Origin of the sequence: Klebsiella sp. NPDC088457, from assembly GCF_044900465.1 — a bacterium.
Classification (GTDB): domain Bacteria; phylum Pseudomonadota; class Gammaproteobacteria; order Enterobacterales; family Enterobacteriaceae; genus Klebsiella.
Genome location: NZ_JBJDNH010000016.1, coordinates 19,522 through 77,192, shown reverse-complemented (window position 1 = coordinate 77,192; position 57,671 = coordinate 19,522). Strand labels below are relative to the sequence as shown.

47 protein-coding genes and 2 pseudogenes (1 of these 49 running past the window's edge) are annotated in these 57,671 nt (G+C 57.2%); 9 read left to right on the top strand and 40 right to left on the bottom strand.

Annotated features, from left to right (window positions below; genetic code table 11):
- The 3 genes from ndk to ACI2JR_RS12350 all read right to left on the bottom strand — a co-directional run.
- Nucleotides 1-209: the 5' portion of a nucleoside-diphosphate kinase gene (ndk, locus tag ACI2JR_RS12360; protein ID WP_132726063.1), read on the bottom strand. 223 nt of this gene lie to the left of the window's left edge; only the first 209 of its 432 coding nucleotides appear in the window; the start codon lies at nt 207-209; its stop codon lies off the left edge, out of view.
- 162 nt (nt 210-371) lie between these two features.
- The gene (pbpC, locus tag ACI2JR_RS12355; protein WP_462478665.1) at nt 372-2,696 is read right to left on the bottom strand and encodes a peptidoglycan glycosyltransferase PbpC; all 2,325 of its coding nucleotides are present in this window, start codon (nt 2,694-2,696) and stop codon (nt 372-374) included.
- A complete protein-coding gene (locus ACI2JR_RS12350) occupies nt 2,697-7,649 on the bottom strand; it encodes an alpha-2-macroglobulin family protein (RefSeq protein WP_462478664.1) in 4,953 nt (1,650 codons plus the stop codon).
- Between the two features lie 210 nt (nt 7,650-7,859).
- On the opposite strand from ACI2JR_RS12350, the gene sseA reads away from it, so the two are divergent.
- Nucleotides 7,860-8,708, top strand: a complete 849-nt coding sequence (gene sseA, locus ACI2JR_RS12345) for a 3-mercaptopyruvate sulfurtransferase (RefSeq protein ID WP_132726072.1) — start codon at nt 7,860-7,862, stop codon at nt 8,706-8,708.
- A 33-nt stretch (nt 8,709-8,741) separates the two neighbouring features.
- On the opposite strand, the gene sseB is transcribed toward sseA, so the two are convergent.
- The 11 genes from sseB to trmJ form a co-directional block, all read right to left on the bottom strand.
- Nucleotides 8,742-9,518, bottom strand: a complete 777-nt coding sequence (gene sseB / locus ACI2JR_RS12340; RefSeq protein WP_132726075.1) for an enhanced serine sensitivity protein SseB — start codon at nt 9,516-9,518, stop codon at nt 8,742-8,744.
- 85 nt (nt 9,519-9,603) lie between these two features.
- On the bottom strand, nt 9,604-10,890 hold the full coding sequence (gene pepB / locus ACI2JR_RS12335) for an aminopeptidase PepB (protein WP_132726077.1): 1,287 nt from the start codon (nt 10,888-10,890) through the stop codon (nt 9,604-9,606).
- A 94-nt stretch (nt 10,891-10,984) separates the two neighbouring features.
- Nucleotides 10,985-11,185 carry a Fe-S cluster assembly protein IscX gene (iscX, locus tag ACI2JR_RS12330; protein WP_004866369.1) on the bottom strand — a complete coding sequence of 67 codons (201 nt, stop codon included), beginning with the start codon at nt 11,183-11,185 and terminating at the stop codon, nt 10,985-10,987.
- A gap of 1 nt (nt 11,186) precedes the next feature.
- The gene (gene fdx / locus ACI2JR_RS12325; protein WP_004866372.1) at nt 11,187-11,522 is read right to left on the bottom strand and encodes an ISC system 2Fe-2S type ferredoxin; all 336 of its coding nucleotides are present in this window, start codon (nt 11,520-11,522) and stop codon (nt 11,187-11,189) included.
- Nucleotide 11,523: 1 nt separating this feature from the next.
- Entirely contained in the window at nt 11,524-13,374 is a 1,851-nt protein-coding gene (gene hscA / locus ACI2JR_RS12320) for a Fe-S protein assembly chaperone HscA (RefSeq protein ID WP_132726079.1), read from the bottom strand.
- A gap of 15 nt (nt 13,375-13,389) precedes the next feature.
- A complete protein-coding gene (hscB, locus tag ACI2JR_RS12315; protein ID WP_132726081.1) occupies nt 13,390-13,905 on the bottom strand; it encodes a co-chaperone HscB in 516 nt (171 codons plus the stop codon).
- Between the two features lie 193 nt (nt 13,906-14,098).
- Nucleotides 14,099-14,422, bottom strand: a complete 324-nt coding sequence (gene iscA, locus ACI2JR_RS12310) for an iron-sulfur cluster assembly protein IscA (protein WP_004866380.1) — start codon at nt 14,420-14,422, stop codon at nt 14,099-14,101.
- Between the two features lie 15 nt (nt 14,423-14,437).
- Nucleotides 14,438-14,824 carry a Fe-S cluster assembly scaffold IscU gene (gene iscU / locus ACI2JR_RS12305; RefSeq protein ID WP_132726084.1) on the bottom strand — a complete coding sequence of 129 codons (387 nt, stop codon included), beginning with the start codon at nt 14,822-14,824 and terminating at the stop codon, nt 14,438-14,440.
- A 26-nt stretch (nt 14,825-14,850) separates the two neighbouring features.
- Nucleotides 14,851-16,065, bottom strand: coding sequence for a cysteine desulfurase (gene iscS / locus ACI2JR_RS12300; protein ID WP_132726086.1), 1,215 nt, complete (start codon nt 16,063-16,065; stop codon nt 14,851-14,853).
- 172 nt (nt 16,066-16,237) lie between these two features.
- Nucleotides 16,238-16,729, bottom strand: coding sequence for a Fe-S cluster assembly transcriptional regulator IscR (gene iscR / locus ACI2JR_RS12295; protein WP_132726089.1), 492 nt, complete (start codon nt 16,727-16,729; stop codon nt 16,238-16,240).
- Between the two features lie 258 nt (nt 16,730-16,987).
- Complete coding sequence (gene trmJ / locus ACI2JR_RS12290) at nt 16,988-17,725, bottom strand: tRNA (cytosine(32)/uridine(32)-2'-O)-methyltransferase TrmJ (protein WP_132726091.1); 738 nt, start codon at nt 17,723-17,725, stop codon at nt 16,988-16,990.
- Between the two features lie 120 nt (nt 17,726-17,845).
- On the opposite strand from trmJ, the gene suhB reads away from it, so the two are divergent.
- Nucleotides 17,846-18,649: an inositol-1-monophosphatase gene (gene suhB, locus ACI2JR_RS12285; protein ID WP_004866394.1), complete on the top strand. Its 804-nt coding sequence runs from the start codon at nt 17,846-17,848 to the stop codon at nt 18,647-18,649.
- Between the two features lie 39 nt (nt 18,650-18,688).
- Here suhB and ACI2JR_RS12280 read toward each other — a convergent pair whose 3' ends face one another.
- Both ACI2JR_RS12280 and ACI2JR_RS12275 read right to left on the bottom strand, forming a co-directional pair.
- Nucleotides 18,689-19,669, bottom strand: coding sequence for a nickel/cobalt transporter (locus tag ACI2JR_RS12280; RefSeq protein WP_462478663.1), 981 nt, complete (start codon nt 19,667-19,669; stop codon nt 18,689-18,691).
- A complete protein-coding gene (locus tag ACI2JR_RS12275; RefSeq protein WP_132726096.1) occupies nt 19,660-20,298 on the bottom strand; it encodes a DUF1007 family protein in 639 nt (212 codons plus the stop codon). Before ACI2JR_RS12275 ends, ACI2JR_RS12280 begins: the two co-directional genes overlap by 10 nt.
- Before the next feature lie 124 nt (nt 20,299-20,422).
- Here ACI2JR_RS12275 and csiE point away from each other — a divergent pair, with 124 nt between their 5' ends.
- Nucleotides 20,423-21,700, top strand: a complete 1,278-nt coding sequence (gene csiE / locus ACI2JR_RS12270) for a stationary phase inducible protein CsiE (RefSeq protein WP_132726099.1) — start codon at nt 20,423-20,425, stop codon at nt 21,698-21,700.
- Here the strand turns inward: csiE and ACI2JR_RS12265 are convergent.
- The 7 genes and pseudogenes from ACI2JR_RS12265 to ACI2JR_RS12235 form a co-directional block, all read right to left on the bottom strand.
- Nucleotides 21,697-22,830: a 3-phenylpropionate MFS transporter gene (locus ACI2JR_RS12265; protein WP_132726101.1), complete on the bottom strand. Its 1,134-nt coding sequence runs from the start codon at nt 22,828-22,830 to the stop codon at nt 21,697-21,699. The two genes, csiE and ACI2JR_RS12265, sit on opposite strands and share 4 nt — an antisense overlap.
- Nucleotides 22,831-22,921: 91 nt before the next feature.
- On the bottom strand, nt 22,922-23,806 hold the full coding sequence (locus tag ACI2JR_RS12260) for an aldose 1-epimerase (RefSeq protein ID WP_462478662.1): 885 nt from the start codon (nt 23,804-23,806) through the stop codon (nt 22,922-22,924).
- 9 nt (nt 23,807-23,815) lie between these two features.
- A pseudogene (locus tag ACI2JR_RS12255) lies at nt 23,816-24,877 on the bottom strand (zinc-binding dehydrogenase).
- Between the two features lie 27 nt (nt 24,878-24,904).
- Nucleotides 24,905-25,903 carry an ABC transporter permease gene (locus tag ACI2JR_RS12250; protein ID WP_462478661.1) on the bottom strand — a complete coding sequence of 333 codons (999 nt, stop codon included), beginning with the start codon at nt 25,901-25,903 and terminating at the stop codon, nt 24,905-24,907.
- Nucleotides 25,904-25,930: 27 nt separating this feature from the next.
- Nucleotides 25,931-27,427 (bottom strand): sugar ABC transporter ATP-binding protein, encoded by a 1,497-nt coding sequence (locus ACI2JR_RS12245; protein WP_207896584.1) that lies wholly within the window; start codon nt 27,425-27,427, stop codon nt 25,931-25,933.
- 51 nt (nt 27,428-27,478) lie between these two features.
- Nucleotides 27,479-28,461: pseudogene (locus ACI2JR_RS12240) on the bottom strand (substrate-binding domain-containing protein).
- Nucleotides 28,462-28,602: 141 nt separating this feature from the next.
- Nucleotides 28,603-31,884, bottom strand: coding sequence for a DUF5107 domain-containing protein (locus tag ACI2JR_RS12235; protein WP_462478660.1), 3,282 nt, complete (start codon nt 31,882-31,884; stop codon nt 28,603-28,605).
- Between the two features lie 116 nt (nt 31,885-32,000).
- On the opposite strand from ACI2JR_RS12235, the gene ACI2JR_RS12230 reads away from it, so the two are divergent.
- Entirely contained in the window at nt 32,001-33,197 is a 1,197-nt protein-coding gene (locus ACI2JR_RS12230; protein ID WP_462478659.1) for an ROK family protein, read from the top strand.
- A gap of 70 nt (nt 33,198-33,267) precedes the next feature.
- Nucleotides 33,268-33,690 (top strand): DoxX family protein, encoded by a 423-nt coding sequence (locus tag ACI2JR_RS12225; protein ID WP_132726118.1) that lies wholly within the window; start codon nt 33,268-33,270, stop codon nt 33,688-33,690.
- A 67-nt stretch (nt 33,691-33,757) separates the two neighbouring features.
- Here the strand turns inward: ACI2JR_RS12225 and glyA are convergent, their stop codons facing one another.
- Nucleotides 33,758-35,011, bottom strand: coding sequence for a serine hydroxymethyltransferase (glyA, locus tag ACI2JR_RS12220; protein ID WP_462478658.1), 1,254 nt, complete (start codon nt 35,009-35,011; stop codon nt 33,758-33,760).
- A gap of 322 nt (nt 35,012-35,333) precedes the next feature.
- On the opposite strand from glyA, the gene hmpA reads away from it, so the two are divergent.
- Entirely contained in the window at nt 35,334-36,524 is a 1,191-nt protein-coding gene (hmpA, locus tag ACI2JR_RS12215) for an NO-inducible flavohemoprotein (RefSeq protein ID WP_462478657.1), read from the top strand.
- Between the two features lie 93 nt (nt 36,525-36,617).
- Here the strand turns inward: hmpA and glnB are convergent, their stop codons facing one another.
- The 5 genes from glnB to purL all read right to left on the bottom strand — a co-directional run bounded on the left by glnB (nt 36,618) and on the right by purL (nt 45,031).
- Nucleotides 36,618-36,956, bottom strand: coding sequence for a nitrogen regulatory protein P-II (gene glnB, locus ACI2JR_RS12210; protein ID WP_041146740.1), 339 nt, complete (start codon nt 36,954-36,956; stop codon nt 36,618-36,620).
- A gap of 65 nt (nt 36,957-37,021) precedes the next feature.
- On the bottom strand, nt 37,022-38,359 hold the full coding sequence (gene glrR / locus ACI2JR_RS12205; protein WP_462478656.1) for a two-component system response regulator GlrR: 1,338 nt from the start codon (nt 38,357-38,359) through the stop codon (nt 37,022-37,024).
- On the bottom strand, nt 38,346-39,050 hold the full coding sequence (gene qseG / locus ACI2JR_RS12200; protein WP_132726128.1) for a two-component system QseEF-associated lipoprotein QseG: 705 nt from the start codon (nt 39,048-39,050) through the stop codon (nt 38,346-38,348). Before qseG ends, glrR begins: the two co-directional genes overlap by 14 nt.
- A gap of 17 nt (nt 39,051-39,067) precedes the next feature.
- On the bottom strand, nt 39,068-40,504 hold the full coding sequence (locus tag ACI2JR_RS12195) for a sensor histidine kinase (protein WP_462478655.1): 1,437 nt from the start codon (nt 40,502-40,504) through the stop codon (nt 39,068-39,070).
- Nucleotides 40,505-41,143: 639 nt separating this feature from the next.
- Nucleotides 41,144-45,031, bottom strand: a complete 3,888-nt coding sequence (gene purL / locus ACI2JR_RS12190; RefSeq protein ID WP_462478654.1) for a phosphoribosylformylglycinamidine synthase — start codon at nt 45,029-45,031, stop codon at nt 41,144-41,146.
- 174 nt (nt 45,032-45,205) lie between these two features.
- Between purL and mltF the strand changes: the two genes are divergently transcribed.
- Entirely contained in the window at nt 45,206-46,819 is a 1,614-nt protein-coding gene (mltF, locus tag ACI2JR_RS12185; protein WP_462478653.1) for a membrane-bound lytic murein transglycosylase MltF, read from the top strand.
- Here mltF and tadA read toward each other — a convergent pair.
- Both tadA and yfhb read right to left on the bottom strand, forming a co-directional pair.
- Nucleotides 46,816-47,322 carry a tRNA adenosine(34) deaminase TadA gene (gene tadA, locus ACI2JR_RS12180; RefSeq protein WP_207896580.1) on the bottom strand — a complete coding sequence of 169 codons (507 nt, stop codon included), beginning with the start codon at nt 47,320-47,322 and terminating at the stop codon, nt 46,816-46,818. The two genes, mltF and tadA, sit on opposite strands and share 4 nt — an antisense overlap.
- 59 nt (nt 47,323-47,381) lie before the next feature.
- Nucleotides 47,382-48,017, bottom strand: coding sequence for a phosphatidylglycerophosphatase C (gene yfhb, locus ACI2JR_RS12175; protein WP_462478652.1), 636 nt, complete (start codon nt 48,015-48,017; stop codon nt 47,382-47,384).
- A 218-nt stretch (nt 48,018-48,235) separates the two neighbouring features.
- Between yfhb and ACI2JR_RS12170 the strand changes: the two genes are divergently transcribed.
- Nucleotides 48,236-49,084 (top strand): MurR/RpiR family transcriptional regulator, encoded by an 849-nt coding sequence (locus tag ACI2JR_RS12170; RefSeq protein ID WP_132726144.1) that lies wholly within the window; start codon nt 48,236-48,238, stop codon nt 49,082-49,084.
- A gap of 56 nt (nt 49,085-49,140) precedes the next feature.
- A complete protein-coding gene (locus tag ACI2JR_RS12165) occupies nt 49,141-49,401 on the top strand; it encodes a YfhL family 4Fe-4S dicluster ferredoxin (protein ID WP_004866440.1) in 261 nt (86 codons plus the stop codon).
- 18 nt (nt 49,402-49,419) lie between these two features.
- Here the strand turns inward: ACI2JR_RS12165 and acpS are convergent, their stop codons facing one another.
- The 9 genes from acpS to rseB form a co-directional block, all read right to left on the bottom strand.
- Nucleotides 49,420-49,800, bottom strand: coding sequence for a holo-ACP synthase (gene acpS, locus ACI2JR_RS12160; protein WP_132726150.1), 381 nt, complete (start codon nt 49,798-49,800; stop codon nt 49,420-49,422).
- Entirely contained in the window at nt 49,800-50,531 is a 732-nt protein-coding gene (pdxJ, locus tag ACI2JR_RS12155) for a pyridoxine 5'-phosphate synthase (protein WP_132726152.1), read from the bottom strand. Before pdxJ ends, acpS begins: the two co-directional genes overlap by 1 nt.
- A gap of 8 nt (nt 50,532-50,539) precedes the next feature.
- Nucleotides 50,540-51,280 carry a DNA repair protein RecO gene (gene recO, locus ACI2JR_RS12150; RefSeq protein ID WP_132726308.1) on the bottom strand — a complete coding sequence of 247 codons (741 nt, stop codon included), beginning with the start codon at nt 51,278-51,280 and terminating at the stop codon, nt 50,540-50,542.
- 131 nt (nt 51,281-51,411) lie between these two features.
- Nucleotides 51,412-52,317 (bottom strand): GTPase Era, encoded by a 906-nt coding sequence (gene era, locus ACI2JR_RS12145; RefSeq protein ID WP_004866448.1) that lies wholly within the window; start codon nt 52,315-52,317, stop codon nt 51,412-51,414.
- Complete coding sequence (rnc, locus tag ACI2JR_RS12140) at nt 52,314-52,994, bottom strand: ribonuclease III (RefSeq protein ID WP_004866451.1); 681 nt, start codon at nt 52,992-52,994, stop codon at nt 52,314-52,316. The genes era and rnc overlap by 4 nt, the downstream gene beginning before the upstream one ends.
- Before the next feature lie 295 nt (nt 52,995-53,289).
- Entirely contained in the window at nt 53,290-54,264 is a 975-nt protein-coding gene (lepB, locus tag ACI2JR_RS12135) for a signal peptidase I (RefSeq protein WP_132726155.1), read from the bottom strand.
- A 14-nt stretch (nt 54,265-54,278) separates the two neighbouring features.
- Nucleotides 54,279-56,078 carry a translation elongation factor 4 gene (lepA, locus tag ACI2JR_RS12130; protein ID WP_462478651.1) on the bottom strand — a complete coding sequence of 600 codons (1,800 nt, stop codon included), beginning with the start codon at nt 56,076-56,078 and terminating at the stop codon, nt 54,279-54,281.
- Between the two features lie 186 nt (nt 56,079-56,264).
- Nucleotides 56,265-56,744 (bottom strand): SoxR-reducing system protein RseC, encoded by a 480-nt coding sequence (gene rseC, locus ACI2JR_RS12125; RefSeq protein WP_132726161.1) that lies wholly within the window; start codon nt 56,742-56,744, stop codon nt 56,265-56,267.
- Nucleotides 56,741-57,671, bottom strand: a 931-nt coding sequence (rseB, locus tag ACI2JR_RS12120) for a sigma-E factor regulatory protein RseB (protein ID WP_462478650.1), incomplete at its 5' end; no start/stop codon positions are given. The genes rseC and rseB, both read right to left, overlap by 4 nt.

Here is a 57,671-nt window from a genome sequence, read left to right as displayed (position 1 = left end):
CCGGAAGTCATGAACTCAACCAGACCGTCAAAGAATGGGCGACCTTCGTGCTCAGCATAGAAACCGCGAGCCTGCTCAACGGTCAGGTGCAGCATTTTGGTGCCGACGATTTTGAACCCTGCAGCTTCAAAGCGAGAAAAGATGCCGCCAATAACGTTTTTTGCCACCGCGTTTGGTTTAATGATGGAAAAAGTACGTTCAATAGCCATGATTACCTCTAATAAAATGTTCTGTTGTTGCGCATACGATCGTATGGCCTGGCGCGCATTATAATGAGCAACGCCGGCGCTGCCTATGGATGAAGGTAACATTTTGTTAAAATAAGACGAGTTTTGGCAACACAAAAAGCAGGGGGATTGTTCGTCCGGCTTTTATTGCAAAGTAAAATTCGCCGCCGCTACCTGCCCGCCCTCATCCATCACCACCAGTTGATAACCGTCGGGCCGCGCCAGCGCAACCGTGGCGCTGGCGCCGGCGGCGTCCAGGGGTTCGCCATTGAGGAACCACCAGCGCCGCCCCTCCCCGCCGGTAGTCTGCAACGACAGCATCACCCGGGCCTCACCCGGTAGGCTTTTAATCACGGTCCCGTCGCGCACGCCGGAGAGCACCAGCGGTACGGCATCCGTCGCCTGCGGCGGCGGACAGTCTGCCGAAACGCCCCCCAGCCTCGCCGCTCGCCGCTCGCCCGGCGGCAGCCAGGGTTCCAGCGGCAGCGGCCAGACATCCACCTCTTTCTCCATCGCGCCGGGGCAATCCGCCGCGACCCGCAGCCCCTGCGCATTTAACCACACCGGGAAACGAATACCGCGTACGCCTTCCTGACCAGGCAGCAGCAGCGTCGGCGGCTGGCCGTCGTCAAGCAGCCATGTGGCCAGCCGACGCCGACAATTGACGTCACCGGCCGCCAGGCTCTGCCCGCCCGGCCAGCAAATCGTCGCCGCGCTGACCGTTTGCGGACGCGGGTCGGTGGGCAATCCGCCGTGCCCCATCGCCGGGCGGGCCAGCAGCATATTGTTAACCTGGTTAAGCAGCGGGACCGCGCTGGCAAAACCAAACTGCCCTACCACCGGCGTCCCGTCCGGTCGCCCGGTCCAGATACCAATAAGATAGCGGGCGTTAACGCCAATCGCCCAGGCATCGCGATAGCCGTAGCTGGTGCCGGTTTTCCACGCCAGCGGAACCACCTGCACCAGCGAAGCGTCCGGCACCGGCTGGGCTTCGCCAGCCAGGATCCGCCGGACTATCCATGCCGCACCAGGCGACAACAGCGGCCTCTCTACCAGCGGGTCGTCCGCTTTCATCCGCAGCCGGGCGGCTTTGCCATGACGCGCAAAGGCGCTATACCCGGCGACAATATCCTCCAGCTTCGCGCCCGCTCCGCCCAGGATCAGCGATAGATTCGGCTCCGCACCCGCCGGCAGCATCAGCGGCAGCCCGGCGTTGCGCAGCGTTGCGGCAAAGCGTTTCGGCCCGTAGGCTTCCAGCACCTGTACCGCCGGAAGATTCAGAGAGCGAACCAGGGCTTCGCTGGCGCTGACCGGCCCATGAAAGCCGCTATCAAAGTTACCGGGCCGGTAATCGCTGAAACGACGCGGAACGTCCTGCAATAACGAGGCCGGGTGAATCAGCCCTTCATCCAGCGCCATGCCATAGACGAACGGCTTCAGCACCGAGCCAGGCGAACGAATCGCCGACACCATATCGATATGGCCAAAGCGACTGTCGTCGGCGATATCCGCCGACCCAACCCAGCCTCGCACTTTCATATTGGTATGATCGACCACCACCATCGCCAGCGAACTGCGCGACGGTAGCCGTGCTTTCCAGTTGAGCGCCAGGTCCTCCAGCTGTCGCTGGAGTCCGGCATCCAGAGTGGTCACGACTTTCTCTTTGTCGCTACGCGCCAGCACGCGGCGGGAAAACAGCGGGGCCAGCTGCGGCATCTGCCGCGGGAACAGCCATACCGGCTCTTCAATGGCTTCATCTACCGCCTTGCCAGGCCACACCCCTTGCGTACGCATCCGCTGCAGCACCTTATCCCGTGCGGCCTGGGCACGCTGCGGCCAGCGGTCCGGACGTAAACGACTCGGCGCCTGCGGCAACACCGCCAGCAGCGCCGCTTCGCCATAGCTCAGCTGCGCGGGCGCTTTGCCGAGATAGGCCCAGCTGGCGGCGCCAATCCCCTGCAGCGTCCCGCCAAAGGGGGCGCGGTTAAGATACAGGGTCAGAATATCGCTTTTCGATAAATGCCACTCCAGTTGCAGCGCGCGCCAGAGCTGACGCAGCTTGCCGCCGAAGGTACGAGGATGGGGATCGAGCAGCCGGGCGACCTGCATAGTCAGCGTACTGCCGCCGGAGATCACTCGCCCGGAGGCAACATCCTGCCAGGCGGCGCGCACGATAGAAAACGGGTTGACCCCCGGATGATCCCAGAACCAGCGATCCTCATACTGGATCAGGGCCTGCAAATAGCGCGGAGAGACATCCCCGAGGGTAACCGGATAACGCCAGACGCCCTGCTCATCGGCAAAGCGCCATAGCGGCGTACCGTCCTCAGCCACCACCACCCGGGCCGGCGCCACTTCATGCAGCGGTAAGGGCCACAGACGATCGGCCGCCAGCACCGCCAGCCATAGCAGAAGAACGAACGCCGCCAGCCAGCGCCAGCGGCGTTTTACATTGCTCAACGGCCGCATTTACGGAGTAACAATCAGCGGACCGCTGGCCGCACCGGTGGCCCGCCACTGCGGAACATACATCGATTCCACCTGCGGCTGCGGTACCTGGTAGCGCCCGGGCGTGACCGCCCGCGCCAGATAAACCAGGGTCACCGGCTGCCCTTCATTAATCGCGACGGCGGCAACAAAACGATCGTCGCGGAACTCAATATGCTGAATATCCGCCTGCTGCATCTGGTTCAGCAGATTCTGTCCCCCCTCGCCGTTCTCCTGCAGGCTGGCGCTGCTGTTCGCCAGGTTCTGGTTTTCCAGCTCCAGCCCCGCCGGCAGCAGATCCACCACCAACGCATCCGGTACATTGCGGCTGGCGGTGATTTCCAGTTTCACCAGCACCAGCTCGCCGCTACGCAGCGAGGTCAGCGATTTCTGCTGGCCGCGGGTATCAAAGATCTGCCGTTCGATACCCAGCACGTTCCCCGCAGACGGCGGAGCGGTCAGCGGATAGCCGCTGCTATCAAGACGTAGCCAGAGCGGCCGATCGCCGCTGTTGCTGACCTGCAGCGTCGCCAGCCGATCGGCGCTGAGATTGCGGGTCTGCGCTTTGTCCGCAGACAGCGGCTGCGCCTGGAGCGAAGTTTGCGCCTGCCAGTTGCCGGGTAAATCTTGCAGCGTCCGCCCGGCCAGGAACAGCGCATTGGTCTCCTGGGTGGAGAGCCAGCGCTGGCCGTAGGCCTCTTCCGCCAGATTGCTCAGTAAGACGTTCTGTGCGTCCGGCAGCAGCTTGTTCTCCTCCAGCAGCGCCAGCTTCAGGGCATCATCGCGCAACGCGCTGCCATAATCGCCCAGCCAGCGGTTCTGATCCTGACGCGGCGTCGTCATCGCCAGCTGCAGCGCCTCATCGCCGCGCGGCGCATCGCCCATCGCTTTCAGAGCGATGCCCAGCTGCAACAGCGGCAGGCCGGAGCGCGCCTGATCATGGCGGCTCCAGACTTCGCGCAGGGCCCCCAGCGGCGCTTTTTGCTGCCGCGCCAGTACCAGAGCAGCATAGGCCTGAGCGGCAAAACGGCTGGCCTGCGCATCATCGCTATAGCGCACGGTCATCAAACCCGGCTCCTGCAGATAGCGGAGCAGACGCTGGTTGCCGTTGTTCAGCGCCCGGGTTGGTACGCTATAGCCCTGCTCGCCCGCCCGGACGAGGAAATCCATGGTGTAGGCGGTCAGCCAGTACTCTTCCGGCCCTTCTTTGTCCCAGAGGGCAAAACCGCCGTCATCACGCTGCATCTGCAGCAGACGGGAGATGCCGATATCCACCGCCGCCCGTCGTTTTTCATCACTGTCGCCGGCAATCCCCAACGTTTTTAGCTGGGCGGCGTTGGTATAGAGCGACGGGAACAACCCGCTGGCGGTCTGCTCCAGACAGCCGTAAGGGTAGGCCTTGAGATCGCGGATATAGCGGGCCAGGTTCAACGGCGGCTTGCCGCTGAGCACCAGCTGTCCCTGCAGCGTCGCCGGAGAGAAGCCCTGCGTTTGCCCGGCCGGTGCCTGCCAGCTTTCTCCCGGCTGCAGCACCGCCCCGCTATTCACGGTTTGCGCCGGGAAGGCCGGGCGAACGCCGATTTTCCACTGTTTCTGCAGCGGGGTGAACGTTTCCCCCGGCAGAGCCAGACCGCTGATGGTGGCGTTAACCTGACCATCGCCGAATCCCTCACTCGCGCTCACCGGGACAAACAGGGTACGACGAGCGCCGGGGGCCAGCTGAACCGGCGGAATAGCCTCGCCGTCGAGCCGCAGCAAACCGCCGGCGGTCAGCGCCACGTTCAGCGTTTGCGGCCGATCCGTCAGGTTGCTGAGATCCAGCGCCAGCCGGGTCGCATCGCCGCTGGCGAGGAAACGCGGCGTGTTCAGCTCGGCAATCACCGGCGCCGCCACCACCACTTTCTCGTCGCTACTGCCAAAGTCGTCGGCGGTCCACGCCTGAGCCATCACCCGCAGCTCGCCGTTAAAATCGCCGATCGGCAGCGTGACCGACCCTTCGCCCTTATCATCCAGCACCACCGGCTGCGCCTGTTGCGCAATAATCGTGACGTGGTTTACCGGCGGCTTACCGCCGCGTTTGAGTTCATCGCCGTCACCGCCAAAGCGCAGGCTGGCGAGACGCCCCTGTCCCTCAATCACCTGACCGTAGATATCATAGATATCCGCCCCGTAGCGCTTCTGGCCGAAGAAGGCTTGCCACGGATCCGGGGTGGCATAATCGGTAATATTCAATACCCCGCTATCCACGGCGGAGAGCAGGACATTCACCTGTTTCGGCACCTCGCCCTGCGGCACGCTGGCTTTGACTTTTACCGTCAGCGGCTGGTTCGGACGCATTTTGTCAGGCGCATCCAGGGCGAGGCTCAGACGGCGGTTGTCATCGCCCAGCGGCAGATGCAGCAGACCCACCGCCCGTTTCGGCGTCGCGGAACGGGATTTATCGCCGGGGCGAATCACCAGCGTGCTGAGGTAGAGATCGTGGCGGTTCCAGGCTTTATCGACCGGAATCGACAGATCCATCCCGCTCGCCGGGACATCAATTTCCTGCCACCACAGCGGCCCATCGCTGGATTCCACCAGCGCGTAGCCTTTACCCGCCGCGGGGGCGGCAATATGCAGACTGATGGTATCGCCCGGTTTATAGGCCGGCTTATCCAGCTTCATGGTGACCCGATCCGGGCGCGCGGCGCCTGCCCCATCGCTGTTATCCTGCCAGCTGTAGCCTGCCCAGAAGCGCACGCTGCTGACGATATCATCCGGACCTTTCACCTCCAGCCGGTAGGACCCCCATTCCACCGGGAAACTCACCTTCGCCGTTTGCCCCGCCTGCAGATCCAGCGACGCCTCCCCTTCCTGGAGATCTTTTTGATCGAACTGCGACTGCCAGCCTTCGCTATCCGACCAGTTCCAGTAGTAATCGCGACGTTCACGGATCAGGCGGACCTGTAGCCCGGAGACCGCCTGTTTGTCGCCTTTGGCGTCGGCATAGACAATCTCAAACGCGGCGCTGCTGTTTTCATCCACCACCGGCTGCTTCACCGTGCTGTCGGTGCGGTAGTCGTACACCTCTTTGAGAGCAAACTGCGGACGAATGCCCGGCAGCGCGGCGGCAGGCCAGATCGCCTGCTGCACCGTACGGGTCACCGGCCGGCCGCCGGATTCCAGCAGGCTGGCCTGTAAAATCACCTGCAATGGCGAATGGCTATCCTGCCACTGGCTGGCGGTGGTCACTTCCCCCTGCCCTTTTTCATCCAGCGTCATCTGGACTTCATCCAGACTGCGGGAGAGGTTTTCTTCGGCAATATCGCCGAACTGGAAGCCCGGCAGCGCCGCGACCGCGTCGCGCAGCGGGCGCAGGAACAGTTTTCCCTGCAGCTGATTGCCGCTGGCCGGCGCGCCGTAGAGGTAGGCGCCGGCGACAGCGAAGCGGACATCGGCGTCAGGGGCAACGGGGGCGTTTTGCGGCGTCAGATTTAAGGCCATCCGTTCAGGCATAAAATCTTCGACGTGGAAATCCCACTCGCGCGGCTGATTGTCGCCGGTACTGGCGCGGATATGCCACATGCCGGTTGCCGCGCCGCTATCCAGCGCAAAGGTAAACTGATACAGACCGTTGACCGGCTTGATGACCTGCGAGCGGATCGTCTGGCCGTCCGGCTGAACCACCTCAAGCTTCACCGGCTGCTCGGCCAGCGGCTTACCGTCGCCATCACGGAGCAGCGCGTTGAGAATCACCGTTTCGCCCGGGCGGTAGAGATCGCGCGGACCAAACATAAAGAACTGTTTGCTGAACCCCGGGGCACCGGCAATCGAAAACTCGGCGAGGTCCAGCGCGGGCAGTTTGAGATCCAGCAGGGTAGTTTGCCCCGCTTTGCGCGCCAGCAGCAGCGCCGCGTCTTTATCGGTCTGCAGGGTGGCATGCCCCTGGCCATCGCTTTGCGCCTGCGCCAGAGTCTGCCCCTTCGCATTCAGCAGCTGTATCTCAATATCAGATTGCGCCGCGCCGTTCTCAAGGCTCTGGGTAAAGACATCCAGCCGGTGATGATAGCGGTGCGCCGACACGCCGATATCGCTCAGCGTAAACAGGGTTGCGGCGTTGCTGTAGCTATAGCGCCCGGCCTGATTCATCACCGCGATATACACGCCCGGCTGCTGTAGCGGTTTAATATCCGCCAGTGGCAGCAGCAGTTTTTCCCGCGTATTGCGCGCCGGATTGAGGTCGAAACGCCCGGTGTAAACCAGATCGGCCATTTTCAGCAGCTCATCGGACTCCCAGTTACTCAATGAATTGCGGTATTCCCACTGGCTGACGAAGGCCGGGAGCGATTCCGGTTTAATACGGAAAAAGTTCACATCGATATTATCGACGTTCAACGCCATCACCGGCAGGCCGGCGACCACGTTGCCCGGCAACAGCGAACCGCGGCTGGCGAAGCCAATACTCGGGGCAATGTCGCGGGTAGCGATGGTTTTTTCAAAATGGGTGTCGAAGGTGGCGGCGTTCAGCGCGCTCAGCGTCGGGTCAACGGAGACAATCAGCTCGCGTTTCGGCTCAAGATGGCGCAAGCGCAGCTCTTTCAGATTCGGCGCCAGTTCCCATGCGCCGTCAACCTTGCCGCTTTTTTTATCGACAAGATGCACGCTGCGGGAGAAATCCTGATCCGGCTGAAGCGGAACCGAGAAGGTGAGGACCAGCGTGGCCGCCCCGTCCAGTTGCACTTCCGAAGCGTCAAGCAGCGTCAGCGCCTTGCCTTTGCTTTTTTCCGCCAGCGCCGCCAGCCGGGCGCTATCGGGCTTTGCCCCGCCTTTGTCCGCAGAAGCAGAGGAAGAGGCGGCCGGTGCGACGGCCTGTGGTTTACCGCTGTCATCACAGGCGGTCAGCGATAGTGCAGTCAGTAGCGCCAGAGACAACGCCGCGAATCGAAATGGTTTCATCCTTTAACCCCTCGGCCGAAAGACCGGATACAAACGGTGAACACAGTATTATGCGCCAACGACGGAATTACCAATAGCCACCATAATAGAATCTGGCTAACCCTATTTTAAGGTACGTCGCGGCGTCGCAACTCCGGTGCTCTGAGCTTGTCAGCCGTCGGGAAAACGTCGACAATTCATTGATTGATGGATAATAAAACGGAGGCCCCCATGTCCACCTCGTTTTTTGTCGCCGCCGACTGGCTGGCGGAACATATTGATGACCCGGAAATCCAGATTATCGACGCACGGATGCTGCCCCCGGGTCAGGAAGCATCGCGCGATATCAGCGCGGAATACCGCGCAGGCCATATTCCCAACGCGGTATTTTTCGATATCGAAGCCCTGTCGGATCACACCAGCCCGCTGCCGCATATGATGCCGCGCGCGGAGGCTTTTGCCGTGGCGATGCGTGAACTGGGGGTCAGCAGCGATAAACATCTGGTGGTTTATGATGAAGGCAACCTGTTTTCAGCGCCGCGCGCCTGGTGGATGCTGCGAACCTTTGGCGTCGAGAAGGTGTCCATTCTCGCCGGCGGTCTGGCCGGCTGGCAGCGCGACGAGCTGCCGCTGGAACAGGGTGTCCCGGAACTGCCGGAAGGTGAGTTTGACGGCCGCTTCGATCCTGAAGTGATCAAACGCCTGACCGATGTGCTGCTGGTGAGCCATGAAGGATCGGCGCAGATCGTCGACGCCCGCCCGGCCGGGCGCTTTAATGGCCTGGTGGACGAACCGCGTCCAGGGCTGCGTCGCGGGCATATTCCCGGCGCGCTCAACGTCCCGTGGAGCGATCTGGTCATCAACGGTGAGCTCAAAACCATTGACGAACTGAATGATATCTTCATCCGCCAGGGCGTGGATTTCGAGCGACCGATTATCGCCAGCTGCGGTTCAGGGGTGACGGCGGCGGTGGTGGTGCTGGCGCTGACGACGCTGGGCGTCAACGGCGTCTGCCTGTATGACGGCTCGTGGAGCGAATGGGGGGCGCGTAGCGATCTTCCGATCGAACCGGCGCAATAGCCGCCGCAGCGGGGGCTGATGCCCCCGCCATCATCAGATAATGCGGTTCTGTTTGAAGTCGCGCAGGAAGCTGCCCCAGCGCTTTTCGTAAAACGGCGTGATGTGGGCCATCATAAAGTGGCTGATCCCCTTTTCGCCCTCGACCACCTGACAGATATCAATCGGCTCATCGCCCGGTAACGTATCGGTCGCCACGCTGCCGGTGGCCTGAATCACCTCTTCGATATCACCTTCCGCTTCAATACCGATCAGCAGGTTTGCCGGCGCATCGGCGCTATCTTTAATTGAGCACAGAAACGCCCGCCTGACGGTTTTCAAGGTTTTGAACAGCGTCGTTAATGAGTCAATCATCTGCGCCGGCGGCTCGGCCACCTCAGACAACAGTAAAGACTCGCCGCCTTCGAGCACGGTTTGCGTACTCAGCGGATTGCCCTCTTCCCCCAGCAGATGGCGGATCTCATTGGGCATAAACTCTTTGCCGGTTGGCAGCTTCGCATTGAGGAACAGCGTTTCGCCGAGCGTCATCGCAAACAGCGTACGCGCCGGCATCACCACGAAAGATTGTTCATCTTCGACCGCCCGCTGCAAGGCTTGCAGCGAAGTGAAGAACGGAATAACCGACGCGCCGTCGTCTTTCTCCCAGTGCTGGAGGTCGACGGCACTCTCTTCAACAATGGGCTCGCCTTCCGCCGCCGCGCCGGGAACCCAGACGCTGGACTCCAGCAGCGTACGGAAAAATGCGGGGCGATGGCCCGGCTCGGTGGCCGCCTTTTCCAGCAGGGTTTCTAATTCATTTTTAGTTTCGGACATAATGCTCACAACGTCAGAATCGAAAGTGCCCCGGTTGCGCAGCGCCCGCCGGGGCGATAATCCGGGGCTGGCGCCCCTCTCTTTTTTACTCTGCGGTTAACAGATTAGCAATCGTGCGTACGCCGAGGCCGGTCGCCCCTGCGGACCACTGCTCAACGGCCGCTTTACGGTAGGTTGCCGAGCAGTCGATATGCAGCCAGCCCTGCTGGTAGTTCTCGACGAAGTGAGACAGGAAACCTGCCGCGGTGCTGGCCCCCGCCGGGTAAGCGGCGCTGCCGGTATTGTTCAGTTCCGCGAAGTTCGACGGCAGCTGGCCGCGGTGGAATTCGGCCAGCGGCAGACGCCAGAAGGCTTCATTTTCCGCCTGCGCGCTTGCCAGCAGGCGGTTCGCCAGCGGGTCGTCAAAGCTGAACAGCGCGTGGTAATCATTGCCGAGCGCGGTTTTCGCCGCGCCGGTCAGCGTGGCGGCATCGATAATCAGCTCCGGTTTCTGCGCCGAGGCGTCAATCAGACCATCCGCCAGCACCAGACGGCCTTCGGCGTCGGTGTTCATGATTTCCACGGTTTTACCGTTGCGATAGCGAATAATATCGCCCAGCTTAAAGGCATTACCGCTGATCAGGTTGTCTGCACAGCACAGATACAGCTTCACGCGTTTGTTCAGGCCGCGGGTAATCGCGAAGGCCAGCGCGCCGGTGACCGTTGCCGCGCCGCCCATATCGGACTTCATCGAATCCATAAACGCGCTTTGCTTGATGCTGTAACCGCCGGAGTCGAAGGTGATCCCTTTCCCGACCAGGCAGGCATACACCGGGGCTTCTTTATCACCGGTTGGGTTGTAATCCAGCGCCAGCAGCACCGGCGGTCGCTCGGAACCGCGCCCCACGGTATGCAGGCCAAGGTAGCCCTGCTCGCGCAGATCTTCACCTTTCGTGATACGGTAAGTCACGTTGTCGCAGGCCACGCTGCACAGCAGATCGACGGCGCGCTGGGCCAGCTGTTCCGGGCCTAACTCTTCCGCCGGCGCGTTAATGGTGTCGCGCACCCAGTCAATAATCGTCAGACGGTTGTCCAGTTCGCTTTTCTGCGCATCATCCAGCGCCGGCCATTCCACCTGGCGGCTGCCTTTCGGCCCTTTGTAACCGGCCCAGAATGCCCACGCGCGGTCGGTATTCCAGCCTTCACCGCTCAGCGCAACGTGCTTGATGCCCAGGCCGTCAACTTTACGCGCCGCGCGCTGAATCAGGCCCAGGTCGTCTTTACCGTTCAGATGCAGGGTGATGCCGTCATTGTTAATGCTGTAAGCCGCTTTCTCTCCCCAGCGCGCGTCGGCGGGTTGGGTTGTCAGCGTAATCTTCATGGCTTCGGTCATGTTATCTTTATCCTTCTTTGGCAAAGGAGCCGCATTTGGCAAAAGGGCCGCCAAAAGGCAGCCCATATTATTTTTCCGCTTAATGATACGGAAATTATTCTGCTTCATCTAACCAGACTAGCAGAATCGCCTCCAGAATTTTTTCATTGGATGCGGTCGGATTGTCGTCAAAGTCTTCCAGTTCGCAAATCCACTGATGCATATCGGTGAAGCGAACGGTTTTCGGGTCGAGATCCGGGAAGGCATCATACAGCGCTTCGCCGATTTCACGACTGTCGGTCCATTTCAGTCCCATATTAATGCTCGCGTGCGTGGTTGATGGTGTAACGCGGGATCTCGACGACCAGATCGTCATGGGTCACGCGCGCCTGGCAGCTCAGACGGCTGTCGGGTTCGAGCCCCCAGGCCTTATCCAGCATATCGTCTTCATCTTCGGTACTTTCCGCCAGCGAGTCAAAACCTTCACGCACGATGCAGTGGCAGGTGGTGCAGGCACAGGATTTTTCACAGGCGTGTTCGATCTCGATACCGCTACGCAGCGCGGCATCCAGAATGGTCTCACCGATCTCAGCTTCCACAACTACGCCATCCGGGCACAGGTCCTGATGGGGCAGAAAAACAATCTTTGGCATATTAAACCTCGTCCACGGATTGGCCTTTCAGCGCAGTACGGACCGACTGGTCCATGCGGCGTGCGGCAAATTCCTGGGTTTGTGTGTCTGTATTTTTAATCGCATCTTTAATTGCGTCGGCGTCATCGCCTGCCGCGACCGCGCGCAGCTGCGCCGTCGCCTCATCGATAGCCTGACGTTCTGCGGCGCTTAACAGCGCGGCATCGGCGGCCAGCGCGCTCTCCAGGCTCTCAAGAACGCGCGCGGCTTCGACTTTTTGCTCAGCCAGCATCCGCGCCTTGATATCCTGTTCGGCGTGACTCATCGAATCTTTAATCATGGTGGCGATTTCACCGTCGGTCAGGCCGTAGGACGGCTTCACCTGAATGGAGGCTTCGACACCGGTCGATTTTTCCATGGCGGTCACGCTCAGCAGACCATCGGCATCGACCTGGAAGATCACGCGAATATGCGCCCCGCCGGCCGGCAGCGCCGGAATCCCGCGCAGCGCAAAACGCGCCAGAGAACGGCAGTCCTGCACCAGTTCGCGCTCGCCCTGCATCACGTGGATAGACATCGCCGTCTGACCATCTTTGAAGGTCGTGAACTCCTGCGCACGGGCCACCGGGATCGTGGTGTTGCGCGGGATCACTTTCTCCACCAGGCCGCCCATCGTCTCCAGCCCCAGGGAGAGCGGAATGACGTCAAGCAGCAGGAGTTCGCTATCCGGTTTGTTACCCACCAGGATATCGGCCTGAATCGCGGCGCCAATGGCCACCACTTTGTCCGGGTCAATCGTGGTCAGCGGCGTACGGCCAAAAAATTCGCCGACGCGCTCACGGACCAGCGGCACGCGCGTCGAACCGCCGACCATCACCACTTCCAGCACCTCTTCCGCCGTCACGCCGGCATCTTTCAACGCGCGGCGGCAGGCCAGCAGGGTACGTTTAACCAGCGGAGCAATCAGCTCATCGAACTGGCTGCGGGCGATCTCGCCTTGCCAGCCGCCGACGTCCACGCTGACGGAGTCGGCGTCGCTGAGGGCGATTTTCGCCGCGATCGCCGCATCCAGCAGTTCACGCTGCAGACGATTATCGCTGCGATCGCTCAGGCCCGCCTGTTCACGCAGGTAATCCGCCAGCAGATGGTCGAAATCATCGCCGCCGAGCGCGGAATCACCGCCGGTCGCCAGCACTTCAAATACTCCGCGGCTTAAGCGCAGTACCGAAATGTCAAAGGTGCCGCCGCCGAGATCGTAAACCGCGATAACCCCTTCCTGACCGGAATCGAGGCCGTAGGCAATCGCCGCGGCGGTCGGTTCGTTCAGCAGACGCAGCACGTGCAGGCCAGCCAGCCGCGCGGCGTCCCTGGTGCCCTGCCGCTGGGCGTCGTCAAAATAGGCTGGAACGGTAATGACCACGCCGTCGAGTTCGCCGGAGAGGGCTTCTGTCGCCCTGGCGGCCAGCGCTTTCAGGATATCGGCGGAGACGCGAACCGGATTGAGCAGACCGCCGGCGGTCTGGATCATCGGCAGACCGTTTTCACTGGCCTGCAGCTGGTAAGGCAGATGGGGGTAGCGGGTCTGAATATCGGCCAGCGAGCGCCCCATCATCCGCTTCACGGAGCTGATGGTGTTCACCGGGTCGTGGGCCGCATTTTGCCGGGCATCGTACCCGACGTCGAGACCGGATGCGTGGTAGTGCACCACGGAAGGCAGCAGGTAGCGCCCCTGATGATCGGGCAGTGTTTCGGCCTGACCGCTACGCACGGTAGCGACCAGAGAATTGGTGGTGCCCAGGTCAATACCCGCCGCCAGACGACGCTGGTGCGGCGCGGCACTCAGGCCAGGCTCACTAATTTGTAATAAGGCCATAATTGCTTCCGAAAATTAAAAATCGAGCAGCTTTTCTTCGAGTTGTTCTGCAACGCTCTGAAGTTTATCGAGAAAACGCAGTTTACGCACGGTATCCGCCGCCGCGTCCCACGTCTCGTTATTGAGTTGTTCGACAACCTGCTGATGACGAACGTCGTACATCCCCTTCACGCGTTTGATAAAGGCCGCCAGACGCGCCTCATCCTGTGATTTTTCAATCTCATCCAGCTCTTCGCGCAGCTCCAGCTGCTCCATCAGGAACGCGGTATCACGCACGGTGTGCTGTTCGCTGGCTAAATCATAGCCATGAAGCGAAAGGATATATTCGGCGCGGGTCAGCGGATGACGCAGCGTTTGCCACGCCTGGTTGATGGTAGCGGATTGCTGCACGGAGGCGAGCTGTTCGGCCGCGCTCGCGCTGGCGAACTTGTCAGGATGGTACTGGCGCTGTAAATCCTGGTACCGGGCAGCCAGCTGTTCTTGCGAAAGGGTATAACTGACCGGTAACCCGAAGAGGGTAAAATAGTCCATAACAACCTCAGGGTTAACGAGATAAAGCAAACCCCACTCACGGTTAACCGCGGTGGGGTCCTCTACCCGCGTATTTCGGGCCGCCCTGGCGCTGGCTATACACGCTCACCTGATGAACTTACTGCGGTAAGCGCATCATGACTCGCGCGTTTAGCGCCTCGCTGCGGCCTGAATGTACCGGGTAGCGTCGGAATTATACGTTAAAGCTTTCGCCGCAACCGCACTCATCTTTAACGTTCGGGTTGGTAAATTTAAACCCTTCGTTCAGACCTTCTTTGACAAAGTCCAGCTGAGTACCGTCAAGGAACTGCAGGCTTTTGCCGTCGATCACTACCTTGACGCCTTTATCTTCAAACACGGTGTCTTCTGCCGCCGGCTCGTCAACAAATTCCAGCACATAGGCCATACCTGAACAGCCGGAAGTGCGGACACCTAAGCGCAGACCGAAGCCTTTGCCGCGGTTGGCCAGGAAGGAATTAACCCGCGACGCTGCGCTGTCGCTAAGAGTAATCGACATACAATAACCTCTTAATTATTTCGCTTCACGTTTGCTTTTGTAATCCGCAATCGCGGCTTTAATCGCGTCTTCCGCCAGGATCGAGCAGTGAATTTTCACCGGCGGCAGTTCCAGTTCGTCGGCGATATCGGTGTTCTTGATCGCCTGCGCTTCGTCCAGAGACTTGCCTTTCACCCATTCGGTGACCAGGGAGCTGGAAGCGATAGCGGAACCGCAGCCATAGGTCTTGAAACGCGCGTCTTCAATGATACCGTCATTGTTGACTTTAATCTGCAACTTCATCACGTCGCCACACGCCGGGGCGCCAACCATGCCGCTGCCGACATTTTCGTCGCTGTTGTCGAAAGAGCCGACGTTGCGCGGGTTCTCGTAATGATCAATAACTTTTTCGCTGTATGCCATGATGAATTCTCCTTATACCCTACCGATTAATGATGAGACCATTCGATGCTGTTCAGATCCACGCCCTGTTTGAACATATCCCACAGCGGAGACAGATCGCGCAGACGGCCGATGGATTTACGAACCAGGTCGATGGTGTAGTCAATCTCTTCTTCGGTAGTGAAGCGACCTAAAGAGAAACGGATAGAACTGTGTGCCAGTTCGTCAGTCATGCCCAGTGCGCGAAGCACGTAGGACGGCTCAAGGCTGGCAGAAGTACAAGCGGAACCGGAGGAAACGGCCAGGTCTTTCAGCGCCATAATCAGCGACTCGCCTTCAACATAGTTGAAGCTGACGTTGAGAATGTTCGGCGCGCCCTGCTCCAGGTCACCGTTGAGGTAAACCTCTTCCATATCTTTAACGCCTTCCCACAGACGGTTACGCAGACTGCGCAGACGCGCCATCTCGGTTTCCATCTCTGCTTTCGCGATACGGTAAGCTTCACCCATACCGACGATCTGGTGGACTGGCAGAGTCCCGGAACGCATGCCGCGCTCGTGACCGCCGCCGTGCATCTGCGCTTCAATGCGGATACGCGGTTTACGGCGAACGTACAGCGCGCCAATCCCTTTCGGGCCATAAATTTTGTGACCGGAGAAAGACATCAGGTCAACTTTCAGCTGGCTCAGATCGATAGGCAGTTTGCCCACGCTCTGGGTCGCGTCAACGTGGTAGATGATGCCACGCGCACGGCACAGTTCGCCGATGGTGGCGATATCCTGTACCACGCCAATTTCGTTGTTCACGTGCATGATGGACACCAGGATGGTGTCGTCACGCATCGCCGCTTCCAGCTCTTTGAGGTCGATAATCCCGTTGCGCTGCGGCGCCAGGTAGGTAACTTCGAAGCCTTCACGCTCCAGCTGACGGCAGGTATCCAGAACCGCTTTGTGCTCGGTTTTGCTGGTAATAATGTGCTTGCCTTTTTTCTGATAAAAGTTGGCAGCGCCTTTAATCGCCAGGTTATCGGATTCCGTTGCGCCGGAGGTAAATACGATTTCGCGCGGATCGGCGCCGACCAGCTCGGCAATCTGATTGCGGGCGATATCAACCGCCTCTTCAGCCTGCCAGCCGAAACGGTGTGAACGAGAGGCCGGGTTACCAAAGGTCCCGTCCAGGGTCAGGAACTGCATCATTTTCTCGGCAACACGCGGGTCCACCGGCGTTGTTGCGGAGTAATCGAGGTAAATCGGTAATTTCATTGCTCTTTAACTCCGTACATCACTCAATGCAAGGAACCAGGCAACCGGCTTGATGTACGTCCGGGACACGGGATGTCGTAACATCCCGGCCTGATTCGAAAATCTTTTATAATTTTTACCCTGAACATTTCACCTTGCAGCGAATAAGCCGCAAACGGAAACAGAACGAGTACTACGCACGCAGTTTGACGTCGATAGCGTCCTGGGTACGGGTATTGCGCTGGGATTCATGGCTATGCTGACGGCCTGAAACATCAAGGACTTCCTGGTTATTGACCAGTTCACCGAGGGTGATGTTATTCAGGAAGCCGGTCAGACGCTCGCTCAGGTCGCGCCATAGCGCGTGGGTCAGACACTTATCGCCGCCCTGGCATCCGCCTTTACCCTGACAGCGGGTGGCGTCAACCGATTCGTCTACCGCGCTGATCACTTCGCCTACGGCGATACTGCCAGCTTCTTTACCTAACAAATAACCGCCGCCTGGGCCACGCACGCTGGATACCAGACCGTTTTTACGCAGACGGGAAAACAGCTGTTCCAGATAGGACAGCGAGATCCCCTGACGTTCAGAAATATCAGCCAACGGAACCGGGCCCGATTCAGAGTTGAGCGCGACGTCCAGCATCGCGGTCACAGCATAACGCCCTTTAGATGTCAGTCTCATGTCTTACTTAACCTCAAACTCGCCCCTGCCCGGGCTTTTTATTAATATGGGGTATTGCATAGCAGGGCCAAGTCTGACATTCCCGAGTAATTTGGTCAACTATTTACTTGACTGTTTTAGTCAGGTATTTAACCATCTGTGCCCTATCGCATTATCGCGCCGCAAGTCCCGCTCTGCGGGGCTTTGCCGCCCTCTGTCCGTTCACCGCTCGCGGCGGCGGAAACCCAAAAGGCGGCGAAACAGCGCCAGGAAGGAACCTTAGTCTTTGTTTTTCTGCGGCTGTTCAATCGACGCCAGCATGCCGCGCAGGATATTGAGCTCCTGGCTTTCCGGGCGCGCGCGGGTAAACAGGCGGCGCAGTTTATTCATCACCTGCCCGGGATGGTTGGCACGGATAAAGCCGGTAGCGAGCAGGGTTTGCTCAAGGTGGCCGTAAAAGCGCTCTAAGTCATCCACCAGCGGATACGGCGTCTCTTCGTGCTCCACCGCCGCTTCGTTCTGCTCCTGCGTCGCCAGCCAGGCCATACGCACTTCGTAGGCGATAACCTGCACCGCCATCGCCAGGTTCAGCGAGCTGTATTCCGGGTTGGCGGCGATAGCGACATGGTAGTGGCATTTCTGCAGTTCATCGTTGGTCAGCCCGACGCGTTCGCGGCCAAACACCAGCGCCACCGGCGCATGCTGCCCTTCCGCCACGCTCTTCAGGCCGCACTCGCGCGGGTCAAGCATCGGCCACGGTAGCGTACGCGAACGCGCACTGGTCCCCACCACCAGACTGCAACCAGCCAGCGCCTCGTCGAGGGTGTCGACGATCTGCGCGTTGCCGATCACATCGCTGGCGCCCGCTGCCAGCGCGATAGCCTGCGAATCAGGTTTGACTAACGGATTCACCAGCCACAGGTTGGTTAACCCCATGGTTTTCATGGCCCGGGCAACGGAACCCATATTTCCAGTATGTGATGTTTCTACCAGTACGATTCGAATATTTTGTAGCATTATGGTTCTTCGGCTAAAGATTATTCGCGCATGCTATCATAAAACGGAGACATAAGCAGATTTCGCTGTTACTATGTGCGCCGTTTTTTCCCGTTCTTTAACATCCAGTGAGAGAGACCGATGCATCCGATGCTGAACATCGCCGTGCGCGCAGCGCGCAAGGCGGGTAATTTAATTGCCAAGCACTACGAAACCCCAGACTCCGTAGAAACGAGCCAGAAAGGCAGCAATGACTTTGTGACCAACGTCGATAAAGCAGCTGAAGCGCTGATTATCGAAACCATTCGCAAATCTTACCCGCAGCACACCATCATCACCGAAGAAAGCGGTGAACACGCAGGTGAAGATCAGGATGTTCAATGGGTTATCGATCCACTGGATGGCACTACCAACTTTGTTAAACGCCTGCCACACTTCTCCGTATCCATCGCCGTACGCATCAAAGGCCGTACCGAAGTGGCTGTGGTTTACGACCCAATGCGTAACGAACTGTTCACCGCGACCCGCGGCCAGGGCGCGCAGCTGAACGGCTATCGTCTGCGCGGCAGCAACGCTCGCGATCTGGATGGCACCATTCTGGCGACCGGCTTCCCGTTCAAAGCAAAACAGCACGCGACGGCATACATGAATATTCTCGGTAAGCTGTTTACCGAGTGCGCTGATTTCCGCCGCACCGGTTCTGCCGCTCTGGATCTGGCTTACGTGGCCGCTGGCCGCGTTGATGGTTATTTTGAAATCGCGCTGAAACCGTGGGATTTCGCAGCAGGTGAACTGATTGCTCGTGAAGCGGGCGCGCTGGTCTGCGACTTCACCGGCGGCCATAACTACATGCACACCGGCAACATCGTTGCAGGTAACCCGCGCGTCGTGAAAGCCATGCTGGCGAATATGCGCGACGAACTGAGCGAAGCGCTGAAGCGTTAATCTCTCCTCTCGCCCCGGTTCACGGGGCGAGATATCTTCTCAAAACGGCCGTAATCCCCTGCCGACCGGCACCGCGCTGCTCCACATCACCGCCGCCGCAGCGACTAAAATCAGCCCCCCCGCCAGCGCCAGAGTCGCCCAGCCAACCTGTTGCCATAACGGCGGCGTCTTATTGCCGCAGAGCTTAACCGCCAGTTGCCGAAAACCGTGCACCAGCAGCGCCAGCCCGCAGATTGTCAACGAGGTGCCCGCCGCCATCGCCAGCGCCGCCGCCATTCCCCAGTTGAAGACGCCGATCACTTTACTGAACAGCAGGACCATGAGCGCCCCGGAGCAGGGCCGCATCCCCATAGAAAGGACGATGACCAGCCGCGCGCGCCAGTCATCGCCGCCCTGTAGCTGCTCCGGCGCGGGCATATGCTGATGCCCGCAGCCGCAATGAGCATGATGGACGTGGTGCGGAGTAAAGGCGATGAACGTCGGACGTCGTAACGCCGTCCGCAGTTTTTTCAGCGCCCGCCAGCACAGAAGCAAGCCCAGCGCCCCCACCAGCAGATAGCTCCCCTTCTCCAGCCAGAAACTGCTGAGATGCAGCTCCCGGGCGGGCAGTTGCAGGAGGGACAGCACCACCACCACCAGCGCAATCGCTACCAGCCCCTGCAGAAGCGAGGCCGCCAGCGTCAGGGCGATGCTTGATTTAAGCTTTGTCGGATGCGTCGCCAGCCAGGTGGTAATCACCACTTTGCCATGCCCCGGCCCCAGCGCGTGCAGCACCCCATAGACAAAACTGAAGGCCAGCAGCGAAAATCCGGCCGCCGTCGGGTTTTCCGCAACCGCTTTCAGCAGATGGCTCAGCTCAAGATTCAGATCCCGCTGCCAGACGGCACTTTGCAGCATCACCCGAGGCCAGGCCTGCCATAGCCACCATCCTGCCGCTATCGCCAGCAGTAAAAAAAGCGCCAGCGGCCACAGCTGACGCAGACGCGAAACGCGTGTGGCGGGAGAGAAAATTACTGACATGTCAGCGTTACCTTCTGCGCAAAATAGGTTCCCAGTTCCATATCCTCCGGCGGCGCGTCGGCTTTATCGAGAGACTGGGCAAAAGCGGCCATTTTTTCATTCGGCTCCGGCGTGACCACCTTGACCTTACATCCCGCCTGCAGCCCGGCGGGCAGCGAGAAATCGCCCGCTTTGTCATAGTGCATATCGACGTAATAGGTCGGGTCAAATGTCGATAACGTCAGCGTTTGTCCGGCCAGCGGCTGAGGCTTTGCCAGCGGCAGGGTAAACGTCAGCACCGCCTGGTGCCCCTCGCGTTCGAGGCCATAGCCAGCGGGCCGGTTGTCAAACTTCACCCGCTGACCGTTATGCCAAAGCTCGCTGAAGTAATGCTGGCCAAGCACGTTGGCCATCACTTCCGCCGCCAGCTTTTTCCACACCTCATCGCCGGGCTGTGCATTCCCCGCATCGTAGAGCAGATCCGCGGAGGTGATCTCATCCATAGTCCAGCGCATTTTAAAACCGGTGAGCAGTCCGTTATCCGCCACCGCTTGCGTTTTCAGGCTGATGAAGCTATGCGGGTGCGCTAGCACGCTAAATGATAAAACCATGAAAAATGCCGCACTGGTGCATTGTTTCACTCTCTTCATCCGTTCCTCACGTGAAAAATTCTGTGAACTTAGCCTGCAATCCTGACGTAAAGGGGGCGAACGGCCCTGATCTCCACGCATCCATTGGCTATTCTTAGCGAAAACCCTAACTGGAACTTACCAGATGATGACCGTCATTGAACCACCATCTGCGCTTTCCAGTCCACAGCGCCGTAGCCAGGTTCTCCTGATGTTTTATCTGCCCGGGCAGCCCGTTACGCCCGAGCGGCTGAGCCACATCAACCTTGTTGATGAAGCAACGGCCCGGCAAGATATCGCGGAGACGGGACGCGAAATCCAGCGTTACCACCGATTGACGCTCTCGTCGCAGGTGGACGGCAGCTATCGGATTGAAGGTGCCGTGATCGATCAACGCCTGTGCCTGCTGCACGGCCTGCGGCGAGCGCTGCGCTTATGCCCGCATTTTATTCATCACCATTTTACGCCCGCATTAAAAACGCAGCTTAAACTGCAGGGCATCGCGCGGACGTTGTATGACGATACAAATCTGCAGGCGCTGGTCAACCGCTGCGCGCGGATGCTCAACCGGCAATTTGACTGTCGGGACATTCATTTCCTGCGCCTGTATCTGCAATACTGCCTGTTGCAGCACCACCTCGGGCTGACGCCGGACTTCACCGCGGAACAACAGCGCTGGGCGCAACAAGCGGCGGAGTTCACTCTTGCTCAGGAGATTGTGCGCCACTGGCAACGCCGGGTCTCATCGCCGCCGCACGCCGGCGAGCAGCTGTTTCTGACGCTGCTGTTTATGCTGCTGAAAACCCCGGATCCTATTCGCGATGGCCACCACCAGGACCGACGGCTGCATCTGGCTATCGCCCGCCTGATTCATCGCTTCCAGGATCTGGCCGGTCGCCCGTTCAGCGACGATCGGGGGCTCAGCGATCAGCTCTATATCCATCTGTCACAGGCGCTCAATCGTAGCGTTTTTGCCATCGGTATCGATAACGCGCTATCGGAAGAGATAAGCCGTCTCTATCCGCGCCTGATGCGCACCACCCAGGCGGCGCTGGGCGAGTTTGAAGCGGCCTATGGGATCCGGTTTAATCAGGAGGAGGTGGGACTGATTGCGGTGATTTTCGGCGCCTGGCTGATGCAGAAAACCGATCTGCATGAAAAACAGGTGGTGTTGCTTACCCACGATAATCCCGACCTTGAACAGGCCCTTGAGCTGCAGCTACGCGAGCTGACCCTCCTGCCGCTGAATATTAAATACCAGAGCGTACATGCCTTTCAGAGGGAAGGGGCCCCGAAAGGGGTGGCGCTGGTGGTCACGCCCTATGCCACCGCATTGCCGCTGTTTTCGCCGCCGCTGTTTCATGCTGAAGAGGCGTTCAGCGATCATCAACGGCAGCATATTTGTAAAATGCTTGAGGATTAGGCGACCGCTTTCGGCCGCAGCACCAGCGCCGGGAGCGCCACCAGCGCCATCACCCAAAATACGCCCTGATGGAGGTGCTGGTAGAGGAAACCGGCAAAGACCGTCATCACCGCAATACTGCCGCCCATCGCCACGGCGGAATAGACCGCCTGCAGACGAATCACCTCGCTCCCCTGACGGGCTGAAATATAGCGCATCGCCGCCAGGTGGCAGACCGTGAAGGTCCCGCAGTGCAGAATCTGCGCGACGATAAGCCACGGCAGCGCCGTGGTCGCGCCCATCAGCGTCCAGCGAATCAGACCACACACCGCAGAAAGCAGCAGCAGATCGCGGGCGCTAAAGCGGCTAAACACTTTTTTACTCAACGCAAAGATAGCCACTTCCGCCACCACGCCCAGCGACCACAGGTAGCCCACCGCAGAGGCGGAGTAGCCGGCTTCCTGCCAGTAAATGGCGCTGAAGCCGTAGTAGGCGGCGTGCGCGCCCTGCAACAAGCAGACGCAGGCGAGAAAGCGCCAGCTTTGGCGCACCAGCCGCAGCCACGCCGCAAGCCCGGCGCCTTCATGATGGCGGGATTCGCCCTGCGGCATCACCGACGGCTTCAGCAACATGCCCAGCAGCATGGAGGCAACCCCCAGACTGAGCATCAGCAGAATCGCCCGATAATCAAATAGGCTGACCAGCTTGCCGGTGAGCGCCGAGCCGATAACAAACGCCACCGATCCCCACAGACGTACGCGCCCGTAGTCCATGGTGATCTGTTTTTGCCAGGTATTCGCCAGCGCATCGGTCAGCGGCACCAGAGGGGAGAAAAAGAGGTTGAAGCCGACGATCACGACGGTCAGCCAGGCGACGTGGTTACCGGCCCAGAAGGCCAGAGCAAACAGCAGCACCAGCAGCGCCAGAATCCGCAAGGCGGAAATCAGCCGGGCGGGATCGCTCACCCGCGGGGCGATCAACAGGCTGCCGAGAAAACGGGCCACCAGCCCGGCGCCCAGCAGCATGCCGATGGTTTCCGGCGTTAAGCCGGTACCTGCCAGCCACACGCTCCAGAAAGGTAGAAAAATTCCGTAGCTAAAAAAGTAGGTGAAGTAACTCAGCGCCAGCCAGCGCGTGGATTGCAAGACCATGATTCCCTCCCGAATGGAATCGCTAGTCTGGCGATAAAGCGCGAAGGCCGCAAGGTGAAGTTATACCTGCCCGTTTCCGGGCAGGTCAGACTCAAGGAACGTAGACCTGCAATGTCATTTGTTGACGCATACTTTCTCCGGTGGAGATCAGGGTTAGCTGGCCAAACTCAGAACGGTGGTGATCGTCCGGCGCATGGCTCATCGGCTCAATACAGAAAAAATCAAATGCATAGCCCCGATCAAATTCGGGATCAGAAACGAAAATAAAGTAGCAGGGAGCTGGTGGCTCAGTGGTCAATGACAACCGATATCCGAGCTCCGGCTGGTCAATCGTCGCTCTTCCGTCCCAGCCGGAGAAGGCGTTATTCACCCAGCGTTGCGGCAGCGGCGAAGGATGATTAAAGTCGAGCTCAGGCGGTATCTGAGACTGAAACTCCCCGGCCAGCCATTGCTCTCTTTCCAGCCAGTAGCCGTTCGCATCGGCCTGCAATTTCGTTTGCGGCGTTAATGGAAAATAGGGATGCCAGCCCAGACCAAACGGCAGTGTGGCCTCGCTTTCATTCGTCACCACCAGTTCCACCATCAGCGCGTTGCCCGTTAAGGTAAAATGCTGCTGCGCGGTATAGTGGTATACCCCCTGTCGATGAACATACTCTAATGTGAGCTGCGTCGGCGACTGTGCCAATCCATGCCAGACATTCAACCAACCGTCGCCATGGAGATAATGGTCATCCCATGCAACGTTAGGATGAAGCTGATATTCCCCTGCCGCTGAAGAGAAACGATTACCGCTGACGCGATTGCCGAACGGAACTAACGGAAAGCAGGAAGACTCCACCGCGACACCGCTTTGTAAGCCGGTGCGTAACAGCGGAAGCGCCAGCCCTTCATGCTGCCACCACAGGCCTTCAATGACGCCACCGCAATCCGCAACCTTCAACTGCAGTTCACCATTGTTCAAGGTATAAAGCGCCATTCTACCTCCTTAATCGGGAAAATTAATCACCACTTTGCCGCATTTCCCACTCGCCATTAGTGCGTACGCCTCTCCCGCCTGCTCCAGCTAAAAACGATGGGTGATGGCGCTATGCGGCCATAACTTCCAGTCGGTGAGGTCGCGCGCGCACTTTTCCATGTGATACAAACTGGTGACCCAGGAGCCAATGATACGCCGCTGGTGGTGCATCAAATCGGCGCTCACTTCAAACTCAACTTTCCCGGTTTCACCAATGTAAACCACTCGCCCCCAGTCGGCTGAGGACTGAAGCGCCAGCAAGCGGCCCGCAGCATTGCCGGAGCAATCCAGCGCGACATCAGCGCCGCCGTGGGTCAACCCGGCAATTAACGCCGGTAAGTTTTCGGTGGTTGCCAGAAAGCCGTGATCCATGACACCAAGCTGTTTTGCTGTGGCCAGACGATCCGGTAGCATATCGGCACCGATTACACGCTTCGCGCCCCGCCCTTTCGCCAGCATCATCGCCATCATGCCGACGGGCCCCAGCCCCACGACCAACACGTTATCACTGCCGGAAACCTCCCCGCGCAAAATTCCCTCATATGCGGTTCCCACACCACAGCTGATAAAGGCGCCATCTTCATAGCTCAGCGCGTCCGGCAGGTGAATCAGATCTTTCTCTTCCGCCAGCAGATACTCCGCATGCCCGCCGTCACGCTGCCAGCCATAGGCTGCTTTACCCTCTCCGGTACAAGAGATTGGGAATCCACGACGGCAATTGGCGCAAAAACCGCAGCCTGAAATATGGTATACAAGTACCCGATCGCCAGCTTTAAAATGCCGGCAGCCGGCCCCCGTCGCCACGATTTGCCCACAGGGCTCATGACCATTGATAAAACCCTGGTATAGCGGTTTATCTGGCGCAGCAGCAGTCGCGCGGTGCTGATGATAGATATAATGCACATCGCTGCCGCAAATACCTGAAGACTTCATTTTTATTAAAACCTGGTTAATCCCCGGAGTGGGTATCGTCACTTCTCTGAGCTCAACGCTCGAATTTCCTGGTAAATATGCAGCCAACATCGTTTTCATAATTCCCTCTGGATTCAGTAATGAAGATTAATTTTTAATTTTACTGTTACGCTGAGTCAGTAATATATTCGCTAATACGGCCACCACGATAATTACTCCGCGAACGACCTGCTGGAAAAACGAGTTAATTCCCAGCAATACCAGGCCATTGCCAATCAGCGTAATCACCAGTACGCCTAATAGCGTGCCAAATAAAGAACCACGGCCTCCAGAAAGCGCTGTTCCGCCAACCACCACTGCTGCGATGACATCAAACTCCAGACCATTGGCTGCTCCGGCATTGCCCGATCCGAGGCGCGCGGCGAGAAGGATGCCGGTAATCGCCGCCAGTAATCCGGATAGGGTAAAAATCAAAATACGAACTCGCTTAACGTTAATACCGCAAAGCTGGGCCGCAGTCGCATTGCCGCCGATAGCAAAAACGGAGCGACCAAATGCGGTCTTACGACTGATAAAGACAAAGATCAGAAACAGTAGCAACATGATCAATGCGGAGATCGGGATACCCATAAATTGACCGCCCAGCCAGTCCAGGACGTCATTTTCATCGATCGGCACCGGCAGGGCATTCGTCATGAATAAGCCCATTCCTCGCAATGCACTCCACAGACCTAAGGTTGCGACAAAGCTTGGGACATTAAATATGCCGCGCAAAACCCCGGCGAGAGTCCCGAGGATCGCGCCAAGCCCTAAAACCAGCAGGCAGGCAACGGCAAGCGGTACCTGAAACTGTAGCAGGAATGCCAGGCAGACAGAGATAAACGCCACCATTGGCCCAACGCTGACATCAATTTCGCCAGAAATAATAATAAGCGTCATTGCCCATGCGGCAATACCAATGGTCGCGGCATCGCGCAGCACATTCATTTGATTATTTAACGAGATAAAACCGGGAGCATTAAAAGAAAAGACCAGATATAAAATAGCGATGACCACCAGCAGGCCAATGACATTAATATGGCGACTGATGAACTGTTTAACTGCAATATTTTTGCCTTGCGGCAGCGTTATGGATGAGGCAGACATCGGTTAATTCCTCAGTAAACGTTCTGGCTAATGTGTGGATAAAATCGCCGACATTAACTCATCGACGTTAACCGGTGCGAAAAACTCACGGGTAAATGTGCCATTTTGCAGCAGTAATATACGGTCACACACTAAGGGCAATTCCTCGACCTCACTGGAAATAAATATCACGCTTTTTCCTTCAGCAGCCAGTTCCCGTACAATACGGTAAATCTGCTGTTTGGCCTCGATATCCACTCCACGTGTCGGTTCATCAAGTAACAAAATGTCGCTTCCGGCATAAACCCAACGGCCAATAACGACCTTTTGCTGATTGCCACCGGATAATGTCCCGACCGGAGTCTGCGTGCTCGCCGCCTTCACCGTCATACGTTCCATGACCGAAGCGGTCATCTGCTGGATGCGCTGCCAGTTCAATATTCCGCGTCGACTGACATTATGCCGGTTAGTCATCACCGTATTTTCATCAACGCCCAGAAGAGGAATAATACCCGCTTCTTTGCGATTTTCCGGCGTATAGCCAATGCCGCCTTTCAGCATATTGCTATATTCAGGGCGGGTGATACGCCTGTCATTTAGCGTAATATCACCGTCAACAAACGTCTCCAGCCCGACAATCGCCTTAAGTAATTCGCTCCGTCCCGATCCTAATAACCCAGCGATCCCCAGCACTTCACCACGATGCAAAGTAAAACTAATGTCTTCTAACTTCGGCGGATGTCTGAGCCGTTCAACATGCAGAACGGGAATCGTTAACGGCATTGCAGGCGTCACCTGAGGTAAATCAATATGCTCACGGCCCAACATCAACGACACGATTTCCCGGGTTGTCGTACTGTTCAGCTCGACATCGCCCGCGATCTGACCATCACGCATGATCGTGGCGCATGAGGCTATGCGCCGGATCTCTTCCATTCGATGGCTAACGTAAATAACCGCGACGCCTAGCGCAGAGATCCTTTTAACCGCGCTGATGACCAGGTCCACTTCAGTGCTGGCGAGCGAGCTGGTAGGTTCATCCAGGATGACGACCCGCGGCTCGCCCGCCATCACCCGGGCAATTTCAACCAGCTGCTTTTGCGCCGGACTCAGCGTATCAACCACGGCATCAGACGGAATATCAACGCCCAGCATTTCCAGGGCTACCTCGGCTTGTTTGCGCATTTGCGCCCGATCAATCATGCCGCCACAACGCGGCCATTGACCCAGGCAAAGATTCTCCGCAACCGTCAATCCTTCAACCAAACTCAGTTCCTGATATACCGCCCTGACGCCTAGCTCCGCCGCCCGACGGGTAAGCGTCGCTTCATTGCCCTCCAGTCGGGTATCCCCTAGCCACACCTCGCCGCTATCAGGACTTTCGCTACCGGTTAACATCCTGATTAAGGTCGATTTTCCAGCCCCATTTTTACCAAGTAGCGCCCGAACTTCACCCTGGGACAGGGTGAAATTGACATTATCCAGCGCCACGACGCCGGGGTAACGTTTATTTCCCCCGGTGATTCTCGCCACCGGCACCCGCATTTTTTCTGCTACCGTCATACAATCGCTACCTCAAGTCGTCGAGCGTGGGCATTAAGGTAAACCGTCAACATGGGCCGCCAACCACTGCTTTCCGTCTTCTGCTTTCATGTAGGAATCGATATCAACCGGAATAATTTTGTTAGCCGGTGGCTGTTTATTAATGACATTAATTGTTTGGGTAAAAACGGCATTGCCCATTTTCTTGCCAGAAATATCCACAACGCCTTTCAGGACCTGATGATTTTCCAGCTCCTGGGCAATTTCAGTCGTCATATCGGCACCAAAAACGGCAATTTTCCCAGCCTGATTTTGGTTGCGTACCGCTTTGACTGCCCCTAACGTCGCCCCGCCGGATTCCCCCATAATGGCGTCCAGACCTGATGATGAGATAATGAGTTTTTCACCGACTGAAATCGCTTTATCCAGAATGGTACCTTCCTGATTCGCCACGATCTGCATCCCCGGCAGACGAGCCTTCAACGCCTGTTCAAAACCTTTTCTCCGCTGCACGCATACTTCGAACGCTTCACAGTTGATCACCGCGATTCTCGGCGCATTGATATTGTTGGCAATAAAGTAATCTGCCGCGATATCGCCCAACTTTTTGCCAAATGCAAGCGGGTCCCCACCAGATAAGCGGCGACATATTTATCCACCCCTTTCTGATTAATGCAGGTGTTGTAGCAAATCACCGGAATGCTCGCCTCACTGGCGCGACGAATAGCGCGACTGCTGCCGTTTTCAGAAACGGCGGATAAAATGATAGCGTCGACGTTGCGCGCTACCAGCGTATCGATAAACGAGCTCTCTTTGGAAATGTCCCCTTGAGCGTTGGTTTCAATCAGTTGGATCCTGGACTGCGATGCTTTGGCCGCATCCTGAACCCCCTGACGTACGCCGGCATAATAGCCTTGAGTATCAAGGTAAATCGCCCCGACGGTGAGCGCTTTCTCTGCGCTATAGCCTGGGAATGAAAAACTTAATAACGTTAACAATAACCATGATACGAGGGAGAAGATTTTACTTTTACACATGTGAGCCTCCTGTAGGGTCAGGCATTTATTGTTGTTTAGGTTCAGCGACAACCAAGGCTCGACGCTGACAAATTTCACATATTCTAAACATCTCGCTTCGAGCGGCGGGTCAGGCCGCTCAAAAATTACAGTTAACGCTCTTTAGTTAATCAGGTGCAGAACAAAGGGCATAACCTGACGGAATAACGCCGCCTTAGCCCATGCCGGATTTAACAAATCCAGCCTGGCTATCGCTTGTTCATATCCCGCGCCGTCGCCTAGACCAGCCGCCGCCAGAGCCCGGATAAAAAGACACTTCTCCTGATGCTGCTGCTGGATATTCGCGTACAGCGAGAGGAGATCGGGCTGTGAGACGGCGAAGAAATCCGCCTCAATTTGCGCTATCTCCATATGCTGAGACCAGTTCAGCATTTCGCTAAAAATCCGTTCACTGGCCTGGACATCGCCAAGCATGCGTAACGCGACACCTTGCCAGAAGAGATAATCCACGGGCTGATCGTTGTAGTAACTGTGCACATTGATAGACCGATCGCCCATTGCGGCCTTGCGGAAATAGTCCGTCGCCTGCGCCATTTCGCTTTGCTGCCGGGCGCAGATGCCGAGCCAGAACCAGATATCGTTATCCGTCTGTCCAGGCAAACGACCTTCACTCAGATTTTCCGGGTAATGCAGGGCGGATAGAAGCAGCGTCGTGGCTTCTCCTGGTCGTTGTTGACCGATCAACTGCCAGGCGCGAAGCAGATGGTTGATGATAAACTGACTGGTGATTTTGCCTTCTCCCCCTTCCCAGGGATGAAACTTACGCTGGGACAGGATCTCTGCCGCCTGCTCGGTTTTTCCTGCCAGATGCCAAAGATGCAGCAGTTCCGCCGTCAAATCATCTCGCTTGAGCGCACATGCGAGACGGCTTTCCAGGCGGGAAAGCCGTTTTTCCGCCTGTTCACCGACCAGCTTATCCAGCAAATCCCGTTCAAACAGCAGGCGGGCATCTTCAGGCTGCAAGGCACAAGCCTTATCCAGATATTGTGCGGCGAGGCGCGAGTCGCCTTGTTTATTCCACGCATGAATCGCCAGCCCACGCCAGGCGTCCGCAAAGTCAGGGGCCATTTCGACGCACCGCTGCCACAACGCGGTCGCTTTTGCATAATCGCGGCGGTTGTAATGGAAGCAGGCAAGCAGATGGCGGGCAAAATAGCACTCCGCTACGCTTTCCAGGGCCGCGACCTCAACGAGCGTATTGGGAAAACGAACAAAACTGGGGAATGCGTCGCGAGCCCGACTCAACAACGCGGCACGCTCATCGCCGTCGCTCAGACTGGCCTGTAAATAGAGCGGCAGCGTTTTCTGACAACCGAGATGGGTCAACACGCTTTTTGCACGTGCATCCATCCCCCAACTTAACAACAGTCCGGCCGTCAGGAGTGCGTTAATATCCCGCGACTGGCAGAGTGTCTTCCAACGTTCAAAATCGGCTTCAGCCCCGGTAATTTCCGCCTTCAGCCACCACAGCGTAGGATTGAGCGGATATGAGTTAAGCAACGAATCACTCTGTTGCAGCGCCGCAGCACGGCGCCCAAGCAGAAGCAGCAGGCATGTTTCGAGACAGAGCACATCCTGGTTGGTTGGGCAGGCCCTCAGACTCTGCTGGCAAAAATCCAGCGCCTCATCGTAGCGGCCTTTTCTCGCCGCCAGACGAGCAAGACCGTAGAATCCCCCCGCTTTACTATTACCACTCCATACCGAGCGCCAAAAATCCTCCTGCGCCTCATGCCACTGCCGCATCTGCTCTCTGGCGCTGGCGCGGATCATGCTGGCCTGTCCACATTGCGGATTTTTATTCAAACGGTGCGCACGTGATAGCGCCCGGGTTGCGTAATCAACCGCCTTTGGGTAGTTCGCCCGGTTGTATTCCAGCATTGCCAGCGCGAGGTTACAGCGATAATCCTCAGGATCCAGCGCAACGCCACGCAGGTAATAGTCAAAAGGGGAACGACTGGCATGGTGATACTGTTCCAGGTGCTGCCCGATAAACCATGCCTCATCGACGCTTAAAATCTCGTCAGCGCTTAACGGCGCACTCGCCACCTCCGGCAGCGGCATCTCCTGCGGCTGATGCTCCTGATAATGCAAAACCCGGTTTCCATCGCTATCCAGCAGCTCGATTGTCAGACGTGGAGAATCGACCACCGCCAGCGTTCCTTGGGCGACGGCGCACGGCGTCAGTTCAACCGCTTCATCAAGCAGCGGCTGCGGATTCCCCTCTTCACAGATAGTCAAACGGTGCGCGCGAAGAGGCGCAATGGCATAAACTCCCCAGTCGATCTTCCCATCGTTGCGCTCAAGCTTAATAACCGCATCACGCGAGGCATTTTGTACCATCCCTAAGGAGTGGTAAGGCAGGAAATACTGTTCGAATCGTTTCTCTTCAAACGGATCGAGCCAGGTAAAATCTGGTTGGTTATCGGCATAAATACCGGTCATCAGCTCAATATAGGGCCCATTTTTATCGGTGAGATTTTTATCCCACGCCTGACCAAATTCGCTGTAGCCCCAGCTCCACTGTTTTTTACCCGGTGCAATATGGTGATCGGCAACGTGCAGCAGGCCACCGTTTTCATCATGACTCCAGGCGCCGACAAAATCGTATTCTGACTTCTCCGCCATATAAGAAGTGGGAACCGGCACATTTTTATAACGTGATATATCGACGCCGGTAGAGTAGTCCACCTTGTAATAGGTTCCGGTTGCGATCGGAAAAGCCGAGACGGCCCGTTTGCCATGATCAAATACGGCGGTGACGTCCGGTGGAAATACGCTTTGATGTCCTTCGCCGCCCTTCACTGCCGGATTCGCCCACCATAAAAAGTGGCGCGGCGTCGCATTACTGTTGTAGACCCGGCTGCCAATCTCCAGCGCGGCGCGTTCAGGGCGAAGCGTAAAGCCGGTCATCACCTGTAGTCCGTGCATCGGCTCCGTTTCGCCAACCCAAACGGTTTTCGAGCCATCATCATTTTCTACTAGCGAGAAATCCACCGGCATATAGGTGGTCGGGCGGTGATGTTGCGGCCAGTTAAACTCAATCCCGCCGGAGATCCACGGGCCAAGCAGGCCAACCAGTGCCGGTTTGATCACCTCATTGTGATAAACAAAATCGCGCTGTCTGGTTTTATCCCATGCCCGATGTACGCGCCCGCCGAGCTGCGGCAGGATCATAATCTTGAGATAGTCATTTTCAAGCCACACCGCCTGCCAGGCCTTCAGCGTCTTCTCCTCACCAAGCGTATCCGTTACGCCGTAGGGGTACACCGAGCCAGAGGAACCCTGATAAACCCGATTCTCAAGAAACATTGGATGAATATCCTGAACGCCGGTTTCATAAGTTGGAATATGGACTGTTTCCTGCCACACGTTTACTGAACTCATAATGCCCTCAAAGTTAACAAGACATACTGATTTGAAATTATGTGGGCAGTTTAATAGACAAGATCAGGTAGTTTATGCACAATAATCACGCAATATAGTTAACAAGGTTTACTTTTATGAAAGCCTGCATTAACAACCAGCAAATACGCCATTACAATAAAGGCGTGCTCCTTGAATATCTGTACCGCCAAAAACGGGCGAGCAAATCCACGCTTGCCCGGCTGGCACAAATTTCGATTCCTGCCGTCAGCAATATTCTTCAGGAGCTGGAAGCAGAAGGCAGAGTAATTAACGTTCAGGACGAACACCTGACCCGCGGCCACAGTAGCGGATCGTGGCTTATTGCCCCCGAGGGCGACTGGACGCTCTGCATGAATATCACGCCAACCAGTATCGAGTGTCAGCTAGGCAATGCCTGCCTGAGTCCCAAGGGAGATCTTGAATACCACGCCATCGACGCCCCCTCTCCCAAAGCATTACTTTCCGCTATTGAAAAATACTGGCACCAGTTCCGTAAAAATTGGCCCAATCGCAAAATCAATCTGGCGCTGGCAGTACATGGCCAGGTCGATGCGGGAACTGGCGTATCGCAGACCATGCCGCAAGCGCCGTGGAAACAGCCGGTGGAAATGAAGTACCTGCTGGAGGAGAAACTCAACGTCAGGGTCATGGTCGACAATGACTGCGTCATGCTTGCTCTGGCGGAAAAATGGCAGAATGACGGACATCAACAAGATTTTTGCGTTATCAATGTCGATTACGGGATTGGTTCATCGTTTGTCATCAACGATCAGGTCTGGCGCGGTAGCCTCTACGGTAGCGGACAAATAGGACACACCATTATTAATCCCGATGGGATTGCCTGCGACTGCGGACGCTACGGCTGCCTCGAAACGGTGGCGTCACTGAGCGCATTAAAAAAACAGGCCAGAATTTGGCTCAAAGTGCAGCCGGACATCGCCGGTAATCCTGAAGAACTCACCACACAGGGGCTGATAGAAAAATGGCGTCAGGGAGACTTGCGTCTACAAAACTGGGTAGAAGATTCCGCACATGCCATTGGCCTGAGCCTCTATAATTTCCTTAACATACTCAATATTAACCAGATTTTACTATATGGCCGCAGTTGTGCTTTTGGTGAGACATGGTTAAATACCATTATCAGACAAACGGGGTTTAACCCTTTCGATCACCATGACACACCGCGTACCAGAGCCACGCAGATTGGCTTTGGACAATTGAGCCGTCAGCAACAGCTGCTGGGCATTGGTTATCTGTATGTTGAAGAGCAACTGCAGACACTGAGTGGATAGCGGCAGGGACGTGGCGAAGAGCAAAAATGTGTATTACGTTTAAATCACTCATCTTCACAACGGATTGATTATGAACACGCTACGCTATTTTGACTTTGGCTCCTCCCGCCCGGTTCTGCTGTTGATCGCCCGTATTGCCGTGGTACTGCTGTTTATTCTGTTTGGGTACCCCAAACTGCTGGGCTTTAGCGGCACGGTACAGTACATGGCCTCCTCCGGCGCACCGCTTCCGACACTCTCGGCCATTATTGCTGTGCTGATGGAGGTTCCGGCGGCTATCCTGATTATTCTCGGCTTTTTCACCCGCCCGCTGGCGGTGATTTTTATCTTTTACACGATTGGTACCGCGATCATCGGCCACCATTACTGGGACATGACCGGCGATGCGGTGATGCCGAATATGATTAACTTCTACAAAAATATCAGTATTGCCGGGGCGTTCCTGCTGCTGGCGATAACCGGGCCGGGATCGATCTCCCTCGACCGCCGCTAAACGCAGAACCCTGGACGTAAAAAAGGCCGCATTTGCGGCCTTTTTCTTTACGCTGCGTAGCGATGCGTCAGGCATAAACCGGGAAACGTGCGCAGATATCCAGCACTTTACCCTTCACGCGTTCGATAACCGCTTCATCGTTAATGCTGTCCAGCACGTCACACATCCAGCCAGCCAGCTCTTTCACTTCGGCTTCTTTGAAACCGCGACGGGTGACCGCAGGGGTACCGATACGCACGCCGGAAGTCACAAACGGGCTCTTCGGATCGTTCGGCACGCTGTTTTTATTCACGGTGATGTTTGCCCGACCCAGCGCCGCGTCAGCTTCTTTACCGGTCAGGTTCTTATCAACCAGATCCAGCAGGAACAGGTGGTTGTCAGTCCCGCCGGAAACCACGTTGTAACCACGGTTCAGGAATACTTCCACCATCGCTTTGGCGTTTTTCGCAACCTGCTGCTGGTAGGTTTTGAACTCCGGCTCCATCGCTTCTTTCAGCGCCACGGCTTTACCCGCGATAACGTGCATCAGCGGGCCTCCCTGGGCGCCAGGGAAGACGGCAGAGTTCAGTTTTTTGTACAGCTCTTCGCTACCGCCTTTCGCCAGGATCAGGCCGCCGCGCGGACCCGCCAGGGTTTTATGAGTCGTGGTGGTCACAACGTGAGCATGCGGAACCGGGTTCGGATACACGCCAGCGGCGATCAGGCCGGCAACGTGAGCCATATCAACGAACAGGTAAGCGCCGATGCTGTCAGCGATTTCACGCATTTTCGCCCAGTCAACCACGCCAGAGTATGCGGAGAAGCCGCCGATGATCATCTTCGGCTTGTGCTCTTTTGCCTGTTTTTCCAGATCAGCGTAATCGATATGGCCGGTCTCATCGATACCGTAAGGCACGATGTTATACAGTTTACCGGAGAAGTTAACCGGAGAACCGTGAGTCAGGTGGCCGCCGTGCGCCAGGTTCATCCCCAGCACGGTATCGCCCGGCTCCAGCAGCGTGGTGTAGACCGCGAAGTTAGCCTGGGAGCCTGAGTGCGGCTGGACGTTGGCGTAGTCAGCGCCAAACAGCGCTTTTGCACGGTCGATAGCCAGTTGCTCAACGACATCAACGTATTCGCAACCGCCGTAGTAGCGCTTGCCCGGATAACCTTCGGCGTATTTGTTGGTCAGCTGAGAACCCTGTGCCTGCATAACGCGCGGACTGGTGTAGTTCTCGGAGGCGATCAGTTCGATGTGCTCTTCCTGACGTACTTTTTCCTGCTCCATAGCCTGCCACAGTTCGGCATCATAATCGGCAATGTTCATTTCACGCTTTAACATCCGCATCTCCTGCTCAGCTAACAATAGATTACAGCTCTAAAAGGGGGCCTTTTTGGGCGACGGCCCACAGTATAACTGAATCGTTGTGTGATAACAGGTCTTGACAAAGGATTTTACGCAAACGATTGGCTCCGCATGACACAAGGCTTTGAGCAATAACGCATCAGCGATTATCAACGGATTTCTTTTCAGGTTTGTGATGCAAATTATTCATGTTGTTACCGTCTGCGGGAAAAGCGTTAAAGAACCATTTACAGTGCAGGGTTATTTTTATAAGATGCATATAAAATACATCATTAAGATAATGCTAAAGGAAGCTGCTATGCTCGACGCTCAAACCATCGCTACGGTCAAAGCCACTATTCCCCTGCTTGTTGAAACCGGTCCGAAGCTGACTGCCCATTTTTACGATCGCATGTTTACGCATAACCCGGAGCTCAAAGAGATCTTCAACATGAGTAACCAGCGTAACGGCGACCAGCGCGAAGCACTGTTTAACGCCATTGCCGCCTACGCCAGCAATATCGAGAATCTGCCGGCCCTGCTGCCGGCGGTGGAGAAAATCGCCCAGAAGCACACCAGCTTCCAGATCCAGCCGGAACAGTACAACATCGTCGGCGGCCATCTGCTGGCGACCCTCGACGAAATGTTCAGCCCGGGCCAGGAAGTCCTCGACGCATGGGGCAAAGCCTACGGCGTGCTGGCGAACGTCTTTATCAACCGTGAGTCTGAGATCTACCGCGATAACGCCAGCAAGACCGGCGGCTGGGAAGGTACCCGCGCGTTCCGTATCGTCCGGAAAACTCCGCGCAGCGCGCTGATTACCAGTTTTGACATGGAGCCGGTAGACGGCCAAGCGGTGGCGGATTACCAGCCGGGCCAGTATCTGGCTATCTGGCTGAAGCCGGAAGGATTTGAGTATCAGGAGATTCGTCAGTATTCACTGACCCGTAAGCCGGACGGCAAAGGTTACCGCATCGCGGTGAAACGCGAAAACGGCGGCCAGGTGTCCAGCTGGCTGCACAATACATCGCGTGAAGGCGATATTGTGCATCTGGCGGCGCCGGCGGGTGATTTCTTCCTCGCGGTCGAGCCAGAAACGCCGGTTACGCTGCTTTCCGGCGGCGTTGGCCAGACGCCGATGCTGGCAATGCTGGACACGCTGGCAAAAGCGCAGCATCCGGCCCAGGTAAACTGGTTCCACGCGGCGGAGAATGGCGATGTTCACGCCTTTGCCGATGAAGTCGCCACGCTCGGCGCCAGCCTGCCGAAATTTGCTTCCCACGTCTGGTATCGCACGCCGACGGCAGCAGACCGCCAGGCAGAACGGTTCAATAGCGAAGGTCTGATGGATTTATCGGCGCTGGCCGACACGCTGCGTGACCCGCAGATGCGGTTTTATCTCTGCGGCCCGGTGGCCTTTATGCAACATGCGGCGCAACAGCTGGTGGCGCAGGGCATCAGCACCGACCATATCCATTACGAATGCTTCGGCCCGCATAAGGTGCTGTGATGAAATAACCCGGATGCGACGCATCATATCGTCATCCGGGCGAATCCCCGGCCGCACGACGCTGGCCGGAGAACGGGGCGTTGACGCTGCGGCTTAAATCGCCTCGTCGTCCTCTTCACCGGTGCGGATACGAATAACGCGCGCCACGTCGAAGACGAAGATTTTACCATCACCGATTTTGCCGGTCTGCGCCGTACGGATAATGGTATCGACGCAGGTATCGACGATATCGTCAGTCACTACAATTTCGATTTTCACTTTCGGCAGAAAATCCACCATGTATTCCGCGCCGCGGTACAGCTCGGTATGGCCTTTCTGACGGCCAAAGCCCTTCACTTCCGTTACCGTCATCCCGGTGATACCGACTTCCGCCAGCGCTTCACGCACGTCATCCAGTTTGAAAGGTTTAATAATCGCATCAATCTTTTTCATGGTGTTCCTGTCTTTATCGCGTAACCGGTTGCTTACCGTATCATAACTTGCGTCATGCTGCGGAGCTACTCTTTAAAGTCGTTGGCGTCGAGCTCATGGCGCGACAGCAACTTATAGAATTCAGTCCGGTTGCGCCCGGCCATCCGCGCCGCATGCGTCACATTACCTTTGGTAATTTGCAGCAGCTTGCGCAGATAGTTGAGCTCAAACTGATTACGCGCTTCGACGAAGGTCGGCAGCGCGGTATTTTCCCCTTCCAGCGCCTGTTCAACCAGCGCATCGCTGATCACCGCCGAGGAGGTCAGCGCCACGCACTGCTCAATCACGTTCACCAGCTGGCGCACGTTCCCGGGCCATTTGGCGGCCATCAGCCGTTTCAGCGCATCGGTTGAAAACGCCCGGACAAACGGCTTATGCCGATCGGCGGACTGGCGCAGCAGGTGGTTAGCCAGCAGCGGAATATCCTCAGCCCGCTCGGTCAACGGCGGGATCTTCAGGTTCACCACGTTGAGGCGGTAGAACAGATCTTCACGAAACTCGCCGCGGGCCATCGCTTTCGGCAGATCGCGATGGGTTGCCGAGATAATGCGGACATCGATATCGATATCACGGTTACTGCCCAACGGACGGACCTTACGCTCCTGCAAAACCCGCAGCAGTTTCACCTGCAACGCCAGCGGCATATCGCCGATCTCGTCAAGGAACAGCGTCCCTCCCTCAGCAGCCTGGAACAACCCTTCCCGATTACTGACCGCACCGGTAAACGCCCCGCGGGCATGGCCAAAGAGTTCGGACTCCAGCAGTTGCTCCGGCAGCGCGCCACAGTTGATGGCGATAAAAGGTTTGTCATGGCGGGGGCTGGCGTTGTGAATCGCCTGGGCGACGATCTCTTTGCCGGTACCGCTCTGGCCGTTGATCAGCACGCTGACATCCGACTGCGCCACCATCCCGGCCTGTTCCAGCAGGCGCTGCATCAGCGGATTGCGGGTCACAATCGCCTGCCGCCAGCGCTCATCGGTCGTCGGCGCGCTATGTTCCAGCGCATCATCAATGGCTTTATACAGCGCGTCTTTGTCCACCGGTTTGGTCAGAAAGCTAAACACCCCCTGCTGGGTGGCGGCGACCGCATCAGGAATGGAGCCGTGAGCGGTCAGAATGATCACCGGCATTCCCGGCTGCACCTTCTGGATTTCGCTGAACAGCTGCAGGCCGTCCATTTCATCCATCCGTAAATCGCTGACCACCAGATCAACTTTATCACGCCCAAGGAGACGCAGCGCCTCCGGGCCGCTTTCAGCGGTGACGACGCTATAACCTTCGCTGGTCAGACGCATGCCCAGCAGTTTTAACAGGCCGGGATCGTCATCCACCAGCAGCAGATGCGCAGATTTACGGATCGTCATGAATCACCTCTGGAACTTTATCGCCGCCGTGACCGCCATCGCTATTAAAATTGCCCCCCGGTTTACGGCTGGAAAGCTGGCGTTCAATATCGGTCAGGTTTTCCAGCTTGCGGGTCGTCAGCTCCAGCTGGCTGCGCAGTTGCTCTTCCTGCTGGCGCAACGTTTCGCGTTCGACGTCGCTGGACTGCTGTAACTTCGCATAGCGGGAACGTTCCTCCACCAGCTGAAGCTGGCGGTTTTGACCTTCACGCCACAGCTGATACAGCGGGCGGACCTGCACGGCGATTTGCGGGCTGAAGGAATCCAGGCGTGAAACCAGATCGCGGCGCTCGTCCGGGGTAATCCTGGCGTCTGCCAGCAAAATGCCGCGTTTAAACGCATCCTGCCAGCTGTCGCCGCCGTGCAGTTTGGCCTCCGCGCGCGCCTGCACCGGCGCCAGACGATCCGCGCAATCAATCCCGCGCAGCCAGTACAGCGGATTTTTATCGCTGGCTTCACTTTCCAGCGACCAGATATCGCTACAGTCGACGGAGAGAAAATCCGCAACCTGATGCTGCGGCAGTTCAGGTTGTGCTTTGTCATTTGCGCTGTGCGGCGAAAAAGCGGCGGAACAGCCCGCCAGCGCCAGACACGACATACCGGACAACAGCCATCCTTTGAAAGCACGAACCACTACGAAAAAGTGGGACATATTCACCCATTATTGATTCATGTGTTGGTTTTTCCCGGCTCAGCGGCGGGTAGCGTTATGCGGAAACAGATAAACCCGGGCTCATCATCTTCCAGGCTTAATTCTCCCTGCATTTGTCGAACGCAGTCCCGGGCAATACTTAGACCCAGGCCGCTTCCTTTTACTGCCCCTTTACGCTGATGGCTTCCCTGATAAAAAGGCTCAAAAATCATCTTTTTTTCCGCAGGCGGTATTGGCTCGCCGCGGTTAATCACCTCGATGCGGACCTGCTCGCCGTGCCGGTAGCTATGAATACGAATGTTACCGGATTCAGCCCCATAGTGCACCGCATTGGAATAGAGATTATCCATCACGCTGATCAATAGCGCCGGTTCCGCCAGGCAGCTGCCTTCGGCCAGCTGAATATCGGTATGCATCATTTTAGCGCGTGCGGGCAAACTGTGAGCCGCCACCACGTTTTCGACCAGTTCAGCGATATCGACCGTCTCACGAGGAACCGGGCCATCCGCCTGCTTGCGGTTATAATCGAGCAGTTGCTCAATCAGTTTTTGTAGATTGCGGCTACTGCTATCGAGAATCTCGACAATCTCCCGCTGCCCGGCGGTTAACGGTCCGGCGACGCAATCGGCCAGCAGCTCCGTACCTTCGCGCATACTGGCGAGCGGCGTTTTAAGCTCGTGGGAAAGATGGCGCAAAAACTGATGGCGCTGCGATTCCAGCCAGGCCAGGCGTTCGCTGAGCCAGATAATACGCTCGCCGACCGAGCGAAGTTCACGCGGGCCGGTGAACAGCGCCGCGTTATCCAGCGACTTCCCTTGCCCCAGCCGGTTAATCATCTTCTCGATCCCCTTTACCGGGCCGATAATCATCCGGGTGAATAGCAGCACCAGCGCCAGACTGAGCAAAAACAGCACCAGCGCCTGCCAGCCGAAGAACTGCCCGCGCTCGGCAATTTCCTGCTGCAGCTGCTGTCCGCGGGAATAGACTACCGTGCGGGTGGCCTGCACCATCTCGCTGTTCGCGGCGGCAAAAGCTTCAAGGCTGGCCCCCGATGTCGCATCAGGACTGCTGTTTTGACAGCGGATCTGCGCTAAATCGCTCAGTTCCTGCCTCAGCGCCTGCCAGATTTTTTCGTCCGGCAGCACCCCGGCATGGGCTTCCAGCATTTCGCTGTAGCGTTTGCGCTGATTCTGGTAAACCTTCGCCAGCGTCGGATCGTCCAGCACGCAGTACTGCCGGTAGCTTCGCTCCATTTCCAGCGAGGCGTTAACCATCGCCTCGCTGCGTCGGGCGTCGACCAGCGTCGTGCGATTGATATGCGCGGCCTGGGCGCTGAGCGCATTCAGGCTCTGCCAGGCTTGCCAGGCCAGCACCAGCAGCGGTAGCAGAATCAGTACAAAGGATAATGTGACCAGCTGGCGCAGCGAACGGGGAAAAAGAGAGATACGCTTCAAGGATAGGGTCTCAATCATTAGCTTAATGACGATGCTAACTGAGGACGCCGCAGAGTAACAGAGACAATCAGCCGATCTGCCGCGCGAAGACGACAAATCTCGCGGATAAAACAAAGCCAGGCAAAAAGCCTGGCTTTGTTCTGGAATAAGGCGGTGCCTAACTCGACGTTTCGCCCGATGGCTGATAAAGCAGAGCTATTATCAGGAGTTGGACGGCAGGCACCTTGTTGTGCGTCATTCGAAGTTTATGTAGCGCGTCCCGAAGGGGCTGACATAAGAAGGTGAATGAGCCACTGACTATTATTATGCATGAACTATGCCACATCACAAAACATTTTATTAACACAATGAAATATAATGATTTTATAGCATTAGTCTTCATTATCCGGCATGGTTGCTTTTCACCCACACTGTCGCTCTTTAGCAACACATAAATGCCCGATCCACAGCTCTATTTAAAATCAATGACTTAAATGTCTCCATCTGGCGACACCCTTCTCCTGGGTTTGTCGGCGAATCCCGACACCTTCAGGCGACCGCCGTCACAAACAAAAAAGCCCTCTGCCGGAGCAGAAGGCTTAATGGTGCCGGGTAACGCGCAGAAGACCTCTCCTTCATCAGAGAGGCCTGTAATCTGGGTTAGCCCAGCTGCTTACGCGCGTTGCGGAAGATACGCATCCAGGGGCTATCCTCTCCCCAGTTCTCCGGGTGCCAGGAGTTCGCCACGGTGCGGAATACGCGCTCCGGGTGCGGCATCATAATCGTCGCACGACCGCTTTCGCTGGTCACGGCGGTGATCCCGTTCGCGGAACCGTTCGGGTTAGCCGGATAGCTTTCCGTCACCTTACCGAAGTTATCGACAAAGCGCAGCGCCACCAGACCTTTACTCTCCAGCTGCGCCAGATGCGCGCCGTCACGCACTTCCACCTGCCCTTCGCCGTGGGAAACGGCAATCGGCATCATCGAGCCGGCCATGCCCTGCAGCAGCAGAGACGGGCTTTGCGTCACTTCGACCAGGCTGAAGCGCGCTTCAAAGCGGTCGGAATAGTTACGCACAAAGCGCGGCCACAGGTCGCTTCCCGGGATGAGCTCACGCAGGTTGGACATCATCTGGCAACCATTACACACGCCCAGCGCCAGAGTCTGCGGACGGTGGAAGAAGGTGGCAAACTCATCACGCACGCGCTCGTTGAACAGAATGGATTTCGCCCAGCCTTCGCCGGCGCCTAACACGTCGCCATACGAGAAGCCGCCGCAGGCCACCAGCGCCTGGAAATCGGCCAGTCCGGTGCGGCCCGCCAGCAGGTCGCTCATGTGTACGTCGATGGCATCAAAGCCCGCGCGGTGGAAAGCGGCCGCCATTTCGACATGCGAGTTAACGCCCTGCTCACGCAGCACCGCCACCTTCGGACGGGCGCCGGTGGCGATATACGGCGCGGCAATATCGTCGTTGATGTCGAAAGAGAGCTTAACGTTGAGGCCCGGATCGTTATCGCGGCTTTTCGCATCGTGTTCGCTGTCGGCACACTCCGGGTTATCGCGCAGACGCTGCATCTGCCAGGTAGTTTCTGCCCACCAGACGCGCAGCGTAGTGCGGCTTTCACTGAATAGCGGATGGCCATCGGCGGTGATAACAAAACGGTCGCCTGCGGTCGCCTGGCCCAGATAATGAACGCAATCCGCCAGACCGTGCGAGGCCAGCAGCGCTTCGACCGCCTCGCGATCCGCCGCCCGAACCTGAATGACCGCCCCCAGCTCTTCGTTAAACAGCGCCGCCAGACGATCGTCGCCCAGCGCGGCGATATCTGCCGTCAGGCCGCAGTGACCGGTAAAGGCCATCTCGGCCAGCGTCACCAGCAAACCACCGTCGGAACGGTCGTGGTAAGCCAGCAGCTGACGTTCTGCCACCAGGGCCTGCATCGCATCCCAGAAGCCCTTCAGCTGCGCCACATCGCGCACGTCAGCCGGGGCATCGCCCAGCTGGCGGTAGACCTGCGCCAGGGCGGTAGCGCCAAGCGCGTTACGACCTTTACCCAGATCAATCAGCAACAGGGCGTTATCTTCGGTGGAGAGCTGCGGAGTCACGGTGCGACGCACATCTTCCACGCGAGCAAAAGCGGAAATCACCAGCGACAGCGGGGAAGTCATCTCGCGCTGCTCGCTGCCTTCCTGCCAGCGGGTTTTCATCGACATCGAATCTTTACCCACCGGAATGGTCAGCCCCAGGGCCGGACACAGCTCCTCACCCACCGCTTTCACCGCTTCATACAGACCGGCATCTTCACCCGGGTGACCGGCAGCCGCCATCCAGTTAGCGGAGAGCTTCACGCGATTTAAAGCGCCAATTTGCGTTGCCGCCACGTTGGTCAGCGCTTCGCCGACCGCCAGGCGGGCGGAAGCGGCAAAGTCCAGCAGGGCGACCGGCGCACGTTCACCTATCGCCATCGCTTCGCCGTAGTAGCTGTCGAGGCTGGCGGTAGTCACCGCGCAGTTCGCCACCGGGATCTGCCATGGGCCCACCATCTGATCGCGCGCCACCATCCCGGTCACGGTGCGGTCGCCAATGGTGACGAGGAAGGTTTTCTCCGCCACGGCCGGTAAATGCAGGACGCGATTGACAGCATCCGCAAGCGTGATCTCCTGCCGGTCCAGCGCTTCGCCTTTAACTTTCAGGGTCTGCACGTCACGGGTCATTTTCGGCGTTTTACCCAGCAGCACATCCAGCGGCAGATCGATCGGCTGGTCGTTGAAATGGGCATCGCTCATGCTCAGATGCAGCGCTTCAGTGGCTTCACCGATCACCGCGTACGGCGCACGCTCGCGACGACACAGCTCATCAAACAGCGGCAGCTGTTCTGGCGCCACCGCCAGCACATAGCGTTCCTGCGATTCGTTACACCAGATTTCCAGCGGGCTCATCCCCGGCTCATCGCTCAGGATATCGCGCAGCTGGAACTTGCCGCCGCGGCCGCCGTCGCTGACCAGCTCCGGCATGGCGTTGGACAGGCCGCCGGCGCCGACGTCGTGGATAAACAGAATCGGGTTCTCATCGCCCAGCTGCCAGCAGCGGTCGATCACCTCCTGGCAGCGACGTTCCATTTCCGGGTTGTCGCGCTGGACCGAGGCAAAATCGAGATCGGCGTCAGACTGACCGGAGGCCATAGAGGAGGCCGCCCCGCCGCCCAGGCCGATATTCATCGCCGGGCCGCCAAGGACAATCAGCTTCGCTCCAACGCTGATCTCGCCTTTCTGCACGTGCTCGCCGCGGATGTTGCCGATGCCGCCCGCCAGCATGATCGGTTTGTGGTACCCGCGCAGCTCTTCGCCGTTGTGGCTGGTGACTTTTTCTTCATAGGTACGGAAGTAGCCGTTCAGCGCCGGACGACCAAATTCGTTGTTAAACGCAGCGCCCCCCAGCGGGCCTTCGGTCATAATATCCAGAGCGGTAACGATACGATCCGGTTTGCCGAAATCCTCTTCCCACGGCTGTTCAAAGCCCGGGATACGCAGGTTAGAGACCGAGAAACCAACCAGCCCCGCCTTCGGTTTCGCCCCACGGCCGGTTGCGCCTTCATCGCGGATCTCGCCGCCGGAACCGGTCGCCGCGCCCGGCCACGGAGAAATGGCCGTCGGGTGGTTGTGGGTTTCCACTTTCATCAGGATGTGCGCCGCTTCCTGGTGGTAGTCATAACGCCCTTGTTCACGATCGGCAAAGAAGCGCCCCACCCGGGAGCCTTCCATCACCGCGGCGTTATCTTTATAGGCGGACAGGACGTAATCCGGCGTCTTTTCGAAAGTGTTTTTGATCATCTTAAACAGCGACTTCGGCTGCTGTTCGCCATCGATGACCCAATCGGCGTTAAAAATTTTGTGACGGCAGTGCTCAGAGTTCGCCTGGGCAAACATATACAGCTCAATGTCGTTCGGATTGCGGCCGAGCTTTTTAAATGCGTCCTGCAGATAGTCGATTTCGTCATCCGCCAGCGCCAGCCCCAGACGGAGGTTAGCGTCTATCAGCGCCTGACGGCCCTGACTCAGCAGATCGACGCTGGTTACCGGCGTCGGTTGATGCTGAGCGAACAGCTTCTCGCCCTCTTCCAGGGTAGCAAATACGCTTTCCATCATCCGGTCGTGGAGTTCGCTCGCGACCACGGCCCATTGCTCTTCGCTCAGGGTACCTGCTTCAACGTAGTACGCTACGCCGCGCTCCAGGCGCACCACCTGTGCGAGGCCGCAGTTATGCGCGATATCGGTAGCTTTAGAAGACCAGGGGGAGATGGTGCCAGGGCGGGGGGTGACGAGCAGTAATTTACCGGTTGGGGTATGGCTGTTTAAATTGGGGCCATACTTGAGCAGTCGCACCAGCCTCTCACGTTCGTCAGCGCTGAGCGGCGCGTTCAGATCGGCAAAATGAACATACTCTGCATATAGTGTGCTAACCGGCAGGTTGGCCGCCTGGAAACGTGCCAGCAGTTTGTTAATACGAAATGCCGACAGTGCAGGTGAACCACGCAAAATTTCCATCATAAGTCTCTCGTCTTCGCAGCTTTCAATATGAGCCAGGGGGGAAACGGGCGCCATTATAGTGAATCCTGCGCCGCGACGAAACCGTTTGCGTGGAAATAAAATCATTCCCTGGCTTTATCATTTAATGTGACCTGCCTCGCGAATAAGTTGCCAACTGGCGCATTCTTAAGCAAAATGCCGCTCATTCATCGACTGTCTTTTTACTTTTCCGCTCATAGCCTGCTGAGGAACACAGAGCTGCAGAAGATTAACTCTCTGAAAAAATTAAAGATTAATTATCTGCTCATCGGCATTGTGACCCTGTTGCTGGCGGCCGCCCTGTGGCCGTCGATCCCGTGGTCCGGCAAACCCGAGAACCGGGTGGCGGGGATAATGGCGCGCGGCGAGCTGCGCATCAGTACCATCAATTCGCCGCTAACCTTTGCGAGCATCAATGACAACACCTACGGGCTGGATTACGAACTGGCAAAACAGTTTGCCGACTACCTCGGGGTGAAGCTGAAAGTGACCGTCCGGCAGAATATCAGCCAGCTATTTGACGACCTCAATGACGGCGACGCCGATATGCTGGCCGCCGGGTTGGTCTACAACTCAGAGCGGGTGAAAAACTATCAGCCCGGGCCGAGCTACTATTCGGTATCGCAGCAGCTGGTCTACCGGGTTGGCGGCCTGCGGCCGCGTAGCCTCGCCAACCTCACGGCACAACAGCTGCTGATCGCCCCGGGTCATGTGGCGATAAATGACCTGCAGGCCCTGAAAAGCAATAAATATCCGGACCTCGACTGGCGCGTTGATGAGAAACGCGGGACAACGGCGCTGATGCAGGCGGTGATTGATGGCGAGCTGGATTACACCATTGCCGACTCGGTGGCGGTGAGTCTGTTCCAGCGTGTGCATCCGGAGCTGGCGGTAGCGCTGGATATCAGCGATGAGCAGCCGGTCACCTGGTTTAGCGCCAGGAGCGAGGACAATTCGCTGTCCGCGGCGATGCTTGATTTCTTCAACACGATGAATGAGGACGGCACGCTGGCGCGACTGGAAGAAAAGTACCTCGGTCACGGCAACGATTTCGATTATGTCGATACGCGGACTTTCCTGCGTGCCGTCGAAAACGTCCTGCCGGACCTGCAGCCGATGTTTGAGAAATACGCCCGGCAGATCGACTGGCGCCTGCTGGCAGCGATTTCATGGCAGGAATCACACTGGGATCCGCAGGCGACCTCGCCGACCGGGGTCCGCGGGATGATGATGCTCACCAGAAACACCGCTCAGAGTCTGGGATTGACCGACCGGACCGATGCCGAGCAAAGCCTCAGCGGCGGCATGCGCTACCTGCAGGATATGATGAGCAAGATACCAGACTCGGTGCCCAAAGATGAACGCATCTGGTTTGCGCTGGCGGCTTACAATATGGGTTACGCCCATATCCTTGACGCAATCACCCTGACGAAAAAACAGAAGGGCAACCCCGACAGCTGGGCGGACGTCAAGCAGCGCCTGCCGCTATTAAGCCAGAAGCCTTATTACAGCAGGCTGAAATATGGCTACGCCCGCGGTCATGAGGCCTATGCTTACGTCGAGAATATCCGCAAATACCACATCAGCCTGGTGGGCTATCTGTCCGAGAAAGAGAAAAAGGATGAGCAGCGGCTGGCGATTGCCGGCGACTATCCGGCGGTGATGCCGGAAGAACTCGATAAAGAAGAACGCCCGGCGCCCTTTTTCCAGTTTCGCGCGGAAACCTTAGTCGACAACGCCAGATTCAAAATCCCGGGACTGGGGCACTAGGCCTCCCCGCCCTGACGCATCTTTTTCTGCGCCTTTTTCTCTTCGCGCCGCCAGCGAAAAAAATCACTGAGCATACCTGAGCACGACGCCGCCAGGATACCTTCGCTGATCGCCACCCGATGGTTCATCCCGGGATGGTGCAGGACATCGATCAGCGAACCGGCCGCGCCGGTTTTTGCGTCCCGGGCGCCAAATACCAGCCGTGAAATCCGGCTATGGACCATCGCGCCAGCGCACATCACGCACGGTTCGAGGGTGACATACAGCGTCGCGTCGATCAGACGGTAGTTTTGCAGCACCAGCCCCCCCTGACGCAGCGCCATGATCTCGGCATGCGCCGTTGGGTCATGCCGCCCGATAGGACGGTTCCAACCTTCGCCGATAACCTGGTTGTTGTGCACCAGCACGGCGCCCACCGGCACTTCGCCCTCTTCCCAGGCGCGTTTCGCCAGCGTCAACGCGTGACGCATCCAGTATTCATCGTTCAGTTCATGGTCAGACAAAGCGGGTACTCCTGCGGAAAAAGCGGGGCGCATTATACATGGCCGATCGCCAGGACACACTATTCTAACTGGTGAAGATCGCCCTGCAGCGTGACCCGCCAGCGGTGCTGGCAAAAACAGAGCAGCGGATTATCCTGCTCGCTGTCGCTATAGCCGCTGTACAGCTGTAGCGGCGCGCCGATTTTTTGCTCCAGCTGGGCGACTTTCTCATGGCCAAGGCAGCGTAACGTCAGGCCCCAGCCGCCGCAGCGGCGCTCCATCCGGCTGGCGATCACATTCACCCGCGGCAGCCAGGCGGTATCAAAATAGACCTGTTCAACCAGCGATTGCGGTGACCCGGTAATCAGCCAGACGTCGGCGTCGCTGCTGGTCAGATAGTCCGTGAGCCGGGCCTGCACCACCGGAAAGGCCGTCACATGCTGGCGAAACCAGCTGACAAAATCGGCCTCAAGGCGCTTGAGCGTGGCCTCGCGGTGCCCGAACGTCGCCGCCCACAGCAGCAGGCTCATCGGCCAGCGCGCCGCCCGGCCGTGCAATAATAGCCCCGCCAGAATCAGCGGCAGTAACGGGATCGCCAGCAGCAGGTTCAGCGGCTGATGACGCAGGACATAGCGTAAGAAACTGCCGAACATATCCTGCTGGTGCAAAGTCCCATCGAGATCAAAAAAGACCACTCGCCGTATGCTGCTATTCAAACCTGACCTCTTTTTTACCGGTAATCGAATCTGGTGCCGATAGCTTAACAGTCTTGCGCCAGGAATATTAAAAACATCCGCCGACGTTAAGCCTGGGTTTAGGTCGTTCGCTGCCGCCAATAAATCTCGCCGGTAGAATTTTTAATTCGCAGTAATCCTCTTATAATCGAATACAATATTCTTTCAGCAGAGGGCGAAAGTTGTCCTGAGGAAAACCGATGAACTGTTTAATCCGCATTCGCCAGCGTTACCCGTCGCTGGCGGCAAGCGATAAGAAGCTGGCAGACTTTATTCTGGCCCAGCCGGACCAGACCCGCCACCTCAGTTCACAGCAGCTGGCGGGTGAGGCTGGCGTCAGCCAGTCCAGCGTCGTGAAATTCGCGCAGAAGATGGGATTTAAAGGGTTCCCGGCGCTGAAGCTGGCATTAAGCGAAGCGCTGGCCAGCGCGCCCGATCCGCAGTCGGTCCCGGTGCATAACCAGATCCGCGGCGACGATCCGCTGCGCCTGGTCGGCGAGAAGCTGATAAAGGATAACGTGGCGGCGATGCACGCCTCGCTGGATGTCAACAGCGAAGAGAAGCTGCTTGAAGCCGTTGCCCTCCTGCGCAACGCCCGACGGGTGATCGTTACCGGCATCGGCGCGTCGGGCCTGGTGGCGCGCAATTTCAGCTGGAAGCTGATGAAAATCGGGATTAACGCCGTCTCTGAACAGGATATGCATGCCCTGCTCGCCACCGTGCAGGCGATGTCGTCTGACGATCTGCTGCTGGCAATTTCTTATTCCGGCGAACGCCGTGAAATCAACATGGCCGCCGGGGAAGCGCTACGCGTCGGCTGCCGGATCCTGGCGATCACCGGTTTCACCCCCAACGCCCTGCAACAGCAGGCCACGCAGTGTCTGTATACTATTGCCGAAGAGCAAGCGACCCGCAGCGCCGCGATCTCCTCCACCAGCGCGCAGATGATGCTTACCGATCTGCTGTTTATGGCGCTGGTTCAGCAGGATCTGGAACATGCGCCGGATCGGATCCGCCACAGCGAGGCGCTGGTGAAAAAACTGGTGTGAGCAGAAAATGGGCGTATAATGCCCGCCCTGTTTGTGTTGTTTCTGAGAATTTCCTGATGGCGCTGTTAATCACCAAAAAATGTATCAACTGCGATATGTGCGAGCCGGAATGCCCGAACGAGGCGATTTCGATGGGTGATAGCATTTACGAAATTAACAGCGACCGCTGCACGGAGTGCGTGGGCCATTATGAGACCCCGACCTGCCAGAAAGTGTGCCCGATCCCGAATACGATTCTGAAAGACCCGGCACACGTCGAAAATGAAGAGCAGCTGTGGGACAAGTTTGTCTTAATGCACCACGCGGATAAAATCTAAAACCGCGGCCGGGGCACTTTAACTCTCAACAATCACCGTCGCACAGGCGTAATGGCGCTCATCGGCCAGCGTCACGTGAATGCTACTGACCCCCAGACGCTCCGCCAGATTCTTAGCCTCGCCCCATAAACGTAGCTTAGGCTTCCCCAGTTCATCGTTGTAAACTTCAAACTGATTAAAAGCCAATCCGTTACGGATACCGGTCCCCAGGGCTTTCGCCGCCGCCTCTTTCACCGCAAAGCGCTTGGCCAGAAAACGGACCGGCTGCTGGTGCTGTTGCCATATCGCCCACTCGCTGTCACTGAGTACGCGCCGGGCGAGACGATCGCCGCTCCGGGCGATCACCGCTTCAATACGGGTAATTTCTACAATATCGGTGCCCAGCCCCAGAATAGCCATTACCCGCGGGCTTCCTGCATCAGCCGTTTCATCTCCGCCACCGCCTCTTTCAGGCCGCTCATCACCGCACGGCCAATAATCGCGTGGCCAATGTTCAGCTCGTGCATTTCCGGGATCCGGGCGATCGCCTGCACGTTATGGTAGGTCAGGCCGTGGCCGGCATTAACCTTCAGACCAAGGCTCGCGGCATAGGTTGCCGCCGTCGCGATACGCTCAAGCTCTTTTGCCTGCCGGGCGTCGGTTTCGGCATCCGCGTAGCAACCGGTATGGATTTCGATATACGGCGCGCCGACGTCCGCCGCCGCTTTAATTTGCTCAGCATCGGCATCAATGAACAGCGAGACCAGAATACCGGCATCGGCAAGACGCGTGCAGGCATCGCGCATTTTCTCGCGCTGGCCGGCGACGTCCAGGCCACCTTCCGTCGTCACTTCCTGGCGTTTTTCCGGCACCAGGCAGCAGAAATGCGGTTTAGTTTCGCAGGCGATGGTCAGCATCTCTTCGGTGACCGCCATCTCCAGATTCATTCGGGTGTCGAGCGTCTGGCGCAGGATGCGGACATCACGGTCGGTTATATGGCGACGGTCTTCGCGCAGATGAACGGTAATGCCATCAGCGCCGGCCTGCTCGGCGATAAAGGCCGCCTGAACCGGATCCGGATAGGCGGTGCCACGCGCGTTACGCAGCGTCGCGATATGGTCAATATTGACCCCTAACAGTAATTCAGCCATGACAATCCTCATTGATCGTTATTCGTTTTATCTGCTCGCGCCGCTCGTGCGGGCATAAACTGGCGAAACAGCTCCCGACTCTTGAGCGGTTTACCGCCAAGATACGGCTTCAGGGCGATACGGGTAAAGCGCTTTGCGGCACGCAGCGCATCGCTATCCGGGAATTCACGGTTAGCCAGCGCTTTCAAATGGTGCCCGGTAAAGGTGTTGTTATCAATAACCACGCTGGCGATAAAGCCTTTTTCTTCACGATAGCGATAGGTCATGGTGTCATCCACCGCTTCGCCGCTGCCGGCACAGTGGAGAAAGTCGACGCCATAACCCAGGTGCCCCAACAGCGCCAGTTCAAAACGACGTAGGGCCGGTTCCGGCGTCCCGCTTGCGCCCGCCAGCGCCTGCAGACAATGCAGGTAATCGAAAAACAGTTCAGAGAAGCGCGTCTCATGTTCCAGCACACGTGACAGCAGCTCATTGACATACAGGCCGCTGTAAAGCGTGATGCCGCTGAGCGGAAGGGCTAACGAGACGGCTTCGGCGCTGCGTAGCGTTTTGACTTCGCCACGACCGCCAAAGCGGAGAAGTAAGGGGGTAAAAGGCTGGAGTGCGCCTTTGAGGTTGGAGCGTCTGGAACGGGCGCCTTTTGCTACCAGGCGCACGCGACCCGACTCTTCCGTGAAGACGTCCAGCATCAGGCTGGTTTCGCTCCAGGGACGACTATGCAGAACGAAAGCGCGCTGCCAGCCTTCCATCATACGCGTCGTCTTTCAGCTTGCCGGGGCGTTGGCTGCGCCCACTCTCCCCGGTCACTGACTAAAATAAGCTCCCGGGGACGCGCGGTCTTGCCGCCTGCCTGCACCTCGAAAGCCATAGGGTAGCAAACTCAGAGATCGTCAACGTAACCGAGACTGCGCAGCGCGCGCTCGTCGTCGGCCCAGCCGGATTTCACTTTCACCCACAGTTCGAGGTGAACCGGCGCTTCGAACATATCCTGCATGTCTTTACGGGCTTCAATACCGATGGTTTTGATTTTGGCGCCTTTGTTGCCAATCACCATCTTCTTCTGCCCTTCGCGCTCCACCAGAATCAGGCCATTGATATCATAACCGCCGCGTTCATTGGTCTGGAATCGCTCGATTTCTACCGTAACGGAATACGGCAGTTCGGCGCCGAGGAAACGCATCAGCTTTTCACGGATGATTTCGGAGGCCATAAAGCGCTGCGAACGGTCGGTAATGTAATCTTCCGGGAAGTGATGAATCGCCTCCGGCAGATGCTTACGCACGATCCCGGCGATAGTATCCACGTTCATCCCGGTTTCCGCAGAAATCGGTACGATATCGAGGAAGTTCATCTGGCTTGCCAGGAACTGCAGGTGCGGCAGCAGATCGGCCTTCTCCTGCACGTTATCCACTTTATTGACCGCCAGGATGACCGGAGCTCTGGCATCACGCAGCTTGCCCAGCACCATTTCATCATCCGCCGTCCAGCGGGTGCCTTCAACCACAAAAATCACCAGCTCAACGTCGCCGATCGAGCTGCTTGCCGCTTTGTTCATCAGGCGGTTAATCGCCCGCTTTTCTTCCATATGCAGACCGGGGGTATCAACATAAATGGCCTGATACGGCCCTTCGGTATGGATACCGACAATACGGTGACGCGTGGTCTGCGCTTTGCGGGAAGTAATCGAAATCTTCTGCCCAAGCAGCTTGTTCAACAGCGTGGATTTACCCACGTTCGGGCGGCCAACGATGGCGACAAACCCGCAATAACTTTTATCGATGCTCATTCCAGCTCCAGCTTTTTCAGCGCCTGTTCGGCGGCAGCCTGCTCCGCCTTGCGACGGCTGGAACCTGTGCCAACCACCGGTTCACTCAGGCCACTGACCTGGCAGTGGATAGTAAATTCCTGATCGTGTGCTTCACCGCGCACCTGCACCACCAGATAAGACGGCAGCGGCAGGTGGCGACCTTGCAGATACTCCTGCAAACGGGTCTTCGGATCTTTTTGCTTATCGCCCGGGCTGATTTCGTCCAGACGAGTTTGATACCAGGTGAGAATCAGGCGCTCGACGTTCTGGATATCGCTGTCGAGGAAAACCCCGCCGATTAAAGCTTCAACGGTATCTGCCAGAATAGACTCACGACGGAAACCGCCGCTTTTCAGCTCACCCGGCCCAAGACGCAGACACTCACCCAGCTCAAACTCACGGGCGATTTCCGCCAGCGTGTTGCCGCGTACCAACGTCGCGCGCATACGGCTCATATCCCCTTCGTCTACCCGTGGGAAACGATGATAGAGCGCATTCGCGATCACAAAACTCAAAATTGAGTCACCTAAAAATTCCAGGCGCTCATTGTGTTTGCTGCTGGCACTGCGATGAGTTAATGCCTGTTGCAACAGCTCCTGATGATGAAAAGTGTAGCCCAGCTTCCGTTGAAGCCGATTAATTACGATGGGGTTCATGCGTTACCAGTAAATGAATGCGTCAAAAATGCAGCACACGAAACCGACCTGGGCAGCCCTGCCAACCTTCAGATTGCCTGTGCGCTAACCTGCCGCTTTCCTGCAACCCAAATTATTCAGAGTAAAATCAACCAACGCGGTTTCGTGTGCAGTGTCACTCTTCCGAGAGACAACCAAAACTTCGGGGGGATATTCTATACGCAACGACAAGGGATGTCGTTAGTTTGAATAGATTTAAATATTAAATAATTCACGCTGCCAATATTGCGATGGCAGCGTGAATCAGGCAGGGAAATTAATGAATGCCGCCAATACGTGATAAACGCACGCCGGTCGGCCACTCACCTTCCTGTTTTTCGAAACTCATCCAGATCGCCGTGGCTTTACCCACCAGGTTGGCTTCTGGCACAAAGCCCCAGTAACGGCTGTCAGCGCTGTTATCGCGGTTATCGCCCATCATGAAGTAATGGCCCGGCGGCACGATCCAGGTTGCCAGCGGCAGAGCGGACTGATGGTAGTACATCCCGACCTGATCCTGGGCAATCGGTACGGTCAGGATGCGGTGAGTCACCTCACCCAGCGTCTCTTTACGCTCGGTCAGACGAATACCATCATCCTTGCTTTCGCCTTTTGGCAGTTGCCAGAATCCGCTGGTCGCTTCGCCGCCGTTCTGCCGCGAGAAAGTCTGGACGAAATCGCTCGGCTCAACGTTGGAATAAGTCACCGGCAGCGCGTTACCACATGCCTGGCCGGAACTGCAGCCTGGCTGGATGGTGACCTGTTTGCTCAGCGGGTCATAGGTGATTTTATCGCCCGGCAAACCGACAGCGCGCTTAATATAGTCCAGACGCGGATCTTCCGGGTATTTAAAGACCACGATATCGCCGCGCTGCGGATGGCCGGTTTCGATCAGCGTCTTCTGGTAGATAGGATCTTTAATGCCGTAGGCAAACTTCTCCACCAGAATAAAATCGCCGATCAGCAGCGTTGGCATCATAGAACCGGACGGGATCTGGAACGGCTCATAGATAAATGAGCGCACCACCAGCACGATTGCCAGCACCGGGAACACCGAGGCCCCCGTTTCCAGCCAGCCCGGTTTCGGGCCGACTTTCTTCAGCGTCTGCTTGTCGAGGCTATCACCGGTCGCTGCCTGGGCAGCGGCCTGACGTTCACGACGTTTTGGGGCGAAGATAAATTTATCCAGGCACCATAAAAGCCCCGTCACCAGGGTTGCGATCACCAGGATCAGGGCAAACATGTTCGCCATGCCAACTCCTTAAATTATTTTCCGTCTTTACCGACGTGCAGAATGGCGAGGAACGCTTCCTGCGGCAGCTCAACGTTACCCACTTGCTTCATACGTTTTTTACCGTCTTTCTGCTTCTGCAGCAGCTTTTTCTTACGGCTGACGTCACCGCCGTAGCATTTCGCCAGTACGTTTTTACGCAGCTGTTTGACGGTGGAACGGGCAATGATGTGGTTGCCGATAGCGGCCTGAATAGCAATATCGAACTGCTGACGTGGGATCAGCTCTTTCATCTTCTCCACCAGCTCGCGGCCACGGTACGGCGCGTTGTCATTGTGGGTGATCAGTGCCAGCGCATCGACGCGCTCGCCGTTGATCAACACGTCCACACGCACCATGTTGGAGGCCTGGAAGCGTTTGAAGTTATAGTCCAGCGACGCATAGCCGCGGGAGGTTGACTTCAGACGATCGAAGAAATCGAGCACCACTTCCGCCATCGGAATTTCATAGGTCAGCGCGACTTGTTTACCGTGGTAAACCATGTTGGTCTGCACGCCGCGTTTCTCAATACACAGCGTGATGACGTTACCCAGGTACTCCTGCGGCAGCAGCATGTGACATTCCGCAATCGGCTCACGCAGTTCCTGAATATTATTCAGCGGCGGCAGCTTGGACGGGCTATCGACATAGATAACATCTTTCGACGTCGTTTCAACTTCATAGACCACCGTCGGCGCAGTGGTGATCAGGTCCAGATCGTATTCACGCTCCAGACGCTCCTGAATGATTTCCATGTGCAGCAGACCCAGGAAGCCGCAGCGGAAGCCGAAGCCCAGCGCCGTGGAGCTTTCTGGCTCATAGAACAGGGAAGCATCGTTCAGGCTCAGTTTACCCAGCGCATCGCGGAAGCTTTCGTAATCATCAGAACTGACCGGGAACAGACCGGCATACACCTGCGGTTTCACTTTCTTGAAGCCTGGCAGGGCTTTGTCTGCCGGGTTACGGGACGTGGTCAGGGTATCCCCTACCGGGGCGCCGAGAATGTCTTTAATCGCGCAGACCAGCCAGCCTACCTCGCCGCATTTCAGCTCGTTACGGTCAACCTGTTTTGGCGTGAAAATGCCCAGACGGTCGGCGTTATAGATCTGCCCGGTGCTCATGACCTTGATTTTGTCGCCTTTACGCATGGTGCCGTTTTTAATACGCACCAGCGAAACGACTCCGAGGTAGTTGTCGAACCAGGAGTCGATGATCAGCGCCTGCAGCGGAGCATCCGCGTCGCCTTCCGGTGGCGGGATATCGCGCACCAGACGTTCGAGAACGTCCGGAACACCCACGCCGGTTTTCGCTGAACAGCGCACTGCATCGGCAGCATCAATGCCAACGATGTCTTCAATTTCTTCCGCTACGCGCTCCGGATCGGCCGCAGGCAGGTCGATTTTGTTGAGGACCGGCACCACTTCCAGATCCATTTCCATGGCGGTATAGCAGTTAGCCAGGGTCTGGGCTTCCACCCCCTGACCGGCATCGACCACCAGCAGCGCACCTTCACAGGCGGCGAGAGAACGTGACACCTCATAAGAGAAGTCAACGTGCCCTGGGGTGTCGATAAAGTTCAGTTGATAGGTTTCGCCATTGGTCGCTTTATAATCCAGGGTGACGCTTTGCGCCTTAATGGTGATGCCACGCTCACGTTCAAGATCCATGGAGTCCAGTACCTGGGCTTCCATTTCACGATCGGAAAGGCCACCGCAAATCTGGATGATACGGTCAGACAACGTCGATTTACCGTGGTCGATATGAGCGATGATTGAAAAGTTACGTATATTCTTCATATTTAGAGTTAATTATGCCTTACGCGTATCATGAGGCCGCTGTTCTGTGCCTGACGTTTTTTAATCCGAAAACGCCGCATTCTACACTACATCCGCGAAACCAGGAAATGCTCTTACCGCCAGCATAACCGCCATAAATGGCGAGATCCTGCGGGAGTGGTAAATAAAAAATAAAGGCCAGTGGAATCACTGGCCTGGCTCTGAAGAAGGTGTCTCTACGCGCACCAAATCTGGCGGCAGACCAACGCTGATAATGATGGGCTGCCATGACTGACGAGCCGCCAGCCCTGGAGAAAGCCCGCGGGCAACCAGAAAACCGCCGACGCCGCCGAGCAGCGCTCCGCATAGCGAAGCGAAGTCATTGGCGAACAAAACCTGGAAAAGGGATGCCATGACAAACAGCCCCACCAGCGGCGCCATATACACTAACATGGCAGAGCCCAGCAGGCTGCTTTCGGCAATCCCCAGCTCGACTTTCTGCCCCGCGGATAGCGGTTGTTCACTGGGAACGCTAATCGTATGACTGGTTTGCGGTCCCAGCTTGTTCAATACCCGACTGCCGCAGCCGGCACGCGAAGCACAGCTGCTGCAGGAGGCTTTCACGTCACAGTGCACCTGCGCCATGCCGTTATGCCAGGAAACGACGGTTGCCCACTCTTTAATCATTGTACTGCCTTGAACTTGATGCTGTCGGAGATGCGCTTCGCCGTTTGTGGCGGCAGCTCGCCAACCACGGTAATCTCGGCGTTATCGCGTACCGTTGTGCTAACGGTACGGCGCCCGGTGCGTAGCAACTGATCGCTGCTGTTGGCCGTGGCGCGATTCACGTTGATAGAGAAACTAAACAATCCATCTGAATACAGGCGGGATTCCACCGGACCGTCAAATGTCGGCAGGCGGCGCTGACTACTGGAAACTTCGGCCGCGCCCTGCGGCAGCCAGGTAGGCGCCCAGTTAAAGTTGGCTTTATCGCCCCCTTCCGGCACCGACAGTTGCGGAGGCAGGTTCGCCTTCGCCAGCGTTTCCATGCTGCTGCTGACTTTATCGCCGACGCTGAAGGCGACCACCCGGAACTGTTCCAGGGTTTCGCCATCGCGATCGAGCAGATCGACACGCATCGGCAGCCTGGTTTCCGCATCCAGCCAGACAATATAGCTATAGCGCGTGCCGTCCCGCGCCACGACGCGAATCACTTCGCACAGCCGATCGGCAATGCGGGTACGCCCTACGGAGATAAAGTCGTAGTAGGCAGCCAGACGTTTGAAATCGGTATAAGCCAGCGAAGGTAATGAATCGACGATATAGTCACCGTTCAGCGTGAACGGATCGAGTCCCGGTTCAAAATAGCTGATTTCATTGCCCCGCAGCACCACTTCCCGGCGCGGGCCATCGAGCTGTAAAAGCTGAGCGAGAGGTTGGTTGTTCAGCCGCGCGTGGCGATAACGCAGCGACTCAACGCCCTGTTTGTTGATGCTGACGAAGGAGAGCTCATAATTAAGGGACTGGCTGGCCAGGTTCATCTGCTGCAACAACGCCCCGGACGATGTATCAGCCGAGGCGTTGACAGAGAAGAACAGGCTGCCTGCCATGACC

Bases quoted from the DNA above. Each gene is read 5' to 3' on its own strand.
- ACI2JR_RS12350 (WP_462478664.1), bottom strand. From the start codon at position 7,649: ATGAAACCATTTCGATTCGCGGCGTTGTCTCTGGCGCTACTGACTGCA.
- purL (WP_462478654.1), bottom strand. From the start codon at position 45,031: ATGATGGAAATTTTGCGTGGTTCACCTGCACTGTCGGCATTTCGTATT.
- lepB (WP_132726155.1), bottom strand. From the start codon at position 54,264: ATGGCGAACATGTTTGCCCTGATCCTGGTGATCGCAACCCTGGTGACG.
- pepB (WP_132726077.1), bottom strand. From the start codon at position 10,890: ATGACCGAAGCCATGAAGATTACGCTGACAACCCAACCCGCCGACGCG.
- ACI2JR_RS12245 (WP_207896584.1), bottom strand. From the start codon at position 27,427: ATGCGGGTGCCGGTGGCGAGAATCACCGGGGGAAATAAACGTTACCCC.
- iscS (WP_132726086.1), bottom strand. From the start codon at position 16,065: ATGAAATTACCGATTTACCTCGATTACTCCGCAACAACGCCGGTGGAC.
- iscA (WP_004866380.1), bottom strand. From the start codon at position 14,422: ATGTCGATTACTCTTAGCGACAGCGCAGCGTCGCGGGTTAATTCCTTC.
- pbpC (WP_462478665.1), bottom strand. From the start codon at position 2,696: ATGCGGCCGTTGAGCAATGTAAAACGCCGCTGGCGCTGGCTGGCGGCG.
- ACI2JR_RS12280 (WP_462478663.1), bottom strand. From the start codon at position 19,669: ATGTCAGTAATTTTCTCTCCCGCCACACGCGTTTCGCGTCTGCGTCAG.
- sseB (WP_132726075.1), bottom strand. From the start codon at position 9,518: ATGTCCGAAACTAAAAATGAATTAGAAACCCTGCTGGAAAAGGCGGCC.
- qseG (WP_132726128.1), bottom strand. From the start codon at position 39,050: ATGTCCCACTTTTTCGTAGTGGTTCGTGCTTTCAAAGGATGGCTGTTG.
- rseC (WP_132726161.1), bottom strand. From the start codon at position 56,744: ATGATTAAAGAGTGGGCAACCGTCGTTTCCTGGCATAACGGCATGGCG.
- pdxJ (WP_132726152.1), bottom strand. From the start codon at position 50,531: ATGGCTGAATTACTGTTAGGGGTCAATATTGACCATATCGCGACGCTG.
- iscR (WP_132726089.1), bottom strand. From the start codon at position 16,729: ATGAGACTGACATCTAAAGGGCGTTATGCTGTGACCGCGATGCTGGAC.
- rnc (WP_004866451.1), bottom strand. From the start codon at position 52,994: ATGAACCCCATCGTAATTAATCGGCTTCAACGGAAGCTGGGCTACACT.
- csiE (WP_132726099.1), top strand. From the start codon at position 20,423: ATGATGACCGTCATTGAACCACCATCTGCGCTTTCCAGTCCACAGCGC.
- recO (WP_132726308.1), bottom strand. From the start codon at position 51,280: ATGGAAGGCTGGCAGCGCGCTTTCGTTCTGCATAGTCGTCCCTGGAGC.
- hscB (WP_132726081.1), bottom strand. From the start codon at position 13,905: ATGGACTATTTTACCCTCTTCGGGTTACCGGTCAGTTATACCCTTTCG.
- era (WP_004866448.1), bottom strand. From the start codon at position 52,317: ATGAGCATCGATAAAAGTTATTGCGGGTTTGTCGCCATCGTTGGCCGC.
- ACI2JR_RS12165 (WP_004866440.1), top strand. From the start codon at position 49,141: ATGGCGCTGTTAATCACCAAAAAATGTATCAACTGCGATATGTGCGAG.
- acpS (WP_132726150.1), bottom strand. From the start codon at position 49,800: ATGGCTATTCTGGGGCTGGGCACCGATATTGTAGAAATTACCCGTATT.
- ACI2JR_RS12170 (WP_132726144.1), top strand. From the start codon at position 48,236: ATGAACTGTTTAATCCGCATTCGCCAGCGTTACCCGTCGCTGGCGGCA.
- trmJ (WP_132726091.1), bottom strand. From the start codon at position 17,725: ATGCTACAAAATATTCGAATCGTACTGGTAGAAACATCACATACTGGA.
- fdx (WP_004866372.1), bottom strand. From the start codon at position 11,522: ATGCCAAAGATTGTTTTTCTGCCCCATCAGGACCTGTGCCCGGATGGC.
- ACI2JR_RS12275 (WP_132726096.1), bottom strand. From the start codon at position 20,298: ATGAAGAGAGTGAAACAATGCACCAGTGCGGCATTTTTCATGGTTTTA.
- ACI2JR_RS12235 (WP_462478660.1), bottom strand. From the start codon at position 31,884: ATGAGTTCAGTAAACGTGTGGCAGGAAACAGTCCATATTCCAACTTAT.
- suhB (WP_004866394.1), top strand. From the start codon at position 17,846: ATGCATCCGATGCTGAACATCGCCGTGCGCGCAGCGCGCAAGGCGGGT.
- sseA (WP_132726072.1), top strand. From the start codon at position 7,860: ATGTCCACCTCGTTTTTTGTCGCCGCCGACTGGCTGGCGGAACATATT.
- mltF (WP_462478653.1), top strand. From the start codon at position 45,206: ATGCCGCTCATTCATCGACTGTCTTTTTACTTTTCCGCTCATAGCCTG.
- ACI2JR_RS12225 (WP_132726118.1), top strand. From the start codon at position 33,268: ATGAACACGCTACGCTATTTTGACTTTGGCTCCTCCCGCCCGGTTCTG.
- glrR (WP_462478656.1), bottom strand. From the start codon at position 38,359: ATGACGATCCGTAAATCTGCGCATCTGCTGCTGGTGGATGACGATCCC.
- ACI2JR_RS12265 (WP_132726101.1), bottom strand. From the start codon at position 22,830: ATGGTCTTGCAATCCACGCGCTGGCTGGCGCTGAGTTACTTCACCTAC.
- ACI2JR_RS12230 (WP_462478659.1), top strand. From the start codon at position 32,001: ATGAAAGCCTGCATTAACAACCAGCAAATACGCCATTACAATAAAGGC.
- iscX (WP_004866369.1), bottom strand. From the start codon at position 11,185: ATGGGACTGAAATGGACCGACAGTCGTGAAATCGGCGAAGCGCTGTAT.
- ACI2JR_RS12260 (WP_462478662.1), bottom strand. From the start codon at position 23,806: ATGGCGCTTTATACCTTGAACAATGGTGAACTGCAGTTGAAGGTTGCG.
- lepA (WP_462478651.1), bottom strand. From the start codon at position 56,078: ATGAAGAATATACGTAACTTTTCAATCATCGCTCATATCGACCACGGT.
- iscU (WP_132726084.1), bottom strand. From the start codon at position 14,824: ATGGCATACAGCGAAAAAGTTATTGATCATTACGAGAACCCGCGCAAC.
- hscA (WP_132726079.1), bottom strand. From the start codon at position 13,374: ATGGCCTTATTACAAATTAGTGAGCCTGGCCTGAGTGCCGCGCCGCAC.
- hmpA (WP_462478657.1), top strand. From the start codon at position 35,334: ATGCTCGACGCTCAAACCATCGCTACGGTCAAAGCCACTATTCCCCTG.
- ACI2JR_RS12250 (WP_462478661.1), bottom strand. From the start codon at position 25,903: ATGTCTGCCTCATCCATAACGCTGCCGCAAGGCAAAAATATTGCAGTT.
- glnB (WP_041146740.1), bottom strand. From the start codon at position 36,956: ATGAAAAAGATTGATGCGATTATTAAACCTTTCAAACTGGATGACGTG.
- glyA (WP_462478658.1), bottom strand. From the start codon at position 35,011: ATGTTAAAGCGTGAAATGAACATTGCCGATTATGATGCCGAACTGTGG.